This is a genomic window from Mycobacterium sp. MAA66 (genome assembly GCF_041261665.1).
In the GTDB taxonomy this organism is placed as follows: Bacteria; Actinomycetota; Actinomycetes; order Mycobacteriales; family Mycobacteriaceae; genus Mycobacterium.
In genome coordinates, this window is sequence record NZ_JBGCCC010000001.1 from 170,379 (window position 1) to 227,515 (window position 57,137).

Consider the following 57,137-nt stretch of genomic DNA (forward strand, 5'->3'; position numbering starts at 1 on the left):
GCGCCCAGATGCCACCCGGGGTGTGCGCGAAGCGCTGCTGCGCATCGGAAAGGCCTTCACGCAAGGCGAATTCGCGCAGTCGTGGATTCAGCAGTGGCTGGAACGGGTGGGCCAACGGACCGCCGAGCAGTTCGATGGTTTCGGCGTCGATCAGCTCGCGGAGTACCGGGCTGCCGCCGTGCTGCCAGTGCGAGTTGAACTCTTCGATCGCGGAGCCGGCCCGTTGATGCTCGTCAAATCCGAAGGCGCGCAATGCTTCTGGAGAGTTGAAGGTATCCGGCGCGCCGCCCCCGTCGCGGACGGCGGTGGCCTCCAGCGCGCGCAGCTGCCAATTGGACAGCCACTGTGCCATGCCGGCCAGGCAGTACGGGTCGTCGAGCTGCGCGGTGACCACCGGTGTCATGCCCAAGGTCAACAGATGAGATCGGCCTTCGCCGGCCAGGGTGCGTAACACCCGGGTGAGCGGAAGATAGGCCGTGGCCCAAGACTGGTACAGCCACTCCTCGCCGACCGGCCAGCGGCCGTGGTGCGCCAGCCACGGCAGGTGCGTGTGCAGCACCAGCGTGAACATGCCGGGGACCGGCGCGTGGGTGGGCGAGGAGGTGACCGTCACGGCCGCACCGCGATTGCCACCAGGTCGAGGCTGTCATCGATGTCGGCCGAGTCGGCATTCAGCAGGTCGAAATCGTCGATCGATACCGACGCCACGTCAGCAAGCAGGTCATCGCCCCACGGCGCATCGGCCACGGCGCGGTCGATCTGGGCGCCGATGATCGAACCGCCGTGCTTGGCATCCAATTCGCGCAGTGCCGCACCGTGATACACGCCCAGCATCGCCTCCATCGCGAAACCCTGCTCGGTCAGGAGCTCGGTCAGCTCGGCGGCGTTGAGCTCGCGGGTGTGGAACGGGTTGAGCGGGGTGTCGCTGCCCGGGGTGAACGTGATCCGGTTGGGGGTGGACATCAACAGCACCCCGCCGGGGCGCAGTACCCGCAGGCATTCGGCAACGAACTGCCCCTGATCCCACAGGTGCTCGATCACCTGAAAGTTGACCACCACGTCGACCGAGGCGTCGGGCAGCGGTAAATCGGCCAGATTGCCGTGCAGCATCTCCACCCGGGGGTACCGGGCGCGCACGTGCGCGACTGCCGATTCGTCGTAGTCCAGACCGATCACCCGGCGGGCGATGTTCGCGATCAGGTCGGCGCCGTAGCCCTCGCCGGAGCCGGCCTCCAGTACGTCGCGGTCGCGGCACCGCTCGGACAGCCGCCGGTAGACCACCTCATGGCGGCGGAACCAGTAGTTCTCCTCCGCAAGGCCGGGAACCGTCCGCTCGCCCGTCAGCGGCATCACCGGTTCGGCAGTGGGTTCCGCCGGCTGACCCAAGGAAAAAGTGCTCATTGAATAGGCAGGCTAACCCAGACTGCCGTCCAGTTTCTTCTGGCCGATCGGTTCCTCTTGGGCAGTAGTCCACCCAGCGGCCCTCCGGATCGCCCAAATGTGGCCGAGAAAACAAACGGCGGGACCATTGGGCCCGGTGCGACCAGTTATGGTGTTCCTGCGCGCGCGGCAAAAGTTACCGAGTAGTAACATGCTCGCCGTTGCGTGAATCGTGAATGCCAGGCCGACCGCCGGCCTCATCGAGGAGGACGAACCACACCCATGACGAACATCGTGGTCCTGATCAAACAGGTCCCTGACTATGAGTCGGAGCGCACGCTCACCGACGGCGACTTCTACCTGGACCGCGAGGCCGCCGATGCGGTGCTCGACGAGATCAACGAGCGCGCCGTCGAGGCTGCGCTGCAGATCAAGGAAAAGGAAGAGGCTGCCGGGGGCGCCGGCACCGTTACCGTCCTGACCGCCGGACCGGCACGGGCTACCGAGGCCATCCGCAAGGCGCTGTCCATGGGCGCCGACAACGCCGTGCACCTGCAGGACGAGCAGCTCCGCGGCTCGGACATCATCCAGACCTCGTGGGCGCTGGCCCGCGCGCTGGGCACCGTCGAGGGCGTCGAGCTGGTCATCGCCGGCAACACCTCAAGCGATGGCGCGGGTGGCGCGGTCCCGGCGATCATCGCCGAGTACCTGGGCCTGCCCCAGCTGACTCACCTGCGCAGTGTGTCCGTCGAGGGTGGTGCAGTCACCGGTGAGCGCGAGACCGACGACGGTGTCTTCGCGGTGTCAGCCTCGCTGCCGGCAATCGTGAGCGTCAACGAGCGCATCGGTGAAGCTCGCTTCCCGTCGTTCAAGGGCATCATGGCCGCCAAGAAGAAGCCGGTCGCCGACCTGACTCTGGCCGACATCGGGGTCGAGGCCGACGAGGTCGGTGGCGCCAACGCCGGCACCAAGGTGCTGACCTCCACGCCGAAGCCGGCCAAGGCCGCGGGCGAGAAGATCACCGATGAGGGCGAGGGCGGCACCAAGATCGCCGAGTTCCTCGTTGCGCAAAAGCTCGTCTAACCCCACAACTTTCACGAAAGACACAGAGGCAGAAATTCATGGCTGAAGTACTTGTGCTCGTTGAGCACGCTGATGGTGCTCTGAAAAAGGTCAGCACCGAATTGATCACCGCCGCCCGTGTGCTCGGTGAGCCGTCGGCCGTCGTGGTCGGCGCCCCGGGCACCGCTGCGCCGCTGACCGATGCGCTGAAGGAAGCCGGCGCGGCCAAGATCTACGTCGCCGAGTCGGCCGACGCGGACAACTTCCTGGTGACCCCGAAGGTCGACGTGCTGGCTGCGCTGGCCGAGTCGGCCGCTCCGGCCGCGATCCTCGCCGCCGCCAGCATCGAGGGCAAAGAGGTTGCCGGCCGCGTGGCCGCGCGCCTGGGTTCGGGCGTGCTGGTCGACGTCATCGACGTCAAGGCCGGTGGCGTGGGCGTGCACAGCATCTTCGGTGGTGCCTACACCGTCGAGGCGCAGACCACCGGTGAGCTCCCGGTGATCACCGTGCGTCCGGGTGCCGTCGAGCCCGCTCCGGCCGCCGGCGCGGGCGAGGTCGTCGCCGTCGAGGTTCCGGCACAGGCCGAGAACGCCACCAAGATCACCTCCCGCGAGCCGGCCGTCGCCGGTGACCGTCCGGAGCTCACCGAGGCTGCCATCGTGGTCGCCGGTGGCCGTGGTGTGGGCAGCGAAGACGGCTTCCACCAGGTCGTCGAGCCGCTGGCCGACGCCTTCGGCGCTGCCGTTGGTGCCTCGCGTGCCGCAGTGGACTCGGGCTACTACGGCGGTCAGTTCCAGGTCGGCCAGACCGGTAAGACCGTGTCGCCGCAGCTGTACATCGCCTTGGGCATCTCGGGCGCCATCCAGCACCGCGCCGGTATGCAGACCAGCAAGACCATCGTCGCGGTCAACAAAGACGAAGAGGCCCCGATCTTCGAGATCGCCGACCTCGGCATCGTCGGTGACCTGTTCAAGGTCGCCCCGCAGCTGACCGATGCGATCAAGGCTCGCAAGGGCTAAGTCGTCGCACACCAGCTCAAAGGTGCCCCGAAACTTTCGGTTTCGGGGCACCTTTGCGTCTGGGTCGGCTTGAATGGGCGGCGTGAGGTTTGACCCAGATGCATTGCGGCAGCGGTATTCCGAAGAACGCACGCGACGGCTCCGAACCGACGGCATCGGGCAGTATGTCGAAATCGCAGGCCGGTTCGCCGCTTTCGGCGACGATCCCTGGGCCGATCCGCACTTCATCAGGGAACCGCTGACCGACGAGGTCGACGTGGCGATCGTCGGGGCGGGTTTCGGTGGGCTGCTCACCGGAGCACATCTGCGTCAGCGGGGGGTGCAGAATCTGCGTCTGATCGACAAGGCAGCCGACGTGGGTGGCACCTGGTACTGGAATCGCTATCCGGGAATTGCCTGCGATGTCGAGTCCTACGTGTACATGCCGCTGCTCGAGGAACTCGGTTGTGTGCCGACCGAGAAATACGCCAAGGGCCCAGAGATCTTCGCGCACTGCCGGGCGATCGCCCGGCACTTTGACCTGTACCGCAACGCCTGTCTGCAGACCGAGGTACGGGAAATCCGTTGGGATCCGGACGATTCGCGTTGGGTGATCATCACCAACCACGGTGACGCAATGCGGGCCCGTTTCGTTTCGATGGCCAACGGCTACCTGCAGAAGCCGAAACTGCCCGGCATCGACGGCATCACGTCGTTCGGCGGCCACGCCTTCCACACCAGCCGCTGGGACTACGGCTACACCGGCACGGGGCTGGAACATCTGGCCGACAAGCGGGTCGGCATCGTCGGCACCGGCGCCACCGCCATCCAGTGCATCCCGAGACTCGCGCCGGCAGTGGGGGAGCTCTTCGTCTTTCAGCGCACCCCGTCCACTGTTGACGTGCGGGCCAACGCGCCCACCGATCCGCAGTGGGCAGCCGCACTCACGCCCGGCTGGCAGCAGCGCCGTATCGAGAACTTTCAGGTCCTCACCGCCGGTGGTGAGGCTGACGAGGATCTGGTCGACGACGCCTGGACCAGCCTGGCCAAGGCGATGCCGATCGCCAAGGAGGGCACCGACCCGCGGGCCTCGGCGGCGGAGCTGGCCGACTTCGCCAAGATGGAACAGATCCGGGGGCGGGTCGACGCCCTGGTGACCGACCCGGCCACGGCCGAAGCGCTCAAGCCCTGGTACGGGTACTACTGCAAGCGGCCGTGCTTTCACGACGAGTACCTGCAGACGTTCAATCGGGACAACGTCACCCTGGTCGACACCGGCGGTCGCGGCGTTGAGCAGATCACAGCCGACGGTGTCGTGGTTGCCGGCACCGAATACCCCTTGGACTGCCTGGTTTTCGCAACGGGTTTCGAGGTCGGTACCGACTATGCACAGCGCACCGGCTTCGAAGTGGTCGGCCGGGACGGCCTGACGCTCACCGGCAAATGGGCCGACGGGGTGCAAACCCTGCACGGCTTGCACGTCAACGGTTTTCCGAACTGCTTCATCGCGAGCATCGCCCAGTCCGGGTTCACGGTGAATTTCCCGTATCTGATCGACGTTCAATCCCGTCATACCGCCTGGGTGATCGCCTGGGCGCTGGACCACGGCATCACCGAACTGGAGGCCAGTGACCAGGCCGAAAAAGACTGGGTCGAAACGGTGGTGGCCAGGTCCAGCGTCATCGCGGGCCGGCGCGAAACGTGCACACCCGGCTACTACAACCGTGAAGGTCAGCCCAGCGCCCGGCTGAACCAGGACAGCTACTTCTTCGGCGGTCCCACCGAATACGCCGACCTGCTGGCGGCCTGGCGTGCTGCGGAAACCCTTGACGGACTTGTGATCACGTGAACACCCCGCTGCTGATCGACGGCGAACTCGTGCCCGGCTCTGCGGGTAGCTTCGACACGGTCAATCCGGCCACCGAGGAGGTACTGGGACAGGCCGCCGATGCTGACGCCGCCGATCTGGACCGTGCCATCGCCGCGGCTCGCACGGCGTTCGACGACACCGATTGGTCGCGCGACACTGCGTTGCGGGTGCACTGCCTGCGCCAGTTGCACGAGGCCCTGAGTGTCGAGATCGAGCACCTGCGCGCCGTCACCGTCGCCGAAGTGGGCGCCCCGGTGTCCCTGACCTACGGCGGGCAGCTGCAGATGCCGGTGGACGGCCTGTATTACGTCGCGGATCTCGCGGAAAACTACCAGTGGACAACTGATCTGGGGGAGGCCGCACCGTTCGGGAAGCCGACCCGGCGCACCGTCGTCCGGGAGGCCTGCGGGGTCGTCGGAGCGGTGACGCCGTGGAACTTCCCGCACCAGATCAATTTCGCCAAACTCGGTCCGGCGCTCGCAGCCGGTAACACCGTGGTGCTCAAAGCGGCACCGGACACCCCGTGGTGCGCGGCTGAGATAGGCCGGATCATCAAGGACCACACTGATTTTCCGGCCGGAGTGGTCAACATCATCACGTCACGTGATCACGCCATCGGCGCGCAACTGACCCAGGACCAGCGGGTGGACCTGGTGTCGTTCACGGGATCGACTGCGACCGGACGGGCGGTGATGGCGGCTGCGTCGCAGACCATCAAGAAGGTGTTTCTCGAACTCGGCGGTAAGTCCGCCTACATCGTCCTCGACGATGCCGATCTGCCGGCTGCCTGCGCCGCCGCGGCGGCCGGGGTGGCCATGCACGCGGGACAGGGCTGCGCCTTCAACACCCGACTGTTGGTACCAAGGGCCCGTTACGAAGACGCGGTGGCCGCTGCCTCCGAGGCCATGTCCAACGTCGGTTTCGGCGACCCGACCGATCCGAGGACACTGTGTGGTCCGTTGATCTCGGCCCGGCAGCGCGAGCGCGTCGAGGGCTACCTGAAGCTGGCCGAGCAGGAGGGCGGCAGGTTCGGTTGCGGCGGCGGACGGCCCGCTGGTCTGGACCGAGGCTTCTTCATCGAGCCGACGGTGATCGGCGGTCTCACCAACGACGCACGGGTGGCGCGGGAGGAGATCTTCGGTCCCGTACTGGTGGTGCTGGCTCACGACGGTGATGCGGATGCCGTTCGGATCGCCAACGATTCGCCCTACGGATTGTCCGGCGCGGTGGTGGGTGCCGACCAGGGCCGCGTCGACTGGGTGGCCTCTCGGCTGCGCACCGGGACCATCAACGTCAACGGTGGCGTCTGGTACTCCGCCGATGCGCCGTTCGGCGGCTACAAGCAGTCCGGCATCGGCCGTGAGATGGGGCTGGCCGGCTTCGAGGAGTACCTGGAAACCAAGTTGATCGCCAGGGGTGTCACGCATCGATGACCCTGCATCTACGGTGCATTTATGCGAGTACGGTGCGCCCTCAGTGCAGGGTCGACCCGTCCGAGCGTCGGCCGCCGTTTGACTGTGAATCCACGCACACTGTTACTCGCACTTTTGCTACGTGGACGCAAAGTCAACGGCAACAAGGCATTTTCTAGTCAGGTGCTCAGCATCGAGGTCGCAGCGGAGTCAGGACAACCCGAAGTCGATGACCCCGCGGATCACCCGGCCCGCCAACAGATCATCGAATGCCTCATTGATGTCATCGAGCCGGTAGCGCCGGGTGATCATCTCGTCCAGTTTGAGCTTGCCGTCCTGGTAAAGACGTGCCAGTGCCGGGATTTCAGTGGTGGGGTTACATGACCCGAACAGCGTGCCGCACAGGTTCTTGTTCATCAAGATGAAGTCCTGCAGATCCATCCGGACCGAACCCGTTGTCGGAGCCGCCATTCCGGTCAGCACGCAGGTGCCGCCTTTGCGGGTCAGCGCCAATGCGCCCTCGACGTCGCCGTCACCGATCTCAGACGGGGACAGCACGACCGCGTCGGCCATCACTCCGCGGGTCAACTCGCGAACCAGGCCGATCGTTTCGGGCGCCGACGCCGTCGCGTGGGTAGCCCCGAATCCGAATGCCGAATCACGTTTGAATGCAACCGGATCCACCGCGACAACCTGAGCCGCCCCAGCCAGCACTGCGCCCTGCAGCGCCGCCGTCCCGATGCCGCCGACTCCGATCACCACCACGGTGTCACCGTCGCGCACGCCGGCTCGCCGCACTGTCGACCCGTACCCGGTGGGCACAGCACAGGACAGCAACGCACTGGGCACCAACGGAAGTCGGGGGTCGATCTTGACCAGTGAATCGGCCGCCACCACGGTGTGCTCGGCGAACGCCCCGATCTTCGAGGTGTGCCGCAGGTCCTCGCCGGCCAGGCTGTGATGCCGGAAGGTGCCGTCGGTGGGCATGCCGGGCACCAGGGTGCCGGCACCCTTGTCGCACAGGTACTCCATACCGCTTGTGCACCAACGGCAGTGCCCGCACACCGCCAGGAACGAGGTCACCACGTGATCGCCGGGAGCGAACCGGGTGACCCCCGGACCCACCTCGATCACCACTGCGGCCCCCTCGTGGCCACCGATCGTGGGTGGCATGGGCGGCAGTGCCGCACCGGCGGGCCCGGTCAGGTAACCGGACCGGATGTGATCGTCGGAGTGACACAGCCCCGCTGCCGCCATCTGCAGCAGCACTTCGTCCGCGCGCGGCGGGTCGAGCTCGAATTCCTCCACAGACCACTGCCCGCCGGACTCGCGAACAATGGCAGCCCGACTTCTCATGCGCCGAATCTAACGGATCCCGATGTTTCTCAATCGGACATGAACCCGTTACGCAACCGATGCCACCCCGCCGAACAGCTACGTCACCGTGCAGATCATGAGCACTAGTTCTGTACTCATCGCCCCCGACAACGTCGCTTCGTCGACTGACACTCCGCGTTACACGCTGCTGCTGTCTTCCGACGCCGAACACATTGAAGCCGCGCAGCGCTTGCGGCACCAGGTGTTCACCTCCGAACCTGGCTACACCCTCACCGACGACAGCCCGGGTTTCGAATCTGGAAGGGACGCCGACCGTTTCGACGAGTTCTGCGATCACCTCCTGGTCCGGGAGGACAATTCCGGCGAGTTCGTCGGCTGCTACCGGATGCTGCCACCGCCGGGTGCCATCGCGGCCGGAGGCCTTTACACCGCAACCGAATTCGACGTCAGTGAGCTCGACCGCCTGCGGCCGTCGCTGGTCGAGATGGGCCGCGCCGTGGTCCGTGCCGACCACCGCAACGGCGCCGTGGTGCTGTTGATGTGGGGCGGCATCTTGGCCTACCTCGATCGCAGTGGCTACGACTACGTCACCGGCTGCGTCTCGGTGCCGATCCAGGGCAACCCCGATGAGCCGCCGGCCACCCAGATCCGCGGGGTGCGTGACTTCGTCAACCGTCGGCACGCCTCGGAGTACACCGTGCGTCCGTACCGTCCGGTGATCATCGACGGCAAGCTGCTCGACGACATCGAGCCACCGGCCCGGGTGACCGTGCCGCCGCTGATGCGTGGCTACCTGCGCTTGGGCGCCAAGGTCTGCGGAGACCCGGCTTACGACCCGGACTTCGGTGTCGGCGACTTCCCGGCGCTGCTGGACAAGCGTGAGGCCGATGTCCGCTACCTGACCCGACTGCGGTCGGCAGCGGCGGCGACCGACAAGGCCGCACAGTGACCACCCAGGGCCCGACCACCCAGGGCCCGACCACCCAGGGCCCGACCACCCAGGGCCCGACCACCCAGGGCCCGACCATGCAGGCCCACCCCTGGCTGCCGCAGGCGTCCTGTGACGCCAGTTGCATCCGCGTGGACCCGGCTCAGATCAGCCGCCCGGCAATCGTGGCGGTCCGCACCGCAGCACGTCTGGTCATGACGCTGGCGTTGTTGCCGGCCCTGCCGCTGCTGGCGGTTCCGCTGCCCGGGCGGTCCCGGGTGCAGCGCCTGTACTGCCGGCTGATCCTGCGCTGTCTGGGCGTGCGGATCACCGTCTCGGGCGGACCGATCCGCAACCTGCGCGGGGTGCTGGTGGTCGCGGGCCACGTCTCCTGGGTCGACATCTTCGTCATCGGTGCGGTGATGCCGGGGTCGTTCGTTGCCCGCGCCGACCTGATCGAATGGCCGGCCCTCGGCTTCGTGGCTCGGCTCCTCAAGGTCATCCCGATCGACCGAATGAGCCTGCGTCGCCTGCCGGATGTGGTGCGTACCGTCGCTGACCGGCTGCGGGAGGGCCAAACTGTGGTGGCGTTCCCGGAGGGCACCACCTGGTGTGGCCTGGGCCACGGCACGTTCGCACCGGCGATGTTCCAGGCGGCGATCGACACCGGACGGCCGGTGCAGCCCCTGCAGCTGAACTACCGGTACCGCAACGGGGCGCCCTCGACCATCCCCGCATTCATCGGCGACGACAGCCTGTTGGCCTCGATCCGGCGGGTGCTGACCGCCCGCCTGACGGTGTGCCATGTGCAGGTGCAGTCGCTGCAGTTGCCGGGCGAGGACCGCCGCGACCTGGCCGCGCGGTGCCAAGCTGTGGTGCACCAATGCGGTCCGCTGCCCGTTGCCGCAGTTCACGGGCACGCCTTGGCCGCCTGACCGGTTTGGGCCTGCCGGTATCCTGGACAGGCCATGCACACCACCTACCTGGATCACGCCGCCACCACCCCGATGCACCCCGCTGCCATCGAGGCGATGACGGCGGTCCTGGCAGCAGGCGGCAATGCCTCCTCACTGCACACCACGGGCCGCGCTGCGCGGCGCCGGATGGAGGAGGCCCGCGAGTCGCTGGCGCAGAAGCTGGGCGCCCGACCGTCCGAGGTGATCTTCACCGCCGGCGGTACCGAGAGCGACAACCTGGCGGTCAAGGGCATCTTCTGGGCGCGTCGTGACGCCTGTCCGCAGCGCCGTCGCATCGTGACCACCCCGATCGAACATCACGCGGTGCTCGACGCGGTCGAGTGGCTGATCGAGCACGAGGGTGCCGAGGTGACCTGGCTGCCGGTCGATTCGGCTGGCGCGGTGTCGCCGGAGGCGCTGCGTGGGGTTCTCGACACCCACGACGACGTTGCGCTGGTCTCCGTGATGTGGGCCAACAACGAAGTCGGCACCATCGAACCGATCGCCGAATTGGCCACGTTGGCAGCGGAATTCGATGTTCCGATGCACAGTGATGCAATCCAGGCGGTGGGCGCGGTGCCGGTCGACTTCGCGGCCAGCGGCCTGGCGGCGATGAGCATCGCGGCGCACAAGTTCGGTGGACCGACGGGTGTGGGCGCTCTGCTGCTCCGCCGTGACACCGCCTGCGTGCCACTGCTGCACGGCGGCGGTCAGGAGCGCGATGTGCGTTCCGGCACACCGGATGTCGCCGGTGCGGTGGCCATGGCCGCGGCGGCGCGAGTCGCTGTCGACGGCCTGTCCGACCATCGGGCGCGGGTCGGCGCGCTGCGCGACCGGCTGGTCGGCGGGGTGCTGTCGACCATCGACGACGTGGTGCTCAACGGCGCGGCCGGCGAGGATCGACTACCGGGTAACGCGCACTTCACTTTTCGTGGTTGCGAAGGCGACGCGCTTTTGATGCTGTTGGACGCCAAGGGCATCGAGTGCTCGACCGGCTCGGCCTGTACCGCCGGGGTGGCCCAGCCGTCGCATGTGCTGATCGCGATGGGAGCGGACCCGGCGAGTGCTCGCGGCTCATTGCGATTCTCTTTGGGTCACAACAGTTCTGACGAAGACATTGACGCAGTGCTGGCAGTTTTGCCGGCCGCAGTGGAGCGGGCCCGGCAAGCGGCGTTGGCCAGTGCCGGGCTGGGGAGGTAGTCGTGCGTGTTCTGGTTGCGATGAGCGGTGGCGTGGACTCCTCGGTGGCCGCCGCGCGGATGGTCGATGCCGGCCACGATGTGGTCGGCGTGCACCTGGCGTTGTCGGCGGCTCCGGGCACGCTGCGGACCGGATCGCGCGGTTGTTGCTCGAAGGAGGACGCCGGTGATGCCCGCCGGGTCGCCGATATCCTCGAAATCCCTTTCTACGTATGGGATTTTGCGGATCGCTTCAAGGAAGACGTGATCGACGACTTCGTCGAGTCCTACGCCCGCGGCGAGACGCCGAACCCGTGTGTGCGTTGCAATGAGAAGATCAAGTTCTCCGCGCTGTCCGCCCGGGCGCTGGCATTGGGTTTCGACGCCGTGGCCACGGGCCACTACGCGCGTCTGGAAGAAGGCCGATTGCGCCGCGCCGTGGACGCTGACAAAGACCAGTCCTATGTGCTGGGTGTGCTGACCGCCGAGCAACTGCGCCACGCGCTGTTTCCGATCGGTGACACACCCAAACCCCAGATCCGGCAGGAGGCCGCCGACCGCGGTCTGGCGGTGGCGGACAAGCCCGACAGTCACGACATCTGCTTCATCCCGTCCGGCGACACCCGGGCATTTCTGGGCGCCCGGATCGGGATCCGGCCCGGTGCGGTGGTCGATGCCGGTGGCACGGTGCTCGCGGAACACGAAGGCGTGCACGGCTTCACCATCGGTCAGCGCAAGGGCCTCGGAATCGCCGGGCCGGGACCGGACGGTCAGCCCCGCTACGTCACCGACATCGACGCCGACACCGGGACCGTCAAGGTGGGCAGTGTCGCCGACCTCGAGATTCGCACCCTGACCGGTGAGCGGCCGGTCTTCACCTCGGGTGTCGCACTCGACGGCCCGGTGGAATGCGTGGTGCAGGTTCGCGCTCATGGCGGGCTGGCACCGGCGGTGGCCGAACTGCGCGACGACGTGTTGCACATCGAGCTGCGGTCCTCGCTGCACGGTGTGGCGCCTGGGCAGACCGTGGTGCTGTATCGGCCCGATGTCGACGGCGACGAGGTCCTCGGCAGCGCGACCATCGCCCGGTGAGTATTTCTGGATCCTCGCCCTGGGCCACTGCGACCGGCATTGGATCGTGGCCGGGTACCAACGCCAGGAAAGCCGCCGAGGTGATCGTCGGCGAGCTGCATACGCTGCCGCACCTGGTCGAGCTGCCGGCTCGAGGCATCGGCGCCGACCTCATCGGGCGTGCCGGCGCTCTGCTGGTGGATATCGGGATCGACACCGTGCCCCGGGGATATCGCATCGCGCAGGGCCGCAGCAGCGCGCTGCGTCGGGCGGTGAGCCTGCTCGACGAGGACATCGACGCGTTGGAGGAGGCCTGGGAGAAGGCCGGCCTGCGCGGTAGCGGCCGAACGGTCAAAGTGCAGGTGCCGGGGCCGATCACCCTGGCCGCGCATCTTGAGCTCGGCAACGGGCACCGTGCCGTCACGGATCCGGGCGCGCTGCGGGACCTGGCCGGCTCGTTGGCCGAGGGGGTCGCCGTGCACCGTGCGCAGGTGGCGCGGCGGCTGGATGCCGAGGTCGTGGTGCAGTTCGACGAGCCGTCGCTGCGCGCCGCGCTATCCGGGCGACTGGATGGGGTGACCGGACTGTCAGCGGTGCGCGCGGTCGACGAGGCGGTCGCGGCCCAGCTGCTCGACGAGTGTGTCGCCGCGCTGGGGGCATCGGTGGCGGTCCATGTGTGTGCCGCCGATATTCCATGGAAACTGTTGGCACGAAACGGAATTGACGCGATTGCGGTAGATGTGTCCACCTTGGTGCCGGCCGATCTGGACGGTATCGGGGAGTGGATCGAGACGGGCCGGACGGTGCTGCTGGGTGCAGTCCCGGCGCTGGCGCCGGATCGGCGCGTGCCGGTTGAAGAGGTCGCCAAGGCCGCTGCCGCTGTCACTGATCGGCTCGGATTCGGCCGTGCGGTGTTGCGCGACAAAGTCGGTCTGACACCGGCCTGCGGGCTGGCCGGGGCCACCGAGAAGTGGGCACGGACGGCGGTGGAACTGGCGCAACAGGCCGTCGATGGAATAGCCCGGGATCCAGAATCCGCATGACCTCGACACAGGAAACACAGAGATTTGCGGCCAGCGGGCACCTGGACGTGCGAATATTCTAATAGTCGGCGGTGTCAGCGTCATTGAACTATGGAGTCCGGAAGAGGGAACGTGCATCAGGCTGAGCTGCGGTTCGCCGCTGCGGTGTTGGGCGCGTTCCTCTCTGTAGCGGGTCTGCCCGCCGCCACGGCTGTCGCGAATCCGGGTGCGGGCCACGGTCATGGCGGCGGTAGATCGCCGCACGACGGGTCCTCGGGCTGGTCTCGCGACAATCCCACAGTTGGGCATCCCGTAGTAGGTAGTCCCACAGTCGGCAATCCCGTAGTAGGTAGTCCTACAGTCGGTAGTCCCATAGTCGGCAATCCCACGGTCGGCGGCCGGCACTGGAACCACGGTTCTTGGGCGGCCGCCTCTGGCGACGGCGCCAGCGGAGCTGGCTCGGGTGCCAGCGGCACGGGCAGCAGCAGCGGCAGTTCCGGCCTCGGCCCCGCCGGCGCAGGCGTTGGCGATGCCGGTCCCGGAACTGGCAGCGGCAGTGTCGGTCGGGGGCCGGGTCCAACCGCTCCGCTGCCAAAGTCTTTGGCGCAGAACAATTCATGGTCGGGCAACGGCTCCGGCGGCGCAAGCAGCGCCGGGCAGCCACCGCAGGTCGGCAGTCCGCAGCCTGTGGTCACGGTGGGCGACGGTCGCAATCCCGCAGCACAATTGCCCAAGCCGGCACCCACTGCGATACAGAGCTATCCGGCACCGGTCCAGATGGTCGCAGCGCCGCGGAATCAGCTGACCCCGACTTCCATTGCTATTCGGGGTGGTTCGCAGCAGACGCCCGATGATCCGGAGTTGACGATCATTGAGCGCGGGGTGATGCCGTTGTTGGCGGCGGCGCAGCCCGACGACTTCCGCGACATCTACCTCGGTGTGACCGGATTCCTGCTGGTTCCGCTGGCCGGGCTGTGGCTCGGATACCGGCAGGAGCGTGCCCAGCGAGCCGCCGAGCAGATTCTCAGAGACTAACCGCGTCGAAGTTCCCGGCGGAGAATCTTGCCGGCCGTGGACTTGGGGACGAAGTCGATGAACTCGACCTGCCGGACCTTCTTGTACGGGGCGACCTGCGCGGCGACGAAGTCCATCACGTCCTTGGCCGTCGGCGCGGCGTCGGGCTGACGGACGACGAAGGCCTTGGGCACTTCTTCGCCGGTCTCGGGGTCCCGAACACCGATCACCGCTGCGTCGGCGATACCGGGATGGGTGAGCAACACGGCCTCCAACTCTGCCGGCGGCACTTGGTAGCCCTTGTACTTGATCAGCTCCTTGAGCCGGTCGACGATGAACACGCAGCCGTTGGCATCGACCCGCGCCAGGTCGCCGGTGTGTAGGAATCCCTCGTCATCGATGGTTTCGGCGGTGGCCTCGGCATTGTTCAGGTAGCCGGCCATCACGTTCGGACCCCTGAACCACAGCTCGCCGATATCGCTCAGGCCGTGGGCGGGCCGGCTGATCACCGTGCCGGTATCAGGGTCCACGATCTTGCTTTCGGCGTTGGGCACCGTCCATCCGCAGGAACTCATCGGTGCGGCAGTACCGAACAGTTCGCGGCCGCCGTCGAACGGGGTGCAGTGACTGACCGGGCTCAGCTCGCTCATGCCATAGCCCTGCACCAGCGGGCAACCGAGCCGGTCGATCACCGCGCGGCCGAGTTCGTCGTCGAGCGGTGCTGCACCGGACATCAGGCCACGCAGGGAATCGAGCCGATACCGTTCGACCATCGGATGCTTGGCCAGGGCTACCGCGACCGGCGGCGCGATATAGGCGAACGTGCACTTGTGGTCCTGGATGGCTCCGAGGAACTGGGCCAGGTCGAAGCTGGGCATGATCACCAGCTGAGCGCGAGCGTGCAGTGCGGCGTTGAGAAGCACCGTCATGCCGTAGATGTGAAAAAACGGCAGCACTGCAAGGACACGGTCTTCGGGGCCAACGGCCTGCACGGGCCCGATCTGGGCGACGTTGGCGGTCAGATTCCGGTGAGTGAGCATGACGCCCTTGGGGTTTCCGGTGGTTCCGGAACTGTAGGGCAGCGCGGCCAGGTGGGCGGCCGGGTCGAAGCTGACCTCGGGGGCCGGTAGCGCGGCGTCCAACAGATCAGCCGCGTTCGGGTGGCCGTCGGCGGCCTGGCCGGGCCCGTCCATGACGACCACGTGATCGGCGGATATGCCCACGGCGGCCGCGGCGTCCAGCGCCTGGGGGAGCAGCACGCTGACGGTGACCAGCATGCCGGCGCGCGAGTCGATCAGCTGCTTGGCGATGTCCTTCGCGGTGAACAAGGCGTTGACCGTGGTGGCGGTGGCCCCGGCCCGCAGGATCCCGTGGAATGCCACCGCGAAGGCTGCGCTGTTGGGTGCAAACAGCCCGACCACATCGCCGACGGCGACCCCACGCGCGGCCAGCGCGCCGGCGAACGCGTCGATCTGCCGGATGAGCCGGCGGTAGGTGACCGTGGTGCCGGTTGCTAGCTCGACGAGTGCCGCTCGGTCGGCGTCGTGTTCGCTGAGGTCGGCGAACAGGTATTCGTACAGCGACGTCGTCGGGATCTGGACCGCGGGAAATGGACTGGCGATAGTCATGACACCCTAGATCGAACCATGCCGGCGCGAACTTCGTGCCGCTGCGGCACGGTTGCTGAATCTAGTGCCGAGTCCGAATCAAATGCGATCGGACAGGCGTAGCGGTGCGATGGTGTCGAACACGTCGCCGGGACCGGGATTGGCCGGATCGGTCTTACCGCCGAACTGATCCATGACACCCCACACCGCGTTCAGGGCCGTGGTGATCGCGCCCTCGGCCCAGCCGGCCGTCCATGAGATGTCATCGCCGGCGAGGTAGATGCCGCGGTGGTGCTCGTCCAGGTCACGCTGCATGAAGTGGGTGTACAGCGTCTCTTGGTAGCGGTAATGCCCTGGCAGATTGGCCTTGAACGCGCCCATGAAATTGCGCTCCACCTCCCAGGAGATCGTCTTGGGGGTCTCGATGATGTGGCTGCGAATGTCGACGTCCGGATAGATCGCGTGCAGCGACTTGAGCATCAGGTCCGCACGCTCAGTTGCATTGAGCGGCACGATCTTTCGCGAATCGTCCTCCCAGGTGTACGACAGGCAGATGACGGCGGGTTTGTCGTTGCCCTTGTCGTCCTGACCCTGGTCCAGCAGATAGGTGCCGCGGCTCATGCGGTCGGTCAGCGTCATCGACATGACGTCGCGGCCGCGGGCGTTCTTGTCCTTCCAGAATGGACGGTCGACCAACACGAACACCTTCGACGAGGCCATGTAGTGGGTCTGCTCGATGGCCGACCACACATTCGAGGGGAACAAGTCGTCGCTGCAGCGGATGTTGTTGAGCAGCATCCAGGATTGCGCGGTGACGATCGCTGCGGCGTAGGTCCGGGTCTGTCCCGAGGCGTCGGTGATGGTGATGCGGTTCGGGTGGGTGCGACGGATGTCGGTCACCGCCGGCCGGGTCTGCCCGCCGTGCAGGGATTCCAGAGACGTAGCGGCCGGCCAGTGTGCGAGATGCTCGGGCGAGCGCTGCCACAGTCGAAGTGGGAGCTGTTGCGATCCGCCGACCACGCCGCGGTGATTGTCGTCGGCCTCGGTGAGGACGACGCGCAGGATCTCGAGCATCGAGCTCGGGTAGTCGGTGTCCCAGCCGCCCGTTCCGAAGCCGACCTTGCCGAAGATCTCACGCAGCTCGAAGGAATGGAAGTGCTTGGATTTGGTGAGGAAACCCCAGAAGGTCTCGTCATCGAGGTCGCGAACCAGCTTGTCCCACGCGGCCTTCAGGACAGGGGTGTTGCGCTCTCGGATGGCGTCCTGGATGGCGTGTAGGTCCGCACCGTCTTCGAGGGTCTTGCGCCAGGCGTCGGCGACCTCGGTGAACACCGGTGGCAGGTCGGCGAGCTTCTCGGCGTAGTACGTGTGGCCCTTGAGGTCGACGACGGTGCTCGGGGTGGCCTTGGCCAGCGGGTTCGGGAATTCCTGGGTTTCGATGCCGACCTTGTCGAAGTATTCGTAGAGGGTGGTCGAGGTGGGTGGGAAGCGCATCGCGCCCATTTCGGCGAACGCGTCGGGGGCGAGCTCGAACGGCACCGAACGCATCCGGCCGCCGATCTGGTCGGCTTCGTAGATGACCGGGCGCAGGCCCATTTTCATGAGTTCGTACGCGGCGGTGATGCCGGCACAGCCGGCGCCCACGATGGCGACCTCGGTGCCGTACACGTCCGAAGGGACGGCACCCAGACCGGCGGGGGAGATGACGTAGTCGTCGTAGGCGAACGGGAAGTCCGGGCCATACATGGTGATCGGCTTGGTCATGTTTCAGCGTTCCTCATACAGGTCTCGGCGGCGGTCCGCCAGATGGGTGTTGACAGCGCGGGACACGGCTACCGCGTTCGGATCCAGTTGGCAGGTGAGCAGTTGCTGGGCTGTACCAGCGCGACTCAGTTCGGTCGCGTCGGGCGCGATGGTGCAGCTCAGCCCGCAGTACTCGAGGCCGTTCTCGACCCCGGTGCGATTGACGTAGGACAGGAACAGCTGGCTCTCGTAGGCGCGGGCCGGAACGATCTGCTTGGCGATGAAGCCGTACGGCTCCATGAGGCCGGTCGGCACGATCAGCCATTGGGTGCCGGCGTCGGCGTGCGCCCGGGCATTCTCGGGGAATTCGATGTCGTAGCAGATCAGGAGTCCGCAGGTGGTGCCTGCGAATTCGAACTGGGTGATCCACTGGTCGCCGGGAGTGAAGAAGTCGCGGTCGAAGCCGTAGAGGTGCGTCTTGCGATAGTTCGCCAGGGATTCGCCGTGGGCATCGACAACCTGGACGCTGTTGTACGGGCGGGATTCGGTCCCGGATTCGGCCCCGGATTCGGCGTAGCCGTAGACGATCGCGACTCCGGTAGTGCGGGCGAGCTGAGCAATCCGCTGGAAGATCGGACCGTCGGCCGGTTCGGCGCGCTCGGCGATGGCGGTGCCGATGTGGTAGCCGGTGGCGGACATCTCCGGGGTGATCATGATGTCGCAATTGGCAGCTGCTGCCTGCTCCGCGGCGGCGTCGATGGCGGCCAGATGGTCCGCGACGGTCGCGGACTGTCCGGGGCCCTGGAACATGCCGACGGTGATCATTCGGCCGTTGCGCTTTCGGCCCGGAGGTTGGACTTCTTGATGCTGTAGCCGAAGTAGATCGCCAGACCCAGTAGGCTCCAGATCCCGAACGCGACCCACGTGCGAGTGCTGAGGCTGTACAGCAGGTAGACGCAGAATCCGACACCGAGAATCGGGGTGAGCGGGTAGAACGGCACGCGGAACGTGCGGGCCAGGTCGGGGCGGGCGCGTCGAAGGACGATGACCGCGATGTTGACCAAGGCGAATGCGAACAGGCAGCCGATCGACGTGGCATTGGCGAGGTCGTCGAGCGGAACGAAGCCGGCCAGCAGCGAGACCAGGACGCCACAGACGATGATGTTCCAGGTCGGCACATTGGTTTTCGGGTTGATCTTGGCGAAGATCTTGGGGACGAGCCCGTCGACGGCCATGGAGTACAGGATGCGCGTCTGGCCGTACTGCACGGCCAGTACGACACTCGCGATCGCGATGATCGCGCCGATCGACAAGACGATCGCCGGGACGGTGCTGGACGTGATGCCTTTCAGAACCACGGCCAGCGTGGCGCCTTCATCGGGATTGAACCGGTCCCAGTTCATCGCCCCGAGTGCGGCGAGTGCGACCAGGCAGTACAGGGCAGTGACGATCAACAGCGACAGCATGATGGCCCGGGGCAGATCCCGGCGCGGGTTCTTGGCTTCGCTGCCTGCTGTGGATGCTGCGTCGAACCCGATGTAGGCGAAAAAGACCTGCGACGCGGCGGCGGAGACGCCCGCGAACCCGAGCGGCATGAACGGGGCGAGATTGCCCGCCTTGAACGCGGTGAAGGCGATGACGCAGAAGAACGCCAGAATGAAAATCTTCAGGAACACCATGACGGTGTTGACCATGGCGGATTCGCTGGCACCCTTGAGCAGCAGCAGCGAGGCCAGCACGACGATAGCGATGCTCGGGATGTTGATGATGCCACCGTGCCCCGGTGCTTCGGCGATCGCGCTCGGGAGTGTGAAGCCGAACAACGATTTGAGTAGTTCGTTAATGTAGGCGCCCCAGCCGACGGCGACTGCGGACACCGAGACGCCGTATTCGAGCATGAGACACCAGCCGCAGATCCAGGCCCAGAACTCACCCACCGTCGCGTACGCGTAGGAGTACGAACTGCCCGAAACCGGGATCGAGCCTGCGAGTTCGGCGTAGGACAGGGCCGAGAACAGCGCGGTGACCGCGGCGAGGATGAACGAGAGCAGCACCGCGGGACCGGCTTGTGGCACCGCGACACCGAGGATCACGAAGATGCCGGTGCCGAGAGAGGCGCCGATCGAGAGGGCGGTGAGGTGCACCAGGCCCATCGATCGCTTGAGGTGGGGCCCTGACGGGTTGTCGGTCTCGGAGACGATGTCATCGACGGACTTTTGCGCGTTCATGGCACGGAGAAAGCGCAGACGCTGGGTCTGGATGAGTACCAAGGGAGGCTCCGAAAGGGAGGAGGGCGCGCCACGCGATGTGTGACTCGCGTTACAGATTGCGGCACCGAACCTGATATGTCAACACGTGGAGGGAAATAGGAAACAGTTGTTGCATGGAGCATGTGCATCAAGTAGTTTCATCACGAAAGTGATCTGAACCACGCCGAAGGGAACGCCATGGCAGGTGTAATCGAGACCCGGTCGATCGACTGGATTCCCTTGCGCGAACGCAAAGGCAAGGTGCACCACCAGGCGCCGTTCTGGTTCACCGGCAATTTCGTGTTGACGACCATGGTCGCCGGCTTCCTGGGTCCCGCGAACGGGATGTCGGCCGGCTGGTCAGCGCTGGCCGCGGTGCTGGGCGCCTGCTTCGGGACGCTGTTCATGTGTTTCCATGCAAACCAGGGACCCACCATGGGGCTGCCGCAGATGATTCAGTCGCGCGCCCAATTCGGTTCCCGCGGGGCGGTGGTGCCGTTCATCGCGGTCATCTTCGTCTACATCGGCTTCAACGTCTTCAACACCATCTTGGCCACCGACGGCTTCAAGACCGTTTTCCCGGGGCCGAAATGGCTGTGGTACCTCGGGCTCATGGTGGCCGCGATCGTCATTGCGGTCGTCGGCTTTGACCTGATGATGGTTGTGCAGCGCTGGCTGACGTATCTGCTGATCGCCGTATTCGGCGTCCTGACTGTCTACGCGCTGTCGACGCTGCACCTCAACAGCGCCGTGCCGGACGGCGGCAAGTTTTCGCTGACCGTCTTTTTCATGCAGTTCGCCGCAGCTGCCGGCTATCAGATTTCGTACGCGGTGTACGTCTCCGACTACTCGCGCTACCTGCCCGAGGAGACGTCGGCCAAGCGCGTCATCTGGTGGACGTATCTGGGTGCCGCCGGTTCGTCGGTGTGGCTGATGTCCTTCGGCGCGGTGCTGGCCTCTGCGCTGCCCACCCCGGATGCCATCACATCGATACGGACCGTCGGCAACCAGCTGTTGCCAGGGTTCGGAACGTTCACCGTCGTCGTGTCGTCGGTGGCGCTGCTGACCATCATGTCGGTCAACGCCTATGGCGCCAGCCTGACCAGCATGAGTGCCCTCGACGCATTTCGGCCGATCAAGCCCACGGTTCGGCTGCGGGTCATCGGCATCGCCTTGACCTCATTCATCGCCTTCGTGGTCGCGCTGTCCCTGCCCGAGAGTTACCTCGGTTCGTTCAACACCTTCGTGCTGCTGATGCTGTACTTCCTGATCCCCTGGACGGCGGTCAACCTGGTCGACTTCTACTTCGTCCGCCGCGGGCACTACTCGATCGTGGACATCTTCCGCCCGGACGGCATCTACGGCCGCTGGTCCTGGCGGGGCCTGATGGCGTATGTCGTCGGCATGGTCTCGATGGTTCCGTTCGTGTCGCTGAGCTTTTACACCGGGCCGGTTGCCACATTGCTTGATGGCGTGGACATTTCGTTCATCGTGGGACTCGTGACGGCCGGCGTTGTGTACTACATGCTGACCCGAGGACTCGATTTGGATGCAGAAGAGGCGGCCGCCGAGCGCAGTCGTCAGGAGTTGCTCACCGCCTGAGCGGCGGTCGGCGGCTACTGCGGGGAGGGGTCCGCGAGCGGACGGTTGCTCAGGGCCGGAATCAGTACCCACAACACCGTGGCGCCGGTGTCTGTATCGGCGTGAAAGGCATGCGGCCGATCGGCGGCGAACGTCAGCGCATCGCCCTTGTTCAGGGTGATGCGGGTGCCGTCGCCCTCCACGAAGTCGATGTGGATGCAGCCCTCGATCACCGTGACGAACTCGACCTCGGACGGCAGCGAATACGTGTCGATCCCGCTCCCGCCACCGGGTTCGATGTCGCTCAGCAGCACTTGCATGCGTCGCTCGCTCCCGGGAGTCAACTGGTATTCGCGCATCTTCTCGCCGCCGAACTCGATCTGCGGATACTCGTCGGCGCGCACGACCTCGCCAACCGGGGTCGCTTCGAACAGGGCGCCGACGTGTAAATCGAGTTCCTCGCAAATCCGCATCAGGGCGGATACCGATGCGCTGGCTTGGCCGCGTTCCACTTTGGAGAGGTAGCCCTTTGTCACGCCGCTGGCCGCCGCGAGCTCGTCGAGGGTCATGCGTTTGGCGCTGCGCGCCGCTTTCAGGCGGGCCCCGATGGTCAATTGCGTTGCCGCTGCGCCGCCCACGATTCCTCCTAGGAAACAAGTGTTGACATACATTCTAGCGCGGGAAACAATGAGAGCTGAGCCACTCGAGAATCAAACGGAGATCCAGCAATGACGTTCGATCGGTACATCAAGACCAGCGCACCAGACGGCCGCGAGATCGTCGGGCAGGTGGATGCGAGTCGTTTCCCCCGCTACGCCGAACCGGCGACGTTCGCGCGGGTCCCGCGCCTCGATCAGGTGTCCGCGCCGGATGTCACCATCCTCGGCGTCCCGTTCGATTCGGGCGTGTCGTACCGCCCGGGCGCTCGATTCGGCCCCGGCCACATCCGCGCCGCGTCCAAGCTGCTGCGTCCGTACAACCAGGCCCTCGACGTCTTTCCCTTTGCCAACCAGCAGGTCGCCGACGCCGGGGACATCGGGGTCAACCCGTTCAACATCACCGAGGCGATCGAGACCATCGACACCGAGGTGACGGCGCTGCGCAAGGACGGCTCGTCCATCCTGACCCTCGGCGGCGACCACACCATCGCGCTGCCGATCCTGCGCTCGCTTTACCGCGACCACGGCCCGATTGCCGTTCTGCACTTCGATGCTCACCTCGACACCTGGGACACCTATTTCGGTGCGGCCTACACGCACGGCACGCCGTTCCGTCGGGCCAGCGAAGAGGGCCTGATCGACATGGAACGCTCGCTGCACATGGGCATTCGTGGCCCGCTGTACAGCAAGAAAGATCTTGAGGACGACGCGATCCTGGGCTTCCAGGTGATCAGGTCCGACGACTACCAGGTCGACGGCCTGGCCAGTGTGCGCGAGCGGATGGTCAAGCGGTTGGCCGGCGGCCCGGTGTACGTCTCGGTGGACATCGACGTTCTCGACCCCGCGCATGCGCCCGGGACCGGTACCCCGGAAGCGGGCGGACTGACCTCGCGCGAACTGCTGCACTCGTTGCGTTCGCTCACCGGCCTCAACGTCGTCGGCGCCGACATCGTCGAGGTGTCACCGGCATACGACCATGCCGAGCTCACCGGAATCGCGGCCGCACATGTCGGGTACGAACTACTGTCGGTGATGAGCGCAAACCGGGGCTGACGGGCGCGGCATCAAATGGCAAGGTGCGGAGGTGGATTCGGCTTGCCCGACAACATGCCCGCAGAACCCGACTTCCTCACGCTGACCCGCGTGGCCTATGACCGGACGGCCGCGGCGTACGCCGAGCGATTTCACCATCATCTCGACGGCAAGCCGGTGGACCTGGCCGTGCTCAGTGTGTTCGCCGGGTTGGTGAGGCAGGGCGACACCCCACGCGTCCTCGACGTGGGATGCGGAACCGGGGTGAGCACCGCATTGCTGGCCGGTGCGGGGCTCGAGGTCGAGGGCATCGACCTGTCGCCGAACATGGTCTCCGAGGCGCGGCGGCTGAATCGGGGCATGTCGTTTCGCGTCGGGTCGATGTCCGAACTCGATGTCGCCGACGGCAGCGTCGGGGGACTCTGCGCGTGGTACTCGATCATCCATGTGCCCGACTCGCACCTGGCGGCCGTGTTCGCCGAATTCCATCGGGTCCTGTCGCCGGGCGGGTTGGTGCTGTTGGCATTTCAGGTCGGCGATGAACCACGGGTGCTGACCGAGGCCTTCGGGGAGCGGGTGCATCTGACATTCCTGCGCCGGCGACCTGACTGGGTTGCGAAGCGGCTGTCCGACAATGGATTTCGTATCTATGCCGAACTGGTGCGACAGCCCGACGATGATGGATTGGAGTCCACCCCGCAGGCGTTCGTCATTGCGCGTCGAGCAGCTTGACCAACCGCTTCGGTGCCACCAGCCGGAATGAGGCATCCACCAACTCGCGTACCTCGTCCCAGTCCACTCTGGCGGCGGTGAAATCCAGCCCGAGCCAGCCGGACGGTCCCAGGTACGCCGGGTAATAGAAGCGCGCGTCCTGTGCCAGCGCCGTACGTTCGGACTCGTCGACCTTCACCAGCACCGAATGCGGATACCCGACCATCGCGCCCGAAGACTTCGAGTTGCCGCCGTACATCGCGAACATCTTGGGTGCGCAGAACACCGGCCGGCCCCACGACACCTTTTCGTACGACTCGGGGAAGCTCAGTGCCACGCTGCGCAGCTCGGCCAGGCCGGGGTCGTCTTCGTCGAACATCACCGGATGCGGCACGTTGCCACCGTAGCGCTGACGTGTTTGCCCAGTGGCGCAAGGGGTAGCCAAAACTTGAAATTCACTGTGTATCAGGTTCGCGATTCCTGTGCGATGGAGGAATCTCAGGCGATATACATTCCGCATGACAGCTGGAAGATGTGTTGGTCGGGTCGGCGGACTGGCGGTGGCTCTGGGCATCGGCACCGCGTTGGTGACAGGGTGGAGTGACTGCATCGCGTGGGCCGACAGCACGGGCGGATCGACCGCGTCGTCTGGTTCGTCCCACACGTCATCGAGTCGTCCGGCGAAGAAGTCGACTCATCGAGAGCCGGCCGCCGGCAAAGTTGGCGCTAAGTCTGAAGGCAGCTCAGATGCCAAGGCCGACAACAAGACTGACGCCCGAGCCGACAAGCGGGCCGCGCCGGTTGCAGCGCACTCGAAGGCTGGCGCGGTGAGTGCGGTGCCGGCCACGGCCATCGCGCAAGAATCGACCCCGACGGTTCCGCAGACCCCGGTTCGGGTTGTCTTGGTGTCCAAGGCCAAGTCTGCCAAAGCCGCGCGCTCGGCTCAGGACCCCGTCTCGCCGGACCCGTCCGGGGCAGCTTTGGTGGCGCTGGCCGCGGTGCGAGACGAGCGCGGCCGGGCTTCGTTGAAGCGCGCCAATGCCACGGCGCCGCAGCCGGTTTCATTGCTCTCCGACACCTCGCCCAATGTGTTGGTGATCGGCATCGACGGCACCAACCTGAGCCGCGTGCTGGCCGACCCGGCCAACGTCAACTTCTTCAGCCTGATGCAGGGCGGCACCACGGCACCGGCGAGCATCATCGGGCACACCACGATCTCGAATCCTTCGTGGACCACCATCCTGACCGGCGCGTGGGGTGAGAGGACCGGCGTGATCAACAACATCTTCAATCCGGCGGTATTCAGCCGGTGGCCCACCGTGTTCAACCAATTGGAGACGCTCAACCCCGGCATCGAAACCACGGCGATCGCGAACTGGGATGTCATCTCGGCAATTGCCGCCGCCGGCTCGATCGGCGCCGATCACATCCGCAACATCACGCACATCGCGGGTGACTCCAACTGGTCGTTGACCGACAACGCCGTCGGTGACGCGACGAAGGCGGCAATCGCGGCCTCGAACGCGAACACCCCGAACTTTGTCTTCAGCTACTTCGTCGGGGTGGACGAGGCCGGACACGCCCACGGCGGCGGATCCCAGCAGTACGCCGATGCGATCGAGAACGTCGACCGCAACCTCGGCGGGATCATGCAGACAGTCAACGACTGGGAAGCGGCCACCGGCGAACAGTGGACGGTCATCGTGGTCACCGATCACGGCCATCAGGCCAGCCAAGGATTCGGCCATGGCTTCCAAACGCCCAACGAGACATCGACTTTCGTCATCGCGAACAATCCGGATCTGTTCGCCGCCGGGTGTATCAACACGAAGTATTCGATCGTCGACGTGACGCCCACCGTCGTGACGTTGTTCGGCGGTACGCCGTCGCGCACCACCGGTGTCTCGCTGATGACGCTCGGCGGCAGCACCGTGACTCCGATCAACAACGACACGGCGCTGCGCGGCACCGTTCTGGATCTGATCAGCAAGTACGGCTATCCCAACATCGGCACCGATCTGTCCCTGGGTCTGCGCACGGTCGCCGCGTCGGTGCCCTACTTCGTCAATCAGGCGACCAATCAGGTCACCGCCCAGCTGCAGTCGATCGCCGCGAGGAACATCTTCCTGATCAGCCCGCTGGCCCAGCTGATGACCGTGCCGGTCAAGCTGGTCGGCAACGCGGTGTACGCGGCGACGAATGTGGTGGCGCAACTCGTTGCGAGGCTGACCGGGGTTACCGGGGCCAGCATCTTCCCGCTGTTCGTGCCGGCGCTGCGGGCACTGGTCGGCACTGAAGATCCGCAGCTCGCGCTGTCGCCGGCATCCGTCTGCACAGTGCCGGGCACCTGCGGGACGTCGACGGGCATCGGGAACATCGCGGTATAGCGTCGGACCCCTTCGATAGCCTTGCCGGGTGAGTTCACCCGACCCCGACGTGCGCCGGCGATGGCAGGAACTGGCCGAGGAGGTTCGCGGCCATCAGTTCCGCTACTACGTCAAGGATGCGCCGATCATCTCCGACGGCGAGTTCGACACGCTGCTCGGTGAACTGCAGCAGCTTGAGGAGCAGTACCCGGAACTGCGGACGCCCGATTCGCCGACCCAACTGGTCGGTGGTGCCGGGTTCGCGACCGAGTTCGGCGAGGCCCAGCACCTGGAACGAATGCTGTCGCTGGACAACGCCTTCAACACCGATGAGTTGACGGCGTGGGCAGCCCGGCTGACGAACGAGCTCGGCGAGGATCTGGAATACCTGTGTGAACTCAAGGTCGACGGCGTCGCCCTCGCTCTGGTCTATCGTGACGGCAAGCTGATCCGCGGCGCCACCCGTGGCGACGGTCGGACCGGTGAAGACGTCACCCTCAATGCGCGCACCATCACCGACTTGCCCGACCATCTGACCGGCTCGGACGAATTCCCGGTGCCCAAGGTTCTTGAGGTGCGCGGCGAGGTGTACTTCCGCGTCGAGGATTTCGCCGCGCTCAACGCCAGCCTGCTGGAAGAGGGCAAGGCGCCGTTCGCCAATCCACGTAACAGTGCCGCCGGCTCGCTGCGCCAGAAGAATCCTGCCATCACCGCACGGCGGCGGTTGCACATGATCTGCCACGGTCTGGGGCACACCGAGGGTTTCGAGCCTGCGACGCTGCACGACGCGTATCGCGCATTGAAGGCGTGGGGACTGCCGGTGTCCGAGCACACCACCAGGGTCACCGGCATCGCCGCGGTGGCGCAGCGCGTCGCCTATTGGGGGGAGCACCGCCACGACGTCGATCACGAAATCGACGGTCTCGTAGTCAAATTGGACGATCGGACGCTGCAGCGCCGGCTCGGTGCGACCAGCCGGGCACCACGCTGGGCCATCGCCTACAAATACCCACCCGAGGAAGTCACCACCAAGCTGCTGGACATCCGCGTCAGCGTCGGCCGTACCGGCCGGGTCACCCCGTTCGCGTACATGGAACCGGTCACAGTGGCGGGCTCGACGGTCGGGTTGGCCACCCTGCACAACGCCACCGAGGTCAAACGTAAGGGCGTATTGATCGGCGACACCGTGGTGCTCCGCAAGGCGGGCGACGTCATCCCCGAAGTGCTCGGGCCGGTGGTCGACCTGCGCGACGGCACGGAACGCGAATTCGTCATGCCCACAACATGTCCCGAGTGCGGCAGTACCTTGGCCCCGACCAAGGAGGGCGACGCCGACATCCGCTGCCCCAATACGCAATCATGCCCGGCACAGCTGCGGGAGCGGGTTTTCCACGTAGCCGGACGCGGTGCCTTCGACATCGAAGGACTCGGCTACGAGGCGGCCACCGCGCTGCTGGCCGCGGATGTGATCACCGACGAGGGCGACGTCTTCGACCTCACCGAAGACGAACTGTTGCGCACCAACTTGTTCAAAACGCAGAAGGGTGAGCTCTCCGCCAACGGCGCCAGGCTGCTGGCCAACCTCGGGAAGGCCAAGCAGCAGCCGTTGTGGCGGGTGCTGGTGGCACTGTCGATCCGGCACGTCGGCCCGACGGCCGCCCGCGCGCTGGCCGCGGAATTCGGTGACTTGCAAGCTATTACCGAAGCCTCCGAGGAACAACTCGCCGCCGTCGAGGGCGTCGGGCCGACCATCGCCGCCGCTGTCATCGATTGGTTCACCGTCGACTGGCACCGGGCCATCGTGGATAAATGGCGGGCCGCCGGGGTGCGGATGGCCGACGAGCGCGATGCAGGCATCGAGCGCACCCTCGAGGGCCTGTCCATCGTGGTCACCGGCTCGTTGACCGGTTTCTCCCGCGACGAGGCCAAGGAGGCCATCCTGGTCCGCGGCGGCAAGGCCGCCGGATCGGTGTCGAAGAAGACCGCGTACGTGGTGGCCGGCGACGCGCCGGGGTCCAAGTACGACAAGGCCAATGAGCTCGGTGTGCCGGTCCTCGACGAGGACGGTTTCCGGCGGCTGCTGCAGGACGGTCCCGTTACCGGCGATACCACCGAGGACGCCCCGAAGGATGTCCCCGCGGAGGCCTGACCGCTCACTTGTCGCCGGGATTGAGCCAGCGGAACGTGAGCCCGGCCACGACGCCGCCCACGACCTGTGCGACCAGATACACCCACAGTGTCGGCCAGGCGAACAGGCCCATTGCCGCAGCTCCGAGGGTCACTGCGGGGTTGAAGGCACCGCCTGAGATCGCCCCGGCGGCGGCCGCACCGGCAACTACGGTGAAGCCGATCGCCAGCCCGTAGAAGGTGTTGTTCGGGTGGCTGCTGCTGGTGGCGACATTCAGTACGACGTAACAGAGGGCGAAGGTGAACACGAGTTCAACCAGGAATGCCGCGACAACGGCATGGCCCGACAGCGTCAGCGTGGCCGTCTTGGCCGCTTCGGCAGGATCGATGACCACCCGTACCAGGAGAGCGGCGAGCACGCCCGCGCCGACCTGCGTGATCCAGTAAGCGATCGCGTCGCGTAGCCCGGTTCGGCTGCGTAACAGTACGGCCAAGGTGACGGCCGGGTTGTAATGGCCGCCGGAGATATGGCCTCCCGCGTAGATCATCACCATCAGCGCGGCACCGATGGCAAGGGGCGCCAACGGGCTCTGGCTGTAAACCGCAGCCCCCACTGTGAATACGAGGAGAAAAGTGCCAAGAGCCTCGGTAACGTATTTTGCTGTGGGGGAAGGAGATTCGTCCCGCTGCTCACGGTGCCGGGGAATGGGCGCGGTGTCTGAATTTGGTTTGGCGAGCACTGGTGTGGCGGTAGATGTCATGAATCCAGAGTCGTGATTGCCCGGCCCGATGTCATTCCCGCGGGCATCCGTGACGTATACCGGTTAGCGGTAGCCGTGGCGCAGATCGTCGACGATCAGCGGATGCTCCAACGTCGACGGCTCCAGATGCTGTGGTGCCACGTCTGGTGGGAAGACGGTGGCGGCGTTCAGCACCGGTTGAGTCAGAAACCGAAGTCGCGGAGCATCTTTCGGTATCAGCGGGATTGGCGCCGCGGTACCGCGGCGGGCCAGGGTGAAGCCCCAGTCGCCGAACGTCGGGACCTCGACGTGGTACGGCGTCACGGCGAAGCCGACGGAGGCGATGGTGGACACTGTGCGCCAGAACACCGCCGGTGTCGAATAGGGACTGCCGGACTGCACCACCAGCAAGCCTTGCGGGCTCAGCACCCGGGTGATCAGGGTGTAGAACTCGGCGGAGTACAGCCGTCCCAGCACCGGATTGTCGGGGTCGGGTAGGTCGACGATCACCGCGTCGAAACCGCCCGGCGGCACCACGTCTGGATGCGGCTGGCGCAGCCAGGTCATCGCGTCGGCGAGGATCAGCTGCACCCGGGGGTTGTCCAGCGCACCGTGGTTGGCGTCCTTGAGCATGGTCCGCGCCGTCGCGACCATCGCGGGATCCAGCTCCACCTGCACGATCCGGTCAATAGCGGGCTGGCGCAGCAACTCTCGTGCGGCCAGGCCGTCGCCGCCACCGATCACCAGCACCGAGTGTGCGCCGTCGCCCAGTGCCGGGTACACCAGCGATTCGGTGTATCGGTACTCGTCGCGGGTGGAGAACTGCAGCCCGCCGTCGAGGTACAGCCGCATGTCGTCACCGCGGCGGGTCACCACGATCTCTTGATAGGCCGAATGCTGGTACTCGACGATCGGATCGGCGTACAGCCTCTGTCGTGCGGTGGTCTCGATGCTGGTGGCGCTCGCAATCAGCCCAGCCAACACCGTGAACGCCACGGCCAATAAGCTCAGCGCAGACCAGAATTCGCGGCGGGTCAGCACACGACGCAGCAGGAAGATCGAAACGATCGCTGCGGCAACCAGATTGATCATCCCGGTGACCGCGGCCCCGCGGATCATGCCCAGATGTGGCAGTACCAGGAACGGCCAGGCCAGCCCACCCAGCAGTGCGCCGAGATAGTCGGCGGCGTTGAGATTGGCCAATACCCGGCCGGCATCGGCGGCGCCGGCGACCCGGCCCCGCTGCAGCAGGGTCATCAGCAGGGGCACTTCAGCGCCGACCAGCGCGCCGATCATGGCGGTCGCGATGCCCAGCACCCAGCCGGAGTCGCCCAGGAACGAGAACGTCACATACAGCGCGGTCGCCGACAGTCCGCCTACCAGGCCGAGCAGGGTCTCGACGGCGATGAATGTGATGGCGGCCCGGCGCAACAAGGGTTTGACCAGCAGACCACCGACGCCCAGCGCGGCGACATAGCCGGCCACGATCAGCGACGTGGCGACGACACCACCACCGTTGAGGCTGGTCGAAAGGGTCAGCAGCGCAAGTTCATAGACGATCCCGCACGCCGCGCACGCCGCGACCGAGGCCAAAAGCAATGCACGCCATCGGGTTCCGACGGCGACGATGTCGGTTGTGGTCACAGATCAGGACAGCGCGGCGGCGTTGATGCCGCCGACGGCCAGCAGTACCACGGCGGTGGCCAGGGCGGCGGGATGGAATTCCTCGGCATCGACGTCGTCGCGGAACCGCCCGGGTACCAACAGTTCCAGCACCACCAGCGCCAGACCCTGCAGGATGACGCCGACCAGACCGTAGACCAGGGTGTCGATCAGACCCTGACCCAGACGGTCCGAGCTGGATCGGATGGCGCAGATGACGATCGTCATCAGCGAGATGTCCATCGCCGCCATCAGGATCACCGCATTTGGCCGGCGTTCCATGAACACCTGCCGCCGCAGGTTGCCCGGAGTCAGGATGTCGACCATGCCGAACCCGGCTCCCAGCACCACCACTCCCACCAAGAAATACAGGACGGTACTGACCACATTATGGGTCAGCGCGTCGGTGTGGACCGGACCGAAATCGATGGCTGCCAGGTACATTGTCGTCTCCTTGCCGGGATGGTCAGACCGGGATGGTCGGATCAGGTCACTTCACGCCGCCAGGGCCACCGGAACCGCCGCCCGAGCCGCCTCCGGAGTGCCCTCCGGAACTGCTGGACGGCGACCCGGGGGTGAATCCGGGGCCCAGGAATATGTAACTGCCGTGGTTGTAACCGGCACTGAGGTCCTCGACCCGCACCGTGCACGGATGACCGCCGTGCGGCCCGACGGTCACGATGGAGTCGCTATAGCGCAGGTAATAGGTACCGCCGGCGCCCCCACGAGCGCTGGGGGACTGGGCATTTGCGATGTTGTCGGCGACGTTCTGCGGTGATCCCGAACAGGTGTACTGGCCCGGTGCGTAGCGCTGATAGTGGTGATCGACATACGACCTGATGTTGGGCAGCAGGATGATTCCCGCAATGAGGCAGGCGAGCCCCGACAAGCCCAGCGCCGCCGCGGTGATCAGTAGCCGGCGGCGGGTCACGGGTGCCACCTGCTACTGGTGCTCACCACGGTGCCGCCACTGCAATCGGGATAGAGATGCCATGTGCGCCAATGCCATCCGGCACCGTCCGGGGAAGCAGCCAGTGCGGTGAGTGCGGCGTCGTCGCCGGGAAAGCTGCCGCCCAGCCAGCTGTCTTGCTGCGAGCATTTCTCCCGCAGCGTCGACGCGATATCTCGGAAAGACGCCTCGTCGTGGTGCTCGGTATGCGACTGCAGGTGATAGCCGGGGGCTTCGGCGGCATCGGGCAGCGCGCCGGTATGACCCTGCGCCGTACACGAAATCTCTTCGGAGAACCCGGATTCCGGGCCACTGACGGTGATCACGTGGGAGGCGCCGAGTACTCCCAGGATGATCCGTCCGCCGCTGGGGTGGTTGAGTTCCAGCGTCGCCAACGGCAGTGGGCCAGGGGCGTTGAGGGCTAGGCGCAGGCCGGACCCGGAGACGTCGGCGGGGGATACCGCGAGATGGTGGAGCGGCACTAGGAGCCGGCCGGTGGAGCAGGGTAAACCGTCAATTCGCCTGGCAACATGGGCCTTCCGACTGAAATCTCCCACGGCGTGCCCGGACCCCACTGCTCGAAACTCAGCAGTGAGCTGTGGTTGTCGGTGGCGTAGTCCACGAACAGCATCTGACCGGCCGGGGCCAATCCCGTTGTGCCCTCGCTGGTGTACGAGGCCTGCCCGCGCTCGACTTCGTGGTAGACGACGCCATCGACGGTCTGCGGTCCGCCGGGTTGTAGTGCCAGATCGACTCTTTTGGTCCAGAAGGCCAATTCGAGACGGCCTTCGTCTTCTTCGACGCTGAACCAGATCGGTTCGCCCTGGCCGCCTTCCAGCAAATGTTCCCACCAGGTGAACGGACCCTCGTGGTAGGTGGCCGAGCCGCGCACCACGTAGTCGATCGCACCGTAGCTGACGATGGCGCCTGGGCCGAGCTGTTTGGGGCCGAAAACCGGCATCTCGCCGGCCTTCAACGGGTCTTGGCGTGCAGCGGGTTCGGGGTTTTTGCGGTGCCTGATCAGTGCGAGGATCAGAACGACGACCGCGGCCACCAGTAGCAGGATGCCGATGACCATCAGGATTGTGCCCACGGAGCCCTCCGTATGAAATGTGGCACAACGCTAGCAGTCAAATACCGCTACCGCGCCGCTACCGCAGGATGGTCGCGACAATTCCCGCGAGGTAGCCCAACCGGGCCACTTCCGAGGGCCGAAAGGCCGGTCCGCCCGGTCGGCCGAGCATTACTGCGATGTTCGGATCGCCCAGCGGCGCGACCGCGAGCGTGGTGTCGATGTCCCGCCAGAATTGCGGCACCCAGTCTTCGGTGGCGTCGAGCGCGGCGGCGTGGGTCAGCGGCAGCCAGGGAGCGGAGTCGGCCAGCGTTTCAGGGGCGCCGGCGCTGCCGGCGATCCGACGCGGACCCGATGAGTCGATCGTCACCACCACGCACCAGCCGACCCGCAGTACCCGCGGCGCCTCGTCGGCGAGCATCTGCAGGCGCGCGGACTTGCCCTGGGCGGCGGCCACATGGTCGATCAGTTCCAGTTCGCGGTGCGCTTCCAACAAACCGATGTGTGGCCTGATGCTGTCGACGTACACGCCGCTGAGGTTCTCGGCGGCGGTGATCAAGGAGTCGGGCATCGATCCGGCGGGCAGCTCGACCACCAGATCGTCGATGGCGTAGCCCGGTCCGCGCTCGACGACGTCCAGCGACAGGATGTCGGCGCCCACCGAGCCCAGCGCGACTGCCAGCGAGCCGAGGCTGCCTGGGCGGTCTTCGAGCTGAACCCGCAACAGATAAGAAGGCACGCGCCCACTGTTGCACAGTGGCCTGGAGACGGCAGGCCTTGCAGGTGCCGATGCGGCGCGGATCACGGCTCGTAACCGTGCTGTATGCGGCGAGCGTCATGACTCGCACTAGGCTGTGTCGACGTGTCACAGATTTCTCGGGACGATGTCGCCCACCTGGCGAATCTGGCCCGACTCGCCCTCACTGATAGCGAGTTGGACAGCTTCGCCGGCCAGCTCGATGCCATCTTGACCCACGTCAGTCAGATTCAGGCCGTCGATTGCACCGGTATCGAGGCCACTGGCAATCCGCTCAAAGAGGTGAACGTGACGCGGGCCGATGCCGTCGTGACGAGCCTGACGCAGGACCAGGCGCTGGCCGCGGCGCCGCGCGTCGAAGACGGCCGGTTCGCCGTGCCGCGGATTCTGGGAGAGGCAGAATGAGCGAGCTGATTCGTCTCGACGCAGCCACCCTGGGCGCCAAGATCGCGGCCAAGGAAGTCTCGGCTGCCGAGGTCACCCAGGCACATCTGGATCAGATCGCCGCGACCGACGACCGGTACCACGCGTTCCTGCACGTCGGAGCCGATGAGGCGCTCAAGGCGGCCGAAGCAGTCGATCGCCAGGTCGCCGCGGGCGAGACGCTGCCGTCGCCGTTGGCCGGAGTTCCGTTGGCGCTCAAGGACGTTTTCACCACGACCGACGCGCCGACCACCTGTGGCTCGAAGATCCTCGAAGGCTGGCGCTCGCCGTACGACGCCACCGTCACCGCCAGGCTGCGGGCCGCCGGGATCCCGATCCTCGGCAAGACCAACATGGACGAGTTCGCCATGGGCTCATCCACCGAGAACTCGGCGTACGGTCCGACCCACAACCCGTGGGACATCACCAAGGTTCCGGGTGGGTCGGGCGGTGGCAGCGCCGCGGCGTTGGCCGCGTTCCAGGCGCCGTTGGCGATCGGCACGGACACCGGTGGCTCGATCCGTCAGCCGGCGGCGCTCACGGCGACCGTCGGCGTCAAGCCCACCTACGGCACGGTGTCTCGCTACGGGCTGATCGCCTGCGCGTCGTCGCTGGACCAGGGCGGCCCGTGTGCGCGCACCGTGCTGGACACCGCGCTACTGCACCAGGTGATCGCCGGTCATGACCCGTGCGACTCCACGTCGATCGATGCCCCGGTGCCCGACGTGGTCGGCGCGGCCCGCCAAGGCGCGGTCGGCGACCTGAAAGGCCTCAGGATCGGCGTGGTCAAGCAGCTGCGCAGCGGCGAGGGCTACCAGCCGGGCGTGCTGGCCTCGTTCAATGCCGCGGTCGACCAGCTGACCGCGCTGGGCGCGGAGATCAGCGAGGTGGATTGCCCGAACTTCGACCACTCATTGGCGGCCTATTACCTGATCCTGCCGTCGGAGGTGTCGTCCAACCTCGCCCGGTTCGATGCCATGCGGTACGGGCTGCGGGTCGGCGACGACGGCACCCACAGCGCCGAAGAGGTGATGGCCCTGACCCGGGCCGCGGGTTTCGGGCCAGAAGTCAAGCGCCGCATCATGATCGGCACGTACGCGCTGTCGTCCGGGTACTACGACGCGTACTACAACCACGCGCAAAAGGTGCGCACCCTGATCGCGCGCGATCTGGATCGGGCCTATGAGCAGGTCGATGTGCTGGTGTCCCCGGCCACCCCGACCACCGCGTTCGGGCTGGGGGAGAAGGTCGACGACCCGCTGGCGATGTACCTGTTCGACCTGTGCACGCTGCCGCTGAACCTGGCCGGGCACTGCGGCATGTCGGTGCCCTCGGGCCTGTCCGCGGATGACAATCTGCCAGTGGGACTGCAGATCATGGCGCCGGCATTGGCCGACGACCGGCTGTACCGGGTCGGTGCGGCCTATGAAGTCGCCCGAGGAACGCTGCCGACCGCGCTGTAGTTTACGCGCGGGAAAGGGCGGCACCCGGCAAGATGGCGCCTATGCGGATTGGTGTGCTGACCGGTGGTGGTGACTGTCCTGGCCTGAACGCGGTGATCCGTGCGGTCGTTCGTACTTGTGACGCCCGGTACGGCTCGTCGGTGGTGGGCTTCGAGGACGGTTGGCGCGGTCTGTTGGAGAACCGGCGGATCCAGCTCAAGAACGACGACCGTAACGACCGGCTGCTGGCCAAGGGCGGCACCATGCTGGGGACGGCACGCGTCAATCCGGACCGCCTGCGGGCCGGGCTCGATCAAATCAGGCAGACGCTCGAGGACAACGGTATCGATGTCCTGATCCCGATCGGCGGCGAAGGCACACTGACCGCGGGCCACTGGCTCTCTGAAGAAGGTGTTCCGGTGGTCGGGGTGCCCAAGACCATCGATAACGACATCGATTGCACCGACGTGACTTTCGGCCATGACACCGCGCTTCAGGTCGCCACCGAGGCGATCGATCGGTTGCACAGCACTGCGGAGTCCCACCAACGCGTCATGCTGGTCGAGGTGATGGGCCGGCATGCCGGGTGGATTGCGCTGAATGCCGGACTGGCCTCCGGCGCACACATGACGCTGATCCCCGAGCAGCCGTTCGATATCGAAGAGGTCTGCCGTCTGGTCAAAGCGCGCTTTGTGCGCGGTGATTCGCATTTCATCTGTGTGGTGGCCGAAGGCGCCCGGCCTGCCGAGGGCTCAATGCAGTTGCGCGACGGCGGAATTGACGAGTTCGGGCACGTTCGCTTCACCGGTGTGGCCCAGCAGTTGGCGGTCGAGATCGAGAAGCGGATCAAGAAAGAGGTCCGCACTACGGTGCTCGGACACGTACAGCGCGGAGGCACTCCGACCGCGTACGACCGCGTGCTGGCCACCCGGTTCGGGGTCAATGCCGCCGACGCCGCCCACCATGGCGAGTACGGGACGATGGTGTCGCTGTCCGGGCAGGAGATCATCCGCGTGCCGCTGGCCGATGCGGTGCGTCAACTCAAGCTGGTGCCGCAATGGCGCTACGACGACGCTGCCGAGTTCTTCGGCTGATCGGCACCGCCGAGTTCTTCGGTTGATCGGGTGTGGTGGGCCGCAGCCACAGCGTCAAGAACCCGATCTCCCCGGCTGAGCGACCGGCGCGTCGAGCCGACCTACCGCAGTCACTAGGATTCACTTCATGGCTGACGCTGCTCTTGTCGACTACGACGACGTCATCGCGACGTACGAACCCGTCATGGGAATGGAAGTTCACGTCGAACTGTCCACCGCGACGAAGATGTTCTGCGGCTGTGCCAACCGGTTCGGTGCCGAGCCCAACACCTTGGTGTGCCCGGTCTGCCTGGGGCTGCCCGGCTCGCTGCCGGTGGTCAACGAGGCCGCCGTGGAGTCGGCGATCCGGATCGGCCTCGCGCTGAACTGCGGCATCGCACCGTGGGGCCGGTTCGCCCGGAAGAACTACTTCTACCCGGACCAGCCGAAGAACTACCAGATCAGCCAGTACGACGAGCCGATCGCAGTGAACGGCTACCTGGATGTGCCACTGGAAGACGGCACCACCTGGCGGGTGGAGATCGAACGTGCCCACATGGAGGAAGACACCGGCAAGCTGACGCACCTGGGCAGCGACACCGGCCGGATCTCCGGCGCCACCACCTCGCTGGCCGACTTCAACCGGGCCGGCGTGCCGTTGGTCGAGATCGTGACCAAGCCGATCGAGGGTGCCGGCGAGCGGGCTCCGGAGATCGCCCGCGCCTACGTGACCGCGCTGCGAGACCTGTTGCGCTCCTTGGACGTTTCCGACGTGCGGATGGACCAGGGCTCGATGCGCTGCGACTCCAACGTCTCATTGAAGCTCAAGGGTGCCGCCGAATTCGGCACCCGCACCGAGACCAAGAACGTGAACTCGCTCAAGAGTGTCGAGGTGGCTGTCCGCTACGAGATGCGGCGGCAGGCCGCTGTACTGCAGGCCGGTGGCACCATCACCCAGGAGACCCGGCACTTCCACGAAGACGGTCACACCACCTCCGGCCGGAGCAAGGAGACCGCCGAGGACTACCGGTATTTCCCGGAGCCGGACCTGGAGCCCATCGCCCCGTCCGCCGAGCTGGTCGAGCGGCTGCGCGGCACCATCGGTGAGCTTCCGTGGTTGGCACGCAAGAGGATTCAGGACGACTGGGGTATCTCCGACGAGGTGATGCGCGACCTGGTGAACGCCGGTGCGGTGGAGCTGGTGGCGGCCACCGTAGCCCGTGGCGCGTCCAGCGAGGCGGCCCGCGCCTGGTGGGGCAACTTCCTGGTGCAGAAAGCCAACGAGTCCGAGGTGACGCTCGAGGAACTGGCGATCACTCCGGCGCAGGTGGCGGCCGTGGTCAAGCTGGTCGACGACGGCAAGCTGTCCAACAAGCTGGCCCGGCAGGTGGTCGAGGGAGTGCTGGCCGGCGAGGGCGAGCCCGAGCAGGTGATGAATGACCGCGGACTGGTTGTGGTGCGCGACGATTCGCTGATCCAGGCCGCGATCGATGAGGCGTTGGCCGCCCAACCGGATATCGCCGAGAAGATTCGTGGTGGCAAGGTGCAGGCCGCCGGCGCTATCGTCGGCGCGGTCATGAAGGCCACCAAGGGGCAGGCCGACGCGGCCCGGGTGCGCGAACTGGTGATCGCTGCCTGTAGCTAGACCCCTGTTGGTCGGCTCGCAGGATTGGCCGGGTTGTGGATGTCGGCGAGGGTGGAGACCCCTGCAACGCAGTACCCGGCCACCAGGAAGCACAGTGCGGCGTAAGGAAGATTACCGATCGGGGTACCCGTTCCGGTGACTCCGTCGATGGCTCCGGCGAAATCGGGTAGCGCGCTGAGCCACAACGCCGCGAAGGTCAGCAGGTACATCGTCCCGAATATCCGCACGTACGAACTGGGGTAGCTGGTGCCCACACCGCGGCGTGCGGCGCGCCATTCCTGTACCAGAGCCGGCGCCGCGATCATGACGAACGCGGCGATCTCCAAGCCGAACAGCGCGCTGCGGGCGATGCCGTGGTTGATCAGCAACACGCTCGGCAAGCTCAACACCGCCATCGCCAGCGGGGCGAGCACTCCGGTGACCGGAACCCGCCACAGCATCGACCAGGGCGATATCGGCCGGCCGGCGGCGAACGGTTTGGTGACCAGCAGGTACACCAGCAGGCCAAGAGCGGCGGGGCCGAACATGGCGAAGTTGACCACGCTGCCCACCGGCACCGAGCCCAGTGCCGGATGGTTGAGCGGGTTCGCGCCGTTCCAGACCCACCACCGCAGCTGCGGGCCGAGATGGTCGAACACCTCATAGAAACAGCCGTGCACGAATCCCACGCACACCGCGCCGACCGCCGCTCCGCGTCGGGCGAAAATCCCGACGGCCCGCACGATGTCGAACGCCAGCGTCACCACTGCGGGGTAGAGGGCGACGATGTAGAGCGGCAGGCTGTCGTAGAGGAAGTCGACGGTGAAGATGTTGTGGGCGCAGACGATGCCGAGCTGTTGGATGCCCATGGCGCCCGGAAAGTGTTGTGGCGGCTCGATCATCACCGCGTAGATCACCGACGCCAGCCACAGCACCAGGGAGCTCGGGTCGCCCGCGCGCCGCAGTCGCCGAATCGCGAACCACAACGCGAGCACGGCTCCGGTGATCATCAGCAGTTCGACCACCGGCAGCGTCCAGTTGGTCAGCGACAGCGGGTTGTGCACATGGACCAAGCCCGTCGGGTCATCGCAGGAGTACCCAAGGAACCCGGCCAGCCGGGCGATGTCCGGCTGGCATGACTGCATCATTCGCGCACACCTGACATGCGGGGCGTCAGGTCTTGTCGTCGGTGTTGCGCGGGAATCCACCGCCCTGCGGGAACAGCGGGAAGACCACGTCGTCGTTCTTTGCCGCGTCGCCGGCGGTCTTGTTCACCGTCGCGCCCCAGACGTTGCCGTCGGGGGAGAGCTTCAGCGCGAAGGCATGCCCGTGGGTGTCCTGCCGGACCACCTCGGGGTCGCCGGTCACCGCGCCGGTGTCCTTGGCCATCCGCACGGCCACGGTCTGCTTGGTGTTCACCAGGTTGACCAGCACGGTGCCGTCGGTGGCCGCGCAACCGGCGACGCCGGGACGATCGGGCCAGGTCCACACGGTCGAGACCTTGGAGTCTTTCGTGATGCGCTGCAACCGGTCCGCCGTCGGGGTCCGGTCCGTGACATACAGCGAGCCGTCGGACGAATCGATGCACATGGCTCCACCGGAACCGAGTCCGCTCAGCGCGGTCGTCTGGGGTGCCTGGTTCACCGTCGTGGGCTGTTCGATGCGCAGCAGCTTGCCCGCCAGCGAAGCCGGATCGGCGGCGGCGGCCGGGTTGCCCGCGTCGCCCGTGAGCACCACCAGAGTGGTCGGGCTGGTGAAGATCAGGGCACCGATGTTGCCCACCGGACCCTTGGGAATGCCGGTCAGAATCGGCTTGGGCACGTCACCGTCGGCGATTCGGATCACCCGGTTGTCGGTCGGCGTGCTGATGTAGGCGTACATCAAGCGGTCCTGCTTGTAGGTCGGCGAGAGCACGATGTCGAGCAAGCCGCCGTCACCCGAGGGATCGACCGGGATGACCACTTTGAGCTTGGGTTCTGCGGTCGCCGAGATCTGCTGGACTGCGCCGGTGAGGCGCTCGGCGACCAAGGCCGAGTGACTGTCGGGGCCCATGATCAGGCCGCTGGTGCTGTCCAGGCAGCCCTGCATCACCCCGGGTGCCACACACGCCTTCGGGAATGGTTTGTCGGGTAGCGGCGGCGGGGGCGGCGGTGTGCTGGTCGCGCCCGGCCCACGTTCGGGTTCGGTGGTGAACGGGGCCGAGGCGGCCGAGTCGAAACGAGCGCAACCGGTGGTCGCCAGCAAAGTTGCGGAGACCACGGCGGCGAGTACCACTGCGGGGCTGGTCCGGGCATGCCGCGTCGACCGGCGCAATCTCATGCAGGCCAGGTTACGGATCGCTGCGCGGTGCTCGCCACGGGAGGGTGAAGGGCGTGGTTTTCGGCCGGATCCGGCGAACCGACTGCCCGAACCGCCGCGCCAATCCGCGACGAGCAGGGCAATTGCACTTACGCTGGAAATTGTGACCAGTACCTCCGATGACCCTCGTGGTTGGCAACGACCTGATGAGTCGGCCGCCAGGCCCGCGTCGGCGCGCCTGGTCGACCCCGAAGACGATTTGCCCATCACCAACTTCAATACTGCCGCTCGCGAAGCCGCGACCACCGCGATCCCGCGGTACGACACCCCGTCGGCCTCGTCGTCCGAACAATCCGGATTCAGCCTGCTGGGGGAGCCCGAGCCGCTGCCGTATGTGCAGCCCGGCGAACGTCAGACAGACCAATCGGCCGAACCGGCCGAGATAGAACCGTCCGAACTCGATCAGCGGATCCGGGCTGCCGGTCGCCGCGGTACCCAGGACCTGGGGCTGATGGTGCTCCGCGTCGGTCTGGGTGCCTGGCTGGTGGCGCACGGCCTGCAGAAGGCCTTCGGCTGGTGGGGTGGTCCGGGTCTGAATGCGTTCCAGCACACGCTGGCCTCTGTGGGCTACCAGCACGCCAGTCTGCTGAGTTACGCGGCAGTGGGGATCGAGATCGGCGCCGGGGTGCTGCTGGTGCTCGGCTTGTTCAGCCCGTTGGCGTCCGCTGCCGCGCTGGCCTATCTGATCAACAGCCTTGGCGTGACCGTGGCGGCGCAGACCACTCACGGCTACTTCCCGTATTTCCTGCCCGACGGGCACGAGTACCAGGTCAGCTTGATCGTGGTGGCCGCGGCGCTGACGCTGACCGGTCCGGGCCGGTACGGATTCGATGCCGGACGTGGCTGGGCGCGTCGCCCGTTCATCGGCTCGTTGATCGCATTGATCGCCGGCATCGGGATCGGCGTCGGCGTGTGGATGTTGTTGAACGGCACCAACCCGCTGGGTTAGCGGCTCACTCGTTGTAGGGGTTCGGCACCACGCCACCGCTGGCCGCGGTCAGCAGCGGCAAGGTCGCGAAGGTGACGCCGGGCAGACGCAGCAGCGACCCATCGGTGAGTTCGGCCTTCGCCCACGCGGACTTGTTGAACCGCAGCCCTTTGATGTCCTGCCACCTGACGGTTCGGCTGCCGCCCAGCGAGCGCGCGGTGACGGTGTCCCGATCGGCAATGGTGCGGTAGCGGATCACCATGGCCGACAACACGATGGGGATCACCAGCAGTGCGGCACACCAGACCGGTGCGGCGAACACCAGCGCCAGCAGACCGAGCGCGAGGAAACCCACCGCCAGATGGGCGATCGCCGGGATCCGGATGACGACGGGGTTGGCTGCTGAGGACGTGGATCGTGAACTCACCCCACCATCTTCCCAGGTGGTCGCGATGTGACCACCATCGCGAGAGGTGATTTGACCGGGGCCCGCCCCGGCGACTACCGTCAGCGGTTATGCAGACCTCGGGAATGCTCGTAGTAATTGGGCGCGTTGGTGCGTGACCAGGCTGTGTAAGCCGACTACAAGCATCGACGCGCAACCCTCGTACAGCCACCCATGCTGACGGGGGTTTTTTGTTTGCCCGAGAACCACACCGCAGAGAACACCGACAAGAGGACCACAGTGAGCGCACCGACCACGCGACCGCCCCAGGCGGCGTCCCAGACCAACGGCGTCGCGCAGCCGAGAACGGTTGCCCCGCAACAGATGACCGGTGCGCAGGCCGTCGTCCGGTCGTTGGAGGAACTCGACGTCGACACCATCTTCGGCATCCCCGGCGGCGCGGTGCTGCCGGTCTATGACCCGCTGTTCGATTCCAAGAAGGTCCGCCACGTGCTGGTCCGGCACGAGCAGGGCGCCGGCCATGCCGCATCCGGCTACGCCCACGCCACCGGCAAGGTCGGCGTCATGATGGCCACCTCCGGCCCGGGCGCCACCAACCTGGTCACCCCGCTGGCCGACGCCCAGATGGACTCCATCCCGGTCGTCGCCATCACCGGTCAGGTCGGCCGCGGCCTGATCGGCACCGACGCCTTCCAGGAAGCCGACATCTCCGGCATCACCATGCCGATCACCAAGCACAACTTCCTGGTCCGCAACGGCGATGACATCGCCAAGGTGATCGCCGAGGCGTTCCACATCGCGGCCACTGGCCGGCCCGGTGCGGTGCTCGTCGACATCCCCAAGGACGTGCTGCAGGGCCAGTGCACCTTCAGCTGGCCGCCGGAGATCGACCTGCCCGGCTACAAGCCGAACACCAAGCCGCACAGTCGGCAGGTGCGCGAGGCCGCCAAGCTGATCGCGGCCGCGCGGAAGCCGGTGCTGTATGTCGGCGGCGGGATCATCCGCGGCGAGGCCAGTGCCGAGCTGCGGGAGTTGGCAGAGCTGACCGGTATCCCCGTCGTCACCACCTTGATGGCCCGCGGCGCCTTCCCGGACAGCCACCCCCAGCACATGGGTATGCCGGGCATGCACGGCACGGTCTCGGCGGTGGCGGCGCTGCAGAGGAGTGATCTGCTGATCGCGCTGGGCACCCGCTTCGACGACCGGGTCACCGGTCAGCTGTCGTCGTTCGCGCCGGACGCCAAGGTGATCCACGCCGACATCGACCCGGCCGAGATCGGCAAGAACCGGCATGCGGACGTGCCGATCGTCGGTGACATCAAGAACGTCATCGTCGACCTGCTGGAGGCGCTGCGCCGCGACGGGGTTGCGGCCGACACGCTCGATCTGGCCGATTGGTGGACGTACCTGAACGACATCAAGTCCACCTACCCGCTGAGCTATGGCCCGCAGAGCGACGGCAGCCTTAGCCCCGAGTACGTCATCGAGAAGCTGGGCCAGATGGCCGGCCCGGAAGCGCTGTACGTCGCGGGCGTCGGCCAGCACCAGATGTGGGCCGCGCAGTTCATCAAGTACGAGAACCCGAAGACCTGGCTGAACTCCGGTGGCCTGGGCACCATGGGCTTTTCGATCCCGGCCGCGATGGGTGCGAAGTTCGCCCGGCCCGAGGCCGAGGTGTGGGCCATCGATGGCGACGGCTGCTTCCAGATGACCAATCAGGAGCTGGCCACCTGCGCGGTCGAAGGTGCGCCGATCAAGGTGGCGCTGATCAACAACGGCAACCTCGGCATGGTGCGGCAGTGGCAGACGCTGTTCTACGACCAGCGTTACTCCAACACCGACCTGGCCACCCACAGCCACCGGATTCCGGATTTCGTGAAGCTGGCCGAGGCACTGGGTTGCGTCGGATTGCGTTGTGAGCGTGCCGAAGACGTCGAGGACGTCATCCGGCAGGCGCGCGAGATCAACGACCGCCCGGTGGTGATCGACTTCATCGTCGGCGCCGACGCACAGGTGTGGCCGATGGTCGCCGCGGGCACCAGCAACGACGAGATCATGGCGGCGCGCGACATCCGGCCGCTGTTCGACAACGAGGAACAGGTCTGATGGCTACTACTCACACTCTCTCGGTCCTGGTCGAGGACACGCCCGGTGTGCTCGCCCGGGTGGCGGCGCTGTTCTCTCGGCGCGGCTTCAACATCCAGTCGCTGGCGGTGGGTGCCACCGAGCAGAAGAACATGTCCCGGATGACCATCGTGGTCTGCGTCGAGGACTACTTCCCGCTGGAGCAGATCACCAAGCAGCTGAACAAGCTGATCAACGTGATCAAGATCGTCGAGCAGGAGTCGGACAACTCGGTGTCCCGGGAGCTGGCGCTGATCAAGGTGCGCGCCGACGCGAGCACCCGCGGTCAGATCATCGAGGCGGTGAACCTGTTCCGCGCCAAGGTCGTCGATGTGTCGACCGAATCGCTGACGGTCGAGGCCACCGGCACCCAGGAGAAGCTCGACGCATTGATGCGGGTGCTCGAGCCGTACGGTATCCGTGAGCTGGTGCAGTCCGGCATCGTGTCGTTGGCGCGAGGCCCCCGCGGTATCGGCACCACCAAATAGTCTTCGAACAACACAATCAAGATAAGGAAAACGCAAGTGGCAGTTGAGATGTTCTACGACGACGATGCCGATCTGTCGATCATTCAGGGTCGCAAGGTCGGTGTCATCGGCTATGGCAGCCAGGGACACGCGCATTCGCTTTCGCTGCGCGACTCGGGCGTTCAGGTCAAGGTCGGCCTGAAGGAAGGGTCGAAGTCCCGCGAGAAGGTCACCGAGCAGGGCCTGGAGGTCGACACCCCGGCCGAGGTCGCCAAGTGGGCCGACGTGATCATGCTGCTGGCGCCCGACACTGCGCAGGCCGAGATCTTCACCAACGACATCGAGCCGAACCTGGAGGACGGCAACGCGCTGTTCTTCGGTCACGGCCTCAACATCCACTTCGGCCTGATCAAGCCCCCGGCCAACGTCACCATCGGCATGGTTGCCCCCAAGGGCCCCGGTCACCTGGTGCGTCGTCAGTTCGTCGACGGCAAGGGCGTGCCCGCGCTGATCGCTGTGCACCAGGACCCCAAGGGTGAAGGCCAGGCGCTGGCGCTGTCCTACGCCAAGGGCATCGGTGGCACCCGGGCCGGCGTCATCAAGACCGATTTCAAGGAAGAGACCGAGACCGACCTGTTCGGTGAGCAGGCCGTGCTGTGTGGTGGCACCGAGGAGCTGGTGAAGGCCGGCTTCGAGGTCATGGTCGAGGCCGGTTACGCCCCCGAGATGGCCTACTTCGAGGTGCTGCACGAGCTCAAGCTCATCGTTGACCTGATGTACGAAGGTGGTATCGCCCGGATGAACTACTCGGTGTCCGACACCGCCGAGTTCGGTGGCTACCTGTCGGGCCCGCGGGTCATCGACGCCGACACCAAGGAGCGCATGCGCGCGATCCTGAAGGACATCCAGGACGGCACCTTCGTCAAGCGGCTGGTCGCCAACGTCGAGGGCGGCAACAAGGAGCTCGAAGGTCTGCGTAAGGCCAATGCCGAGCACCCGATCGAGGTCACCGGCAAGAAGCTGCGCGACCTGATGAGCTGGGTCGACCGGCCGATCACCGAGACTGCCTAGTCTCCAGCGCCTGGCGCTCACTGGCCAGTTATTGCATGCAATTCACGAAAAGGCATGCAATAACTGGCCTTTCGCCGTTTCAGGCGAGCCCATCCGTTGGCCTTGCCTTGACGCCGCTACCCGCCACCGCGGTGCAATGCCAACCTGGGAGGGCTTCTGTCTTGGTCGGCATGTGCGATCCGGAGTCGTCAACTTTCCTTGACGGTCAAGGAATGTTGACCGTTCGGGATCGAACATGTTGTGACAGGCCCGCGGATCTTGGGTCAGTTCTTGCTCAGCTCTTCGGCGAGCATGACGATGATGCCGCTCGGACCACGGACGTAGGTCAACTTGTAGACGTCCTGATAGGTCGCCACGCCGCGAAGCGGGTGGCATCCGTGTCTGGCGGCTATCTCAAGGGCTTGGTCTATGTCGTCGACGGAGAACGCGACGCGGTGCATCCCGACCTCGTTGGGAACAGTGGGCTTCGAGTCGATCGCCTCTGGGTGGATGTATTCGAAGAGCTCCAGGCGACCGTTACCGTCCGGCGTCTCGAGCATCGCTATGTTGGCGTGGTTGCCGTCGAGACCGACGGCCGTGTCGGTCCACTCACCGCTGACCGTGTCGCGACCGATGACGGTAAGACCGAGATCGGTGAAAAAGGAGATCGCTGCTTCGAGATCGCGAACGGCGATGCCGACGTTCTCAAGTTTGATGGCCATGTTTTGCACGCTACCGAGTTGGCGCCGCTAGTTCAGTAGCCCGATTCCGCCAAGGTTGTCGGTGCCGCGCCGCATACTCCGGCATGTCGAGGGGAGTGCCGATATGGGCGGGCCAACTGATGATCCGTACATGCGTGAGCTGGCTCGGCGTGCGCTGCAGGAACTTGAAGACGCGGCCCGCGCGCACCGACTCGCGAACGGCCTGGACCCTGACCCGCCCGGTGGCGACCTCGATGATTTCGATGAGCCACCGCCCGAACCCGTAGCAGACCCAGTCCTGGCCGACTTCTTTGGCGGCACCAGCCGGCGTGCACTGGCCGACGCCCGCGACGGGCTTGCAGATGCGAAGGTTCGCTATGAGCGAGCCATCATCCAAGCGCGAGCGGCCGGGTGGTCGTGGCCCGAGGTTGCTCGGGTCCTTGGTGTCTCCAAACAGTCCTTGCACAGCCGGTTTCGTGACCGCGCACCGGGCTGATCCGCCCAGATCGCAAACACCCCAACGTGTCGGAGGTCAGGAACCGAGCCGGTCGGCGACCTGCACGACCCGCCGGGCCAGGTGCTCCAGCGCGTTGTCGGTGGCCTCGTCGAACTCGCTGATGTTGTCGTGGTTGGCCAGCAGGCTCACACCGTAGGGGTTGCCGTCGGCGAATTTGAGCGGGTCGGTGTAGCCGGGCGGCACGATGATCCCGCCCCAGTGGATCAGCGTGATGTACAGCGACAGCAGCGTCGTCTCCTGGCCGCCGTGCGCGGTGTTGCTCGAGGTGAACCCCGCGTAGACCTTGTCGGCCAGCTGGCCCTGTGACCACAGTCCGCCGAGCGAGTCCAAGAATCCGCGCAATTGCGAGGAGACCGAGCCGAATCGGGTGGGAGAGCCGAAGATCACCGCATCGGCCCACACGATGTCGTCGCCGGATGCGGTCGGAAGGTCTTTGGTTGCTTCGTAATTCGCGGTCCAGGCCGGGTTGTGGGCGAACGACGCGGGGTCTGCGGTCTCGGCGACGGGCCGCACCCGTACTTCGGCGCCGGCCGCTTCTGCGGTGGCGGCGATTCGACGCGCCATCGTGGTGCCGTGTCCGGTCGCGGAGTAGTAGATGACAGATAGCTTGGTCATCCGTCCAGCCAACCACTCCGGCGTCGATGGCGGGGCGTCTTCACCGTGCGTTCACGCCGGGCGTGGTCCGCACCGTGATGAAGGTAACCGCGATTGGGATGCGCGCGATGTGGACCACTATCCTTGCCGCGTGAGCCTTCCTGTCGTACTCATCGCTGACAAACTCGCCGAATCGACCGTCGCCGCGCTCGGTGACCAGGTAGAGGTCCGTTGGGTGGACGGCCCGGACCGTGAAAAGCTGCTGGCCGCCGTGCCCGAAGCCGACGCGCTGCTGGTGCGTTCGGCCACCACCGTGGACGCCGAGGTGTTGGCCGCCGCGCCCAAGCTCAAGATCGTGGCCCGTGCCGGCGTCGGCCTGGACAACGTCGACGTCGACGCTGCCACCGCCCGCGGTGTGCTGGTGGTCAACGCCCCGACCTCCAACATCCACAGCGCCGCCGAGCATGCGCTGGCCCTGCTGCTGTCTGCGGCGCGGCAGATCCCGGCGGCCGACGCCACCCTGCGCGAGCACACCTGGAAGCGCTCGAAGTTCTCCGGCACCGAGATCTTCGACAAGACCGTCGGTGTGGTCGGCCTGGGCCGGATCGGCCAGCTGGTCGCTCAGCGTCTCGCCGCGTTCGGTACGCACATCGTCGCCTATGACCCCTACGTCTCGCAGGCCCGCGCCGCGCAGCTGGGCATCGAATTGCTGACCCTCGATGAGCTTTTGGGTCGGGCAGATTTCATCTCGGTGCACCTGCCCAAGACCAAGGAAACGGCCGGCCTGATCGGCAAGGAAAACCTGGCCAAGACCAAGCCGGGCGTGATCATCGTCAATGCTGCGCGCGGCGGCCTGATCGATGAGCAGGCATTGGCCGACGCGATCAACAGCGGCCATGTTCGTGCCGCGGGTCTGGACGTGTTCGCCACCGAGCCCTGCACCGACAGCCCGTTGTTCGAGCTGCCGCAGGTCGTCGTCACCCCGCACCTGGGGGCTTCCACCGAAGAGGCCCAGGACCGGGCCGGCACCGACGTCGCGGCGAGCGTGAAGCTGGCCCTGGCCGGTGAATTCGTGCCGGACGCGGTCAATGTCGGTGGCGGTGCGGTCGGCGAAGAGGTGTCGCCGTGGCTGGATCTGGTGCGCAAGCTCGGTGTGCTGGCCGGCGCGCTGGCTCCGGTTCTGCCCGCGTCGTTGGACGTGCAGGTGCGCGGCGAGCTTGCCGCTGAAAGCGTTGAGGTACTGAAGCTTTCGGCGCTGCGTGGCCTGTTCTCCGCGGTGATCGAGGACCAGGTGACGTTCGTCAACGCCCCGGCGCTGGCCGCCGAGCGTGGTGTCGAGGCCACCATCAGCACCGAGTCGGAAAGCCCCAACCACCGCAGCGTCGTCGATGTGCGTGCGGTGGCGGCCGACGGTTCGGTGATCAACGTGGCCGGCACACTGTCCGGACCGCAGCAGGTCGAGAAGATTGTTCAGATCAACGGCCGCAACCTCGACCTGCGTGCCGAGGGCGTCAACCTGATCATCAACTACGGCGACCAGCCCGGTGCCCTGGGCAAGATCGGCACCCTGCTCGGTGCTGCCGATGTCAACATCCTGGCCGCGCAGCTGTCCCAGGATGCCGAAGGCAGCGGCGCGACGATCATGCTCCGCCTGGACCGCCAGGTGCCGGCCGACGTGCTCGGCGCCATCGAATCCGCCGTCGGCGCAACGACTCTCGAACTGGTGGACCTGTCGTGAAGCTCGCAGTCATCGCCGGTGACGGCATCGGCCCCGAGGTCATCGCCGAGGCGCTGAAGGTACTGGACGTGCTGCTGCCCGGTGTCGAGCGCACCGAGTACAACCTGGGTGCCAAGCGCTATCACGAGACCGGAGAGACTCTGCCCGAGGGCATGGTCGACGAGCTCAAGGGCTACGACGCAATTCTGTTGGGCGCCATCGGTGATCCGTCGGTGCCCAGCGGCGTGCTGGAGCGCGGTCTGCTGCTGAACATGCGGTTCGCGCTGGACCACCACGTGAACTTGCGGCCGTCGAAGTTGTTCGCCGGTGTCGACAGCCCGCTGGCCGGCAACCCGGAGATCGACTTCATCGTCGTGCGCGAGGGCACCGAAGGCCCCTACACGGGAACCGGTGGCGCGATCCGCGTGGGCACCCCGCATGAGGTCGCCACCGAGGTGTCCACCAACACCCGATTCGGCGTCGAGCGCGTGGTGCGATACGCGTTCGAGAAGGCCCGCACTCGTCGCAAGCACCTGACCCTGGTGCACAAGAACAACGTGCTGGCTTATGCCGGTTCGCTGTGGACCCGCACCGTCGCTGAGATCGGTGCCGAGTACCCGGACGTCGAAACCGCTTACCAGCACATCGATGCCGCGACCATCCACATGGTCACCGACCCGGGCCGCTTCGACGTGATCGTCACCGACAACCTGTTCGGCGACATCATCACGGACCTGGCCGCCGCGGTGTCGGGCGGCATCGGCCTGGCCGCGTCGGGCAACATCGACGCCACTGGTACCAACCCATCGATGTTCGAACCGGTGCACGGCAGCGCGCCCGATATCGCGGGCCAGGGGATCGCTGATCCGACGGCGGCGATCATCAGCGTGGCACTGCTGCTGACCCACCTCGGTGAGACTGCTGCCGCGGCGCGGGTCGAGAAGGCGGTGGCCGAGCATCTGGCGACGCGCGGTGACACCAAGCTGTCCACGTCGCAGACCGGTGACCGGATCGTCGGGCTGCTCTAGCTCGATTTCGTCGCGGTGACAGCCCCGTTCGCCACTCTCACCCGGCAGTGCTGGCTGTTCGCGATCGGATCGTCGTTCTTCGCCGTGGCCACCGTGCCGGGCTTTCCCATGCTGGCCGGGGCGGGCGCCGCGAATGTGTTGTGTTTCGTCGGTTCGTGGTTCTTCACCACGGCCGGTTGGATGCAATATGCGCTGGCGCTACGCGGAATCCAATGGTGGTCGGCGGCAATTCAATTCATGGGTACCGTCCTGTTCAACGTGAGCACGGGTGCCGCTGTGCTGGCACATGCCGTGCTGGCCGAGCGTCGCTATGTGTGGGCGCCCGATGCGACCGGCTCGCTGGCCTTTCTCGCCAGCGGTCTGCTGGCGGTGCTGGCCGTCGGCCTCTGGTCGCCGAAATCCGTTGACTGGCGGGCAAGCTGGACCAACATGATCGGCTGCGTGGCGTTCGCGATTTCGGCCCTGGCGGCGTTCGTCAGTAAGACCGGCGTCACCGAAGATGCGTGGCTGGCCAATGTCGGCACGTTCGTCGGGGCGCTCTGCTTCTTTGCTGCGGCGGTGATGATCGCGCCCCGCAAGGCCTAGCTTCCCGGTGTGACACGTGTGCTGAAAGTGACTGGGCTCCAGGGCTTCCTGTGCGTAGCTATGTGAGGGCTATGGCTTGATGAGAATCGCCCCACGACACTGGCGGCCGTCGCCGTGCTGCGTAACCTTTAGTTGTGCTTATTAGTCGTGGCGGGTGTGGATGCCGGCCATCGCCAGCAAGCACCTAAACATCCGAAATCGCGCGGTCGGGAGCGACGCGACGGCGGCCACCGGTCGTAGTTGAGGAGTTCGACATGACGACTTTCAGTTCTCCACCCGGGTACGAGAATGTCGTGCAGTTCGGTGAACCTGCGCCGCAGCGTCCCCGGTTCCGGCGTCGGTCTCCTCGGCGCAAGGCGGCCATTGCCGGGGGAGTCGCCGTGTTACTGGTCGCAGGCCTGCTGGGTGCTTCATACGAGTCCTCGCCCGGAGGAACCCTGTGGGGTATCGACAAGACGGTGTTTCCCGGGCACGCGCAAGACGTTGCCCTGACCGCCGTCGTCACCGATCTGAAGAAGGCACAGGACATCCTGGGCAGTGGGCAGCAGCCCACGCCCGATCAGCTCACCGACGCCCGCACGGCGCTCAACCAGGCCAAGCAGGATCTGGACTACTTGTCGCCGTCGCCCCAGCAGACCAGTCTGCAGAACCTCTATTTGCAACTGACACAACAACTTCTGCAGTACACCCCTGATTCGGCGCAGCAACTACCGGCGCTACCCGCCGCCCCACCTGCGGCGCCGCAGGCAACCGATCCGGGCACCCCGTCGTCGGCCCCTGACGCGGCGCCGATGAACTCGAGTGCCCCAACGTGGGGATACCAGGCCCCAACTGACGCCGGCGATGCGGCAGCCATCAGCCAGCAGTCCGACGATTCGGTTCCACTGCCGCCCGATGTTCCGGCCGTTCCGGCGGCCGACTGGTCGCAGCCCGTTGATCCTCCGTTGACACCGAACCTGCAAGACCTGGGCTATTACGACCCGTCATGGGGACAGCTCTACGGCTACAACCCCACCAGTTGGTACAACTACGACCTCGGCGGCTACAACCAGTACGGATACGACTTCCTCGGCTTCGACCGTTGGGGCTATGACCGTTGGGGTTACGACCGTTGGGGTTATGACCACTGGGGCTACAACTGGGGCGGCTGCAACTGGGCCGGTTACGACCGCAATGGCTGGGACCGTGACGGTCGGAACGAATGGGGCCAACGCCGTGACCACCCCGGTGATCCGCGCGATCAAAACTGGTACAACAACCATCACCAGTACGAGCAGTACTACCAGTGGAAGTTCCAGAACGACGATCCCGTCTATCGCCGCACCCAATGGGACCAGGCCCACGGATTCAACCCGAATCTGTACCAAGACTGGAACAAGAACCGAGACTGGCATGACCCGCGCAACCGCGACTGGGCGCCGTCGGCCACCACGGTGAGTTCCAACGACATCAAGGCGCACGTCTCGTCGCCGGTCGTGAACCTGAATGCCTCACTGGCACAGTTTATTTCCAACGACAAGGCGACAAGTACTTCCGGTCCGCTGATGAAGGATCTCGCCGGCAAGTCCGCCCGCGACGTCACCAAAGACCTGACCGCGCGGACGACCAGCGCCGCCCTGTCGCCGCCGGCTTCGACGTCAGGGCAGCGGCTCACCACGCCCGTTACCAACAACCAAAAGTCCGTGGCGCCACCGGCATTGACTGCGCCGGTCCCGACTGTGCCGCCATCGAAGGTATCTCCCGGATTCACTGCGCCCAAGCTCGCGCCGGTGCCTGTCTCCGCGCCGCCGACCGTCACCAAACCCCAAGGCAAGCAAGGAAAGCCGGCGCCCGTGCCGGCGGACAATACGCCGGGAGCAGGATCGAACCCTCCTGCGGGGCAGTCGATTGTCGCGCCGAAGGTTGATTCGCCCAACCCCGCGGTGGTACCTCCGACCGATCTGAAACCGGCAACCCCGCCAGAGCCTGCGGTGGTTCCGCCTCATGAGGCTTCGGTACCGGATGAGGTCAACGCGGTTCCGCGGGCGCCGGCCTCGGAAGCTCCGACCAGTCCGGTGATACCGAAACGGCAAGAGCCACCTCAGCAGAGGACTGCACCGGAACAGTCGGTGCAGGAGGCTCCCGCGCCCAAGGAGGAAACTCCCGCGCCCAAGGTGGAGGCTCCTGCTCCGAAGGTGGAGGCTCCGGCGCCCAAGGTGGAGGCTCCTGCTCCGAAGATGGAGGCTCCCGCGCCCAGGGTGCAGACTCCGGCACCCGAAGCCCCCGTCCGACGCGCGCCTGCCCCGCAGGCCCCGGCTCCGCAGCCCGTCCGACAGGCACCGCCCGTACATCAGGCGCCGCCTCCGCCGGCTCCGCGGCCCGCTCCAGCACCTGCGCCAAGGGCAGCCCCCGCGTGCTCAACACCGAAATGCCCAATCCCGTGACCTTGCAGTGGTGATCGATACCTAGCCGCTCAACTGTCTGGTGGCAGCCAGGCTGCCCAGCAGCTTCAGCCGCTCCGCTGTCGGTGAATTCGGTTCTGCGGTCATCGCATACAGCGTCAGGCCAGGGTCGGCCGGCAATTCCAGTGCGTCGAAGGTCAGGTCGAGTTCGCCGACCTCCGGATGCTTGAGCGCCTTTGGTCCCGAGCGGTGGAAGCGCACGTTGTGCGCTCCCCATCGGACCCGGAATTCGCTACTGCGCGTGCTCAATTCACCGATCAGGCCGGTGAGCTGCTCGTCGTAGGGATCGCGCGCCGCCGCATTGCGCAGAATCGCAACGGCGTTGTCGGCGTGCTGGTCCCAGTCGACGAAGAAGTCGCGTGCTCGCTGGTCCAGGAACAGGAATCGGGCGATGTTGACCCGCCCTCGCACACCGGTGACGGCGTCACGGTAGAGCTCGGCACCGAGTGGATTGGTGGCAACCACGTCCAGTCGGTCGTTGCTCACCCAGGCGGGCACGCCCATCAGCGCGTCGAGAATCTGTTGAATGCTCGGTCGAATCTGCGTGGCGGTGTTCTTACGTCGCGTGCGTCGGGATCCTTGGTCGAACTTGATCAGATCGAATAAGTGCGCGCGTTCGGCTTCGTCGAGCTGAAGCACGGTAGCCACCGAATTGAGCACGGAGTCGGAGACGCCGCCGAGGTTGCCGCGTTCCAGACGGGTGTAGTAGTCCACGCTGATACCGGCCAGCAGCGCCACTTCTTCACGACGTAGGCCGGGTACCCGTCGCTTGGCACCGTAGTCGGGAATCCCGGCCTGTTGTGGGGTTATTCGCGCGCGCCGGGACGTCAGAAAGTCACGGATGTCCGTGCGCTGGTCCATGTATTCCACAGTAGAGGGGGTAACCGTCGTAAAAGGAGGTTTGCTGGACCCTGGTTCAGCTGCCCCTGGCACGGGGCGGGCCGGCGGTGTTGTCTTGGTTTCGGACCCCAAGGCAAGGAGTACCTGATGAGCAACTCGGTGAGCTTTCCCAACGGCCCGATCACCATGACGGGCAACGTCTTTCTACCGCCAAATTTTGACGCTGCCGGCGGCTATGCCGCGCTGGTCGTCGTGCATCCCGGCGGCGGAGTAAAGGAGCAGACCGCTGGTCTGTACGCGGAGAAGTTGGCCGCACAGGGTTTCGTGACGCTGGCTTTCGATGCGTCGCACCAGGGTGAGAGCGGGGGTGAACCACATTTCCTGGAGGACCCGTCGGCGCGGGTGGAGGACGTCCGAGCTGCCGTGGACCACCTGCAGTCTTTGCCCTACGTCGACGCTGAGCGCATTGGTGTGTGGGGGGTGTGCGCCGGTGGTGGATACGCGGTCAACGCAGCCTTCACCGATCACCGGATCAAGGCGGTGGGCACGGTCAGTGCGGTGAACATCGGGGCGGCCTGGCGGCGCGGGTGGTATGGCACAGGCCCGGACTCCGACGCCGTGGCGACATTGCAGGCCGCAGCCGCGCAGCGCACCGTGGAATCGCAGGGAGCTGCACCGGCATATGCGCCTTATGTCCCAACGGAACTCGACGAAAGTGTGCCTTACGACCTGGCGCAGGCCCACAATTACTACCTGACGCCGCGCGCTCAGCACCCCAACGCTCAGAACAAGTATCTGATGGCCAAGAGCCTCGACAAGATCCTCGGCTACGACGCATTCCATCTGGTGGAGCATCTGTTGACCCAGCCGCTTCTCCTGGTGGCCGGCTCGGATGCCGGATCATTGTGGGCGTCAACCGAATTGCACTCCCGCGTGCGTACCGCCAAGAAGCTTGTGGTGGTCGACGGGGCGACACACATGGACTTCTACGACGCTCCGAAATACGTGGATCTTGCAGTGGCCGAGGCCGTTTCGTTCTTCAACAAGCACCTCAATATCGAAGGAATTTGACCATGGCACTGGACAACATCGAGACCATCGCGGTAAAGACGCCGTACTGGGACATCGCCGCTGACATCTACTTTCCACCGGGCTTCGACCCGGCCGGCACGTACCCGGCAATCGTCAGCGTGCACCCGATCGGCAGCTGCAAAGAGCAGACTTCTGGCAATGTCTACGGCACCGCATTGGCGGAACAGGGGTTCGTGGTCATCGCGTTCGACGCAAGTTTCCAAGGTGCCAGCGGGGGCGAGCCGAGGTTCGTCGAAGATCCAGCGCAGCGGGTCCGGGACATCAGCCTCGTCATCGATCATCTGGTGACATTGCCGTATGTCGATGCCGAGCGGATCGGCGTCATCGGCGTGTGCGGAGGCGGCGCTTACGCGATCAACGCGGCGACAACCGAACGCCGGATCAAGGCGGTCGCGTCGATCACCGGTGTCAACTTCGGGCGGTTGATGCACGAGGCATTCTCGAATTATGACCCGATAGGCTTTCTGGAAAAGGTCGCGGCTCAGCGCACCGCAGAGGCGCGTGGAGCCGACGGCCAGGTGAATAACCTGCTGCCGGCCGATCCAGGAGACGCTGTGCGGCAGGGAATCACCGAGATCGATGTCGTCGAGGCCACGGAGTACTACCGAACCCCGCGAGGTGAGAAGCCCCACGGCGCAACCAGCTCGCTGTTCTCTCACCAGGCGACCGCTGTGGGCTGGGATGCGTTCAACAGACTTGAAGTGTTGCTCACCCAGCCGGTGATCGTTGTGGTCGGTGACAAGCCGGGAGCTTTCGGCGCATATCGGGACGGACTTGAGGCGTACCGGAGGGCGGCATCGAAGGACAAAGAACTTGTCGTGGCCGAAGGCTGGTCGCACTACGACCTGTACGACAAGCCCGAACCGGTAGGTTTGGCATTGGCGAAAGTCATCCCGTTCTTCAAACGGCATCTGTAGGGGGAGGTTTGGTGCGCGCGGTCCTGAGCGCAGTATTGGCTGTGGTGCTGACGGTGACGGGGTGTTCTGCTTCGACACCCACGTCGTCACCTACTCCGTCGCCGGATCGGTTGACAGTCGCGGTCGACAACGCGATTCAACCGGTGCTGGATCAGTACCAGGTACCCGGTATCGCGGTGGCGGTCACCGTCGGCGGTACGCACCGATTCTTCAACTTCGGAGTCGCATCGCGGGACAGTCGTGCGCCGGTGGGCAGCGACACGGTCTTCGAAATCGGTTCGCTGAGCAAGACATTCACCGCGACGCTGGCAGGCCTTGCGCAGCAGCGCGGCCAGATCTCCTTCACCGATCACCCGAGCAAGTACCTACCTGAGTTGAGCGGTCACCCCATCGACCAGGCCACGCTGCTGAACCTCGGTACCTATACCGCCGGCGGATTGCCCTTGCAGTTCCCGGATGAGGTGGCCGATGACGCGGCGATGGTGCGTTATTTCCAGCAATGGCAGCCTGCAGCACCGCCCGGGCAGATCCGCCAGTATTCGAATCCGAGTATCGGGTTGTTCGGGTATGTGACGTCGCTGGCGATCAAGACTGGTTTCGATGAGCTGATGCAATCGGAGTTGTTTCCGAAACTTGGCCTGCGCCAGAGCTATATCCACGTGCCTGACGGTGCGCCCTACGCTTGGGGTGAGGACAAGGACGGGAAGCCGAGGCGGGTGAATGCCGGCGAGTTCAGTTCAGAGGCCTATGGCGTCAAGACGTCAGCCGCGGACCTGATCGACTTCATCGATGCAAACATCGATCCGGCTCGGCTGGACCCCGACGTTCAACAGGCCGTAACCGCCACGCACAACGGCTATTTCGCCGTCGGTGACATGGTGCAAGGACTGGGCTGGGAGCAGTACCCGTACCCCGTGACGCTTGATCAGCTACTGGCTGGAAATTCCACTTCGATGGCGTTACAACCGCATCCGGTGCGTCCGGCGGGGTCACCTTCTGGGCCGACGTTGTTCAACAAGACCGGTTCGACCGATGGTTTCGGTGCGTACGCCGTGTTCGTTCCGGCAAAGAAGATCGGTGTTGTGCTGCTGGCCAACAAGAACTTTCCGATCCCGGCCCGGGTCTCGGCGGCGTACGCGGTACTGCAGGCGTTGGGGTGATTCGGCGGTGTGACACAGAAGCGTCCGGCGAGCGTCGCGATCGGATGTAGCCTCGTTTGATGGCTGGTCAGAGCTTGTTTGTTTCACCTGAAGGTCTGGATGCCGGTGCCGGCCGCTGTGATGATGCGGCGACGTCAGCGGCCTCGGGCGCGGAGGTGTTGCAGGG

General features: G+C 65.8%; 54 protein-coding genes (2 of these 54 cut by a window edge). 32 read left to right on the forward strand and 22 right to left on the reverse strand.

The window, feature by feature from the left end; genetic code table 11:
- Both ABIA30_RS00815 and ABIA30_RS00820 read right to left on the reverse strand, forming a co-directional pair.
- A protein-coding gene (locus ABIA30_RS00815; RefSeq protein ID WP_370063197.1) for a 1,4-alpha-glucan branching protein domain-containing protein crosses the window boundary here: on the reverse strand, nucleotides 1–571 show its start. The gene continues 959 nt to the left of window position 1, outside the view; 571 of the gene's 1,530 nt are visible here — the first part of the coding sequence; the start codon lies at nucleotides 569–571; the stop codon falls past the left edge of the window.
- A 38-nt stretch (nucleotides 572–609) separates the two neighbouring features.
- Nucleotides 610–1,401, reverse strand: a complete 792-nt coding sequence (locus ABIA30_RS00820; RefSeq protein WP_370061184.1) for a class I SAM-dependent methyltransferase — start codon at nucleotides 1,399–1,401, stop codon at nucleotides 610–612.
- Nucleotides 1,402–1,662: 261 nt separating this feature from the next.
- Here ABIA30_RS00820 and ABIA30_RS00825 point away from each other — a divergent pair, with 261 nt between their 5' ends.
- The 4 genes from ABIA30_RS00825 (at nucleotide 1,663) to ABIA30_RS00840 (ending at nucleotide 6,743) form a co-directional block, all read left to right on the forward strand.
- Nucleotides 1,663–2,463: an electron transfer flavoprotein subunit beta gene (locus ABIA30_RS00825; protein WP_370061185.1), complete on the forward strand. Its 801-nt coding sequence runs from the start codon at nucleotides 1,663–1,665 to the stop codon at nucleotides 2,461–2,463.
- 38 nt (nucleotides 2,464–2,501) lie between these two features.
- Complete coding sequence (locus ABIA30_RS00830; RefSeq protein WP_370061187.1) at nucleotides 2,502–3,461, forward strand: electron transfer flavoprotein subunit alpha/FixB family protein; 960 nt, start codon at nucleotides 2,502–2,504, stop codon at nucleotides 3,459–3,461.
- A 73-nt stretch (nucleotides 3,462–3,534) separates the two neighbouring features.
- Nucleotides 3,535–5,289 carry a flavin-containing monooxygenase gene (locus ABIA30_RS00835; protein ID WP_370061189.1) on the forward strand — a complete coding sequence of 585 codons (1,755 nt, stop codon included), beginning with the start codon at nucleotides 3,535–3,537 and terminating at the stop codon, nucleotides 5,287–5,289.
- Nucleotides 5,286–6,743 (forward strand): aldehyde dehydrogenase, encoded by a 1,458-nt coding sequence (locus tag ABIA30_RS00840; RefSeq protein ID WP_370061191.1) that lies wholly within the window; start codon nucleotides 5,286–5,288, stop codon nucleotides 6,741–6,743. Before ABIA30_RS00835 ends, ABIA30_RS00840 begins: the two co-directional genes overlap by 4 nt.
- A 189-nt stretch (nucleotides 6,744–6,932) precedes the next feature.
- On the opposite strand, the gene ABIA30_RS00845 is transcribed toward ABIA30_RS00840, so the two are convergent.
- Nucleotides 6,933–8,078 carry an NDMA-dependent alcohol dehydrogenase gene (locus ABIA30_RS00845; protein ID WP_370061193.1) on the reverse strand — a complete coding sequence of 382 codons (1,146 nt, stop codon included), beginning with the start codon at nucleotides 8,076–8,078 and terminating at the stop codon, nucleotides 6,933–6,935.
- A 97-nt stretch (nucleotides 8,079–8,175) separates the two neighbouring features.
- Between ABIA30_RS00845 and ABIA30_RS00850 the strand changes: the two genes are divergently transcribed.
- The 6 genes from ABIA30_RS00850 to ABIA30_RS00875 all read left to right on the forward strand — a co-directional run bounded on the left by ABIA30_RS00850 (nucleotide 8,176) and on the right by ABIA30_RS00875 (nucleotide 14,250).
- Nucleotides 8,176–9,009, forward strand: a complete 834-nt coding sequence (locus ABIA30_RS00850; protein ID WP_370061194.1) for a GNAT family N-acetyltransferase — start codon at nucleotides 8,176–8,178, stop codon at nucleotides 9,007–9,009.
- A gap of 77 nt (nucleotides 9,010–9,086) precedes the next feature.
- Nucleotides 9,087–9,923: a lysophospholipid acyltransferase family protein gene (locus ABIA30_RS00855; protein ID WP_370063199.1), complete on the forward strand. Its 837-nt coding sequence runs from the start codon at nucleotides 9,087–9,089 to the stop codon at nucleotides 9,921–9,923.
- A 33-nt stretch (nucleotides 9,924–9,956) separates the two neighbouring features.
- Nucleotides 9,957–11,144 (forward strand): cysteine desulfurase family protein, encoded by a 1,188-nt coding sequence (locus ABIA30_RS00860; protein ID WP_370061196.1) that lies wholly within the window; start codon nucleotides 9,957–9,959, stop codon nucleotides 11,142–11,144.
- Nucleotides 11,145–11,146: 2 nt separating this feature from the next.
- The gene (gene mnmA, locus ABIA30_RS00865; RefSeq protein ID WP_370061198.1) at nucleotides 11,147–12,214 is read left to right on the forward strand and encodes a tRNA 2-thiouridine(34) synthase MnmA; all 1,068 of its coding nucleotides are present in this window, start codon (nucleotides 11,147–11,149) and stop codon (nucleotides 12,212–12,214) included.
- Nucleotides 12,211–13,236 carry a methionine synthase gene (locus ABIA30_RS00870; protein WP_370061200.1) on the forward strand — a complete coding sequence of 342 codons (1,026 nt, stop codon included), beginning with the start codon at nucleotides 12,211–12,213 and terminating at the stop codon, nucleotides 13,234–13,236. Before mnmA ends, ABIA30_RS00870 begins: the two co-directional genes overlap by 4 nt.
- A 579-nt stretch (nucleotides 13,237–13,815) precedes the next feature.
- Nucleotides 13,816–14,250, forward strand: a complete 435-nt coding sequence (locus ABIA30_RS00875; protein WP_370061201.1) for a hypothetical protein — start codon at nucleotides 13,816–13,818, stop codon at nucleotides 14,248–14,250.
- Here ABIA30_RS00875 and ABIA30_RS00880 read toward each other — a convergent pair.
- The 4 genes from ABIA30_RS00880 to ABIA30_RS00895 form a co-directional block, all read right to left on the reverse strand.
- Complete coding sequence (locus ABIA30_RS00880) at nucleotides 14,247–15,857, reverse strand: 4-coumarate--CoA ligase family protein (protein ID WP_370061203.1); 1,611 nt, start codon at nucleotides 15,855–15,857, stop codon at nucleotides 14,247–14,249. The genes ABIA30_RS00875 and ABIA30_RS00880 overlap by 4 nt on opposite strands.
- A 78-nt stretch (nucleotides 15,858–15,935) precedes the next feature.
- Nucleotides 15,936–17,600, reverse strand: a complete 1,665-nt coding sequence (locus ABIA30_RS00885) for a flavin monoamine oxidase family protein (protein WP_370061205.1) — start codon at nucleotides 17,598–17,600, stop codon at nucleotides 15,936–15,938.
- A 3-nt stretch (nucleotides 17,601–17,603) separates the two neighbouring features.
- Complete coding sequence (locus ABIA30_RS00890; RefSeq protein WP_370061207.1) at nucleotides 17,604–18,404, reverse strand: carbon-nitrogen hydrolase family protein; 801 nt, start codon at nucleotides 18,402–18,404, stop codon at nucleotides 17,604–17,606.
- A complete protein-coding gene (locus tag ABIA30_RS00895; RefSeq protein ID WP_370061209.1) occupies nucleotides 18,401–19,807 on the reverse strand; it encodes an amino acid permease in 1,407 nt (468 codons plus the stop codon). Before ABIA30_RS00895 ends, ABIA30_RS00890 begins: the two co-directional genes overlap by 4 nt.
- Nucleotides 19,808–20,026: 219 nt before the next feature.
- On the opposite strand from ABIA30_RS00895, the gene ABIA30_RS00900 reads away from it, so the two are divergent.
- Nucleotides 20,027–21,430 (forward strand): cytosine permease, encoded by a 1,404-nt coding sequence (locus tag ABIA30_RS00900; protein ID WP_370061211.1) that lies wholly within the window; start codon nucleotides 20,027–20,029, stop codon nucleotides 21,428–21,430.
- A gap of 14 nt (nucleotides 21,431–21,444) precedes the next feature.
- On the opposite strand, the gene ABIA30_RS00905 is transcribed toward ABIA30_RS00900, so the two are convergent.
- Nucleotides 21,445–22,080: a helix-turn-helix domain-containing protein gene (locus ABIA30_RS00905; protein ID WP_370061213.1), complete on the reverse strand. Its 636-nt coding sequence runs from the start codon at nucleotides 22,078–22,080 to the stop codon at nucleotides 21,445–21,447.
- A 57-nt stretch (nucleotides 22,081–22,137) separates the two neighbouring features.
- On the opposite strand from ABIA30_RS00905, the gene speB reads away from it, so the two are divergent.
- Nucleotides 22,138–23,121: an agmatinase gene (gene speB / locus ABIA30_RS00910; protein WP_370061215.1), complete on the forward strand. Its 984-nt coding sequence runs from the start codon at nucleotides 22,138–22,140 to the stop codon at nucleotides 23,119–23,121.
- 42 nt (nucleotides 23,122–23,163) lie between these two features.
- Nucleotides 23,164–23,832 carry a class I SAM-dependent methyltransferase gene (locus tag ABIA30_RS00915; protein ID WP_370061217.1) on the forward strand — a complete coding sequence of 223 codons (669 nt, stop codon included), beginning with the start codon at nucleotides 23,164–23,166 and terminating at the stop codon, nucleotides 23,830–23,832.
- Here ABIA30_RS00915 and ABIA30_RS00920 read toward each other — a convergent pair.
- Nucleotides 23,810–24,205, reverse strand: coding sequence for an MmcQ/YjbR family DNA-binding protein (locus ABIA30_RS00920; RefSeq protein ID WP_370061219.1), 396 nt, complete (start codon nucleotides 24,203–24,205; stop codon nucleotides 23,810–23,812). The two genes, ABIA30_RS00915 and ABIA30_RS00920, sit on opposite strands and share 23 nt — an antisense overlap.
- 124 nt (nucleotides 24,206–24,329) lie before the next feature.
- Between ABIA30_RS00920 and ABIA30_RS00925 the strand changes: the two genes are divergently transcribed.
- Nucleotides 24,330–26,198 (forward strand): alkaline phosphatase family protein, encoded by a 1,869-nt coding sequence (locus ABIA30_RS00925; protein WP_370061220.1) that lies wholly within the window; start codon nucleotides 24,330–24,332, stop codon nucleotides 26,196–26,198.
- A gap of 28 nt (nucleotides 26,199–26,226) precedes the next feature.
- Nucleotides 26,227–28,326: an NAD-dependent DNA ligase LigA gene (gene ligA, locus ABIA30_RS00930; RefSeq protein WP_370061222.1), complete on the forward strand. Its 2,100-nt coding sequence runs from the start codon at nucleotides 26,227–26,229 to the stop codon at nucleotides 28,324–28,326.
- Between the two features lie 4 nt (nucleotides 28,327–28,330).
- On the opposite strand, the gene ABIA30_RS00935 is transcribed toward ligA, so the two are convergent.
- The 7 genes from ABIA30_RS00935 to ABIA30_RS00965 form a co-directional block, all read right to left on the reverse strand.
- A complete protein-coding gene (locus ABIA30_RS00935; protein WP_370063201.1) occupies nucleotides 28,331–29,011 on the reverse strand; it encodes an MIP/aquaporin family protein in 681 nt (226 codons plus the stop codon).
- A gap of 117 nt (nucleotides 29,012–29,128) precedes the next feature.
- Entirely contained in the window at nucleotides 29,129–30,688 is a 1,560-nt protein-coding gene (locus tag ABIA30_RS00940) for a polyamine aminopropyltransferase (RefSeq protein WP_370061224.1), read from the reverse strand.
- 3 nt (nucleotides 30,689–30,691) lie between these two features.
- Nucleotides 30,692–31,150, reverse strand: coding sequence for a DUF350 domain-containing protein (locus tag ABIA30_RS00945; protein WP_370061226.1), 459 nt, complete (start codon nucleotides 31,148–31,150; stop codon nucleotides 30,692–30,694).
- 46 nt (nucleotides 31,151–31,196) lie between these two features.
- Nucleotides 31,197–31,637, reverse strand: a complete 441-nt coding sequence (locus ABIA30_RS00950) for a DUF4247 domain-containing protein (RefSeq protein ID WP_370061228.1) — start codon at nucleotides 31,635–31,637, stop codon at nucleotides 31,197–31,199.
- A complete protein-coding gene (locus ABIA30_RS00955) occupies nucleotides 31,634–32,137 on the reverse strand; it encodes a DUF2617 family protein (protein WP_370061229.1) in 504 nt (167 codons plus the stop codon). Before ABIA30_RS00955 ends, ABIA30_RS00950 begins: the two co-directional genes overlap by 4 nt.
- On the reverse strand, nucleotides 32,137–32,748 hold the full coding sequence (locus tag ABIA30_RS00960; RefSeq protein ID WP_370061231.1) for a DUF4178 domain-containing protein: 612 nt from the start codon (nucleotides 32,746–32,748) through the stop codon (nucleotides 32,137–32,139). The genes ABIA30_RS00955 and ABIA30_RS00960 overlap by 1 nt, the downstream gene beginning before the upstream one ends.
- 58 nt (nucleotides 32,749–32,806) lie before the next feature.
- Complete coding sequence (locus tag ABIA30_RS00965) at nucleotides 32,807–33,466, reverse strand: amino acid-binding protein (RefSeq protein WP_370061233.1); 660 nt, start codon at nucleotides 33,464–33,466, stop codon at nucleotides 32,807–32,809.
- Between the two features lie 123 nt (nucleotides 33,467–33,589).
- On the opposite strand from ABIA30_RS00965, the gene gatC reads away from it, so the two are divergent.
- From gatC to gatB, 4 genes are all read left to right on the forward strand, one after another.
- The gene (gene gatC / locus ABIA30_RS00970) at nucleotides 33,590–33,889 is read left to right on the forward strand and encodes an Asp-tRNA(Asn)/Glu-tRNA(Gln) amidotransferase subunit GatC (RefSeq protein WP_370061234.1); all 300 of its coding nucleotides are present in this window, start codon (nucleotides 33,590–33,592) and stop codon (nucleotides 33,887–33,889) included.
- The gene (gatA, locus tag ABIA30_RS00975; protein ID WP_370061236.1) at nucleotides 33,886–35,370 is read left to right on the forward strand and encodes an Asp-tRNA(Asn)/Glu-tRNA(Gln) amidotransferase subunit GatA; all 1,485 of its coding nucleotides are present in this window, start codon (nucleotides 33,886–33,888) and stop codon (nucleotides 35,368–35,370) included. The genes gatC and gatA overlap by 4 nt, the downstream gene beginning before the upstream one ends.
- A 41-nt stretch (nucleotides 35,371–35,411) precedes the next feature.
- Nucleotides 35,412–36,443, forward strand: coding sequence for an ATP-dependent 6-phosphofructokinase (locus ABIA30_RS00980; RefSeq protein ID WP_370061238.1), 1,032 nt, complete (start codon nucleotides 35,412–35,414; stop codon nucleotides 36,441–36,443).
- 127 nt (nucleotides 36,444–36,570) lie between these two features.
- Nucleotides 36,571–38,067: an Asp-tRNA(Asn)/Glu-tRNA(Gln) amidotransferase subunit GatB gene (gene gatB, locus ABIA30_RS00985; RefSeq protein WP_370061239.1), complete on the forward strand. Its 1,497-nt coding sequence runs from the start codon at nucleotides 36,571–36,573 to the stop codon at nucleotides 38,065–38,067.
- Here the strand turns inward: gatB and ABIA30_RS00990 are convergent.
- A complete protein-coding gene (locus ABIA30_RS00990) occupies nucleotides 38,064–39,194 on the reverse strand; it encodes a hypothetical protein (RefSeq protein ID WP_370061241.1) in 1,131 nt (376 codons plus the stop codon). The genes gatB and ABIA30_RS00990 overlap by 4 nt on opposite strands.
- A 25-nt stretch (nucleotides 39,195–39,219) precedes the next feature.
- Complete coding sequence (locus ABIA30_RS00995; RefSeq protein WP_370061243.1) at nucleotides 39,220–40,365, reverse strand: PQQ-dependent sugar dehydrogenase; 1,146 nt, start codon at nucleotides 40,363–40,365, stop codon at nucleotides 39,220–39,222.
- 142 nt (nucleotides 40,366–40,507) lie between these two features.
- Between ABIA30_RS00995 and ABIA30_RS01000 the strand changes: the two genes are divergently transcribed.
- Nucleotides 40,508–41,353: a DoxX family protein gene (locus ABIA30_RS01000; protein ID WP_370061245.1), complete on the forward strand. Its 846-nt coding sequence runs from the start codon at nucleotides 40,508–40,510 to the stop codon at nucleotides 41,351–41,353.
- A gap of 4 nt (nucleotides 41,354–41,357) precedes the next feature.
- Here the strand turns inward: ABIA30_RS01000 and ABIA30_RS01005 are convergent, their stop codons facing one another.
- On the reverse strand, nucleotides 41,358–41,759 hold the full coding sequence (locus tag ABIA30_RS01005) for a PH domain-containing protein (RefSeq protein WP_370061247.1): 402 nt from the start codon (nucleotides 41,757–41,759) through the stop codon (nucleotides 41,358–41,360).
- A 192-nt stretch (nucleotides 41,760–41,951) separates the two neighbouring features.
- On the opposite strand from ABIA30_RS01005, the gene ABIA30_RS01010 reads away from it, so the two are divergent.
- Genes ABIA30_RS01010 through ilvC form a run of 3 tightly spaced genes read left to right on the forward strand, consistent with a single transcriptional unit; the run spans nucleotide 41,952 to nucleotide 45,400 of the window.
- Complete coding sequence (locus ABIA30_RS01010) at nucleotides 41,952–43,844, forward strand: acetolactate synthase large subunit (RefSeq protein ID WP_370061248.1); 1,893 nt, start codon at nucleotides 41,952–41,954, stop codon at nucleotides 43,842–43,844.
- A complete protein-coding gene (gene ilvN, locus ABIA30_RS01015) occupies nucleotides 43,841–44,350 on the forward strand; it encodes an acetolactate synthase small subunit (RefSeq protein WP_370063203.1) in 510 nt (169 codons plus the stop codon). The genes ABIA30_RS01010 and ilvN overlap by 4 nt, the downstream gene beginning before the upstream one ends.
- Nucleotides 44,351–44,398: 48 nt before the next feature.
- Nucleotides 44,399–45,400 (forward strand): ketol-acid reductoisomerase, encoded by a 1,002-nt coding sequence (gene ilvC, locus ABIA30_RS01020; RefSeq protein WP_205848940.1) that lies wholly within the window; start codon nucleotides 44,399–44,401, stop codon nucleotides 45,398–45,400.
- 263 nt (nucleotides 45,401–45,663) lie between these two features.
- Here the strand turns inward: ilvC and ABIA30_RS01025 are convergent, their stop codons facing one another.
- The gene (locus tag ABIA30_RS01025; RefSeq protein WP_370061250.1) at nucleotides 45,664–46,101 is read right to left on the reverse strand and encodes a VOC family protein; all 438 of its coding nucleotides are present in this window, start codon (nucleotides 46,099–46,101) and stop codon (nucleotides 45,664–45,666) included.
- A 103-nt stretch (nucleotides 46,102–46,204) separates the two neighbouring features.
- On the opposite strand from ABIA30_RS01025, the gene ABIA30_RS01030 reads away from it, so the two are divergent.
- Nucleotides 46,205–46,576: a helix-turn-helix domain-containing protein gene (locus ABIA30_RS01030; protein WP_370061252.1), complete on the forward strand. Its 372-nt coding sequence runs from the start codon at nucleotides 46,205–46,207 to the stop codon at nucleotides 46,574–46,576.
- 36 nt (nucleotides 46,577–46,612) lie between these two features.
- Here the strand turns inward: ABIA30_RS01030 and wrbA are convergent, their stop codons facing one another.
- Nucleotides 46,613–47,212 carry an NAD(P)H:quinone oxidoreductase gene (wrbA, locus tag ABIA30_RS01035; protein WP_370061254.1) on the reverse strand — a complete coding sequence of 200 codons (600 nt, stop codon included), beginning with the start codon at nucleotides 47,210–47,212 and terminating at the stop codon, nucleotides 46,613–46,615.
- 130 nt (nucleotides 47,213–47,342) lie between these two features.
- Between wrbA and serA the strand changes: the two genes are divergently transcribed.
- From serA to ABIA30_RS01055, 4 genes are all read left to right on the forward strand, one after another.
- Complete coding sequence (serA, locus tag ABIA30_RS01040; protein WP_370061256.1) at nucleotides 47,343–48,929, forward strand: phosphoglycerate dehydrogenase; 1,587 nt, start codon at nucleotides 47,343–47,345, stop codon at nucleotides 48,927–48,929.
- On the forward strand, nucleotides 48,926–49,936 hold the full coding sequence (locus tag ABIA30_RS01045; RefSeq protein ID WP_370061257.1) for a 3-isopropylmalate dehydrogenase: 1,011 nt from the start codon (nucleotides 48,926–48,928) through the stop codon (nucleotides 49,934–49,936). The genes serA and ABIA30_RS01045 overlap by 4 nt, the downstream gene beginning before the upstream one ends.
- A 15-nt stretch (nucleotides 49,937–49,951) precedes the next feature.
- Nucleotides 49,952–50,521 (forward strand): hypothetical protein, encoded by a 570-nt coding sequence (locus ABIA30_RS01050; RefSeq protein ID WP_370061259.1) that lies wholly within the window; start codon nucleotides 49,952–49,954, stop codon nucleotides 50,519–50,521.
- A 254-nt stretch (nucleotides 50,522–50,775) separates the two neighbouring features.
- Complete coding sequence (locus tag ABIA30_RS01055; protein ID WP_370061260.1) at nucleotides 50,776–52,944, forward strand: hypothetical protein; 2,169 nt, start codon at nucleotides 50,776–50,778, stop codon at nucleotides 52,942–52,944.
- 21 nt (nucleotides 52,945–52,965) lie between these two features.
- On the opposite strand, the gene ABIA30_RS01060 is transcribed toward ABIA30_RS01055, so the two are convergent.
- Nucleotides 52,966–53,823, reverse strand: a complete 858-nt coding sequence (locus ABIA30_RS01060; RefSeq protein ID WP_370061262.1) for a helix-turn-helix transcriptional regulator — start codon at nucleotides 53,821–53,823, stop codon at nucleotides 52,966–52,968.
- Between the two features lie 126 nt (nucleotides 53,824–53,949).
- On the opposite strand from ABIA30_RS01060, the gene ABIA30_RS01065 reads away from it, so the two are divergent.
- The 4 genes in view from ABIA30_RS01065 to ABIA30_RS01080 are tightly spaced (at most 59 nt apart) and all read left to right on the forward strand, a layout consistent with a single transcriptional unit that may run on beyond the window.
- On the forward strand, nucleotides 53,950–54,873 hold the full coding sequence (locus ABIA30_RS01065) for an alpha/beta hydrolase (RefSeq protein WP_370061264.1): 924 nt from the start codon (nucleotides 53,950–53,952) through the stop codon (nucleotides 54,871–54,873).
- Nucleotides 54,874–54,875: 2 nt separating this feature from the next.
- On the forward strand, nucleotides 54,876–55,811 hold the full coding sequence (locus tag ABIA30_RS01070; RefSeq protein ID WP_370061266.1) for an alpha/beta hydrolase: 936 nt from the start codon (nucleotides 54,876–54,878) through the stop codon (nucleotides 55,809–55,811).
- Between the two features lie 11 nt (nucleotides 55,812–55,822).
- Entirely contained in the window at nucleotides 55,823–56,971 is a 1,149-nt protein-coding gene (ampC, locus tag ABIA30_RS01075; protein ID WP_370061268.1) for a class C beta-lactamase, read from the forward strand.
- 59 nt (nucleotides 56,972–57,030) lie between these two features.
- Nucleotides 57,031–57,137, forward strand: partial view of a hypothetical protein gene (locus ABIA30_RS01080; protein ID WP_370061270.1) — the 5' portion only. Its footprint extends 31 nt past the window's final position; the window shows 107 of its 138 coding nt (coding positions 1–107); its start codon is at nucleotides 57,031–57,033; the stop codon falls past the right edge of the window.

Bases quoted from the DNA above. Each gene is read 5' to 3' on its own strand.
- gatA (WP_370061236.1), top strand. From the start codon at position 33,886: ATGAGCGAGCTGATTCGTCTCGACGCAGCCACCCTGGGCGCCAAGATC.
- ABIA30_RS00895 (WP_370061209.1), bottom strand. From the start codon at position 19,807: ATGAACGCGCAAAAGTCCGTCGATGACATCGTCTCCGAGACCGACAAC.
- ABIA30_RS01025 (WP_370061250.1), bottom strand. From the start codon at position 46,101: ATGGCCATCAAACTTGAGAACGTCGGCATCGCCGTTCGCGATCTCGAA.
- ABIA30_RS00945 (WP_370061226.1), bottom strand. From the start codon at position 31,150: ATGTACCTGGCAGCCATCGATTTCGGTCCGGTCCACACCGACGCGCTG.
- ABIA30_RS01030 (WP_370061252.1), top strand. From the start codon at position 46,205: ATGGGCGGGCCAACTGATGATCCGTACATGCGTGAGCTGGCTCGGCGT.
- ABIA30_RS01065 (WP_370061264.1), top strand. From the start codon at position 53,950: ATGAGCAACTCGGTGAGCTTTCCCAACGGCCCGATCACCATGACGGGC.
- ABIA30_RS00890 (WP_370061207.1), bottom strand. From the start codon at position 18,404: ATGATCACCGTCGGCATGTTCCAGGGCCCCGGACAGTCCGCGACCGTC.
- ABIA30_RS00855 (WP_370063199.1), top strand. From the start codon at position 9,087: ATGCAGGCCCACCCCTGGCTGCCGCAGGCGTCCTGTGACGCCAGTTGC.
- ABIA30_RS00925 (WP_370061220.1), top strand. From the start codon at position 24,330: ATGACAGCTGGAAGATGTGTTGGTCGGGTCGGCGGACTGGCGGTGGCT.
- ABIA30_RS00885 (WP_370061205.1), bottom strand. From the start codon at position 17,600: ATGACCAAGCCGATCACCATGTATGGCCCGGACTTCCCGTTCGCCTAC.
- ABIA30_RS00980 (WP_370061238.1), top strand. From the start codon at position 35,412: ATGCGGATTGGTGTGCTGACCGGTGGTGGTGACTGTCCTGGCCTGAAC.
- ABIA30_RS00990 (WP_370061241.1), bottom strand. From the start codon at position 39,194: ATGATGCAGTCATGCCAGCCGGACATCGCCCGGCTGGCCGGGTTCCTT.
- wrbA (WP_370061254.1), bottom strand. From the start codon at position 47,212: ATGACCAAGCTATCTGTCATCTACTACTCCGCGACCGGACACGGCACC.
- speB (WP_370061215.1), top strand. From the start codon at position 22,138: ATGACGTTCGATCGGTACATCAAGACCAGCGCACCAGACGGCCGCGAG.
- ABIA30_RS00820 (WP_370061184.1), bottom strand. From the start codon at position 1,401: ATGAGCACTTTTTCCTTGGGTCAGCCGGCGGAACCCACTGCCGAACCG.
- ABIA30_RS00845 (WP_370061193.1), bottom strand. From the start codon at position 8,078: ATGAGAAGTCGGGCTGCCATTGTTCGCGAGTCCGGCGGGCAGTGGTCT.
- ilvC (WP_205848940.1), top strand. From the start codon at position 44,399: ATGTTCTACGACGACGATGCCGATCTGTCGATCATTCAGGGTCGCAAG.
- ABIA30_RS00905 (WP_370061213.1), bottom strand. From the start codon at position 22,080: ATGTATGTCAACACTTGTTTCCTAGGAGGAATCGTGGGCGGCGCAGCG.
- ABIA30_RS01060 (WP_370061262.1), bottom strand. From the start codon at position 53,823: ATGGACCAGCGCACGGACATCCGTGACTTTCTGACGTCCCGGCGCGCG.
- ABIA30_RS00880 (WP_370061203.1), bottom strand. From the start codon at position 15,857: ATGACTATCGCCAGTCCATTTCCCGCGGTCCAGATCCCGACGACGTCG.
- ABIA30_RS00860 (WP_370061196.1), top strand. From the start codon at position 9,957: ATGCACACCACCTACCTGGATCACGCCGCCACCACCCCGATGCACCCC.
- ABIA30_RS00995 (WP_370061243.1), bottom strand. From the start codon at position 40,365: ATGAGATTGCGCCGGTCGACGCGGCATGCCCGGACCAGCCCCGCAGTG.
- ABIA30_RS01070 (WP_370061266.1), top strand. From the start codon at position 54,876: ATGGCACTGGACAACATCGAGACCATCGCGGTAAAGACGCCGTACTGG.
- ABIA30_RS00835 (WP_370061189.1), top strand. From the start codon at position 3,535: ATGGGCGGCGTGAGGTTTGACCCAGATGCATTGCGGCAGCGGTATTCC.
- gatB (WP_370061239.1), top strand. From the start codon at position 36,571: ATGGCTGACGCTGCTCTTGTCGACTACGACGACGTCATCGCGACGTAC.
- ABIA30_RS00830 (WP_370061187.1), top strand. From the start codon at position 2,502: ATGGCTGAAGTACTTGTGCTCGTTGAGCACGCTGATGGTGCTCTGAAA.
- ABIA30_RS00825 (WP_370061185.1), top strand. From the start codon at position 1,663: ATGACGAACATCGTGGTCCTGATCAAACAGGTCCCTGACTATGAGTCG.
- ABIA30_RS00850 (WP_370061194.1), top strand. From the start codon at position 8,176: ATGAGCACTAGTTCTGTACTCATCGCCCCCGACAACGTCGCTTCGTCG.
- ABIA30_RS01010 (WP_370061248.1), top strand. From the start codon at position 41,952: ATGCTGACGGGGGTTTTTTGTTTGCCCGAGAACCACACCGCAGAGAAC.
- ABIA30_RS01055 (WP_370061260.1), top strand. From the start codon at position 50,776: ATGACGACTTTCAGTTCTCCACCCGGGTACGAGAATGTCGTGCAGTTC.
- ABIA30_RS00900 (WP_370061211.1), top strand. From the start codon at position 20,027: ATGGCAGGTGTAATCGAGACCCGGTCGATCGACTGGATTCCCTTGCGC.